At 72.9% G+C, this 56,555-nt stretch carries 48 protein-coding genes, 3 tRNA genes and 1 pseudogene (2 of these 52 cut by a window edge); 23 read left to right on the top strand and 29 right to left on the bottom strand.

Going from position 1 to position 56,555, the window contains the following annotated elements:
* From AB0D66_RS20955 to AB0D66_RS20945, 3 genes are all read left to right on the top strand, one after another.
* A protein-coding gene (locus tag AB0D66_RS20955) for a nucleobase:cation symporter-2 family protein (protein ID WP_362305360.1) crosses the window boundary here: on the top strand, positions 1-220 show its 3' portion. The gene continues 1,361 nt to the left of window position 1, outside the view; 220 of the gene's 1,581 nt are visible here — the last part of the coding sequence; its start codon lies beyond the left edge, outside the window; it ends in the stop codon at positions 218-220.
* 111 nt (positions 221-331) lie between these two features.
* Entirely contained in the window at positions 332-1,078 is a 747-nt protein-coding gene (recO, locus tag AB0D66_RS20950) for a DNA repair protein RecO (protein WP_362305357.1), read from the top strand.
* Between the two features lie 11 nt (positions 1,079-1,089).
* A complete protein-coding gene (locus AB0D66_RS20945; RefSeq protein WP_362305354.1) occupies positions 1,090-1,917 on the top strand; it encodes an isoprenyl transferase in 828 nt (275 codons plus the stop codon).
* Between the two features lie 85 nt (positions 1,918-2,002).
* On the opposite strand, the gene AB0D66_RS20940 is transcribed toward AB0D66_RS20945, so the two are convergent.
* Genes AB0D66_RS20940 through AB0D66_RS20925 form a run of 4 tightly spaced genes read right to left on the bottom strand, consistent with a single transcriptional unit; the run spans position 2,003 to position 5,133 of the window.
* Entirely contained in the window at positions 2,003-2,431 is a 429-nt protein-coding gene (locus AB0D66_RS20940) for a transcriptional repressor (protein ID WP_362305351.1), read from the bottom strand.
* 42 nt (positions 2,432-2,473) lie between these two features.
* Positions 2,474-3,337, bottom strand: coding sequence for a metal ABC transporter permease (locus AB0D66_RS20935; protein WP_362305348.1), 864 nt, complete (start codon positions 3,335-3,337; stop codon positions 2,474-2,476).
* Positions 3,337-4,128, bottom strand: a complete 792-nt coding sequence (locus AB0D66_RS20930; protein ID WP_362305421.1) for a metal ABC transporter ATP-binding protein — start codon at positions 4,126-4,128, stop codon at positions 3,337-3,339. Before AB0D66_RS20930 ends, AB0D66_RS20935 begins: the two co-directional genes overlap by 1 nt.
* A gap of 30 nt (positions 4,129-4,158) precedes the next feature.
* Entirely contained in the window at positions 4,159-5,133 is a 975-nt protein-coding gene (locus tag AB0D66_RS20925; protein ID WP_362305345.1) for a metal ABC transporter substrate-binding protein, read from the bottom strand.
* Positions 5,134-5,288: 155 nt separating this feature from the next.
* On the opposite strand from AB0D66_RS20925, the gene AB0D66_RS20920 reads away from it, so the two are divergent.
* Entirely contained in the window at positions 5,289-6,671 is a 1,383-nt protein-coding gene (locus AB0D66_RS20920) for a glycine--tRNA ligase (protein ID WP_362305342.1), read from the top strand.
* A gap of 84 nt (positions 6,672-6,755) precedes the next feature.
* On the opposite strand, the gene AB0D66_RS20915 is transcribed toward AB0D66_RS20920, so the two are convergent.
* From AB0D66_RS20915 to AB0D66_RS20905, 3 genes are all read right to left on the bottom strand, one after another.
* Positions 6,756-7,349: a TetR family transcriptional regulator gene (locus tag AB0D66_RS20915; RefSeq protein ID WP_362305339.1), complete on the bottom strand. Its 594-nt coding sequence runs from the start codon at positions 7,347-7,349 to the stop codon at positions 6,756-6,758.
* A gap of 21 nt (positions 7,350-7,370) precedes the next feature.
* Complete coding sequence (locus AB0D66_RS20910) at positions 7,371-8,417, bottom strand: aldo/keto reductase (protein WP_362305335.1); 1,047 nt, start codon at positions 8,415-8,417, stop codon at positions 7,371-7,373.
* Positions 8,418-8,592: 175 nt separating this feature from the next.
* Positions 8,593-10,050: an MFS transporter gene (locus AB0D66_RS20905; protein WP_362305332.1), complete on the bottom strand. Its 1,458-nt coding sequence runs from the start codon at positions 10,048-10,050 to the stop codon at positions 8,593-8,595.
* A gap of 34 nt (positions 10,051-10,084) precedes the next feature.
* Between AB0D66_RS20905 and dusB the strand changes: the two genes are divergently transcribed.
* The 3 genes from dusB to AB0D66_RS20890 all read left to right on the top strand — a co-directional run bounded on the left by dusB (position 10,085) and on the right by AB0D66_RS20890 (position 15,757).
* Positions 10,085-11,245, top strand: coding sequence for a tRNA dihydrouridine synthase DusB (dusB, locus tag AB0D66_RS20900; RefSeq protein WP_362305329.1), 1,161 nt, complete (start codon positions 10,085-10,087; stop codon positions 11,243-11,245).
* A gap of 364 nt (positions 11,246-11,609) precedes the next feature.
* A complete protein-coding gene (ppdK, locus tag AB0D66_RS20895; RefSeq protein WP_362305326.1) occupies positions 11,610-14,318 on the top strand; it encodes a pyruvate, phosphate dikinase in 2,709 nt (902 codons plus the stop codon).
* Positions 14,319-14,704: 386 nt separating this feature from the next.
* On the top strand, positions 14,705-15,757 hold the full coding sequence (locus AB0D66_RS20890; RefSeq protein WP_362305323.1) for a helix-turn-helix domain-containing protein: 1,053 nt from the start codon (positions 14,705-14,707) through the stop codon (positions 15,755-15,757).
* Positions 15,758-15,813: 56 nt separating this feature from the next.
* Here AB0D66_RS20890 and AB0D66_RS20885 read toward each other — a convergent pair whose 3' ends face one another.
* On the bottom strand, positions 15,814-16,974 hold the full coding sequence (locus tag AB0D66_RS20885; protein WP_362305320.1) for an alkaline phosphatase PhoX: 1,161 nt from the start codon (positions 16,972-16,974) through the stop codon (positions 15,814-15,816).
* 232 nt (positions 16,975-17,206) lie between these two features.
* Here AB0D66_RS20885 and AB0D66_RS20880 point away from each other — a divergent pair, with 232 nt between their 5' ends.
* Both AB0D66_RS20880 and AB0D66_RS20875 read left to right on the top strand, forming a co-directional pair.
* Positions 17,207-17,668: a group III truncated hemoglobin gene (locus AB0D66_RS20880; RefSeq protein WP_362305317.1), complete on the top strand. Its 462-nt coding sequence runs from the start codon at positions 17,207-17,209 to the stop codon at positions 17,666-17,668.
* A 135-nt stretch (positions 17,669-17,803) separates the two neighbouring features.
* The gene (locus tag AB0D66_RS20875; protein ID WP_362305314.1) at positions 17,804-18,214 is read left to right on the top strand and encodes a VOC family protein; all 411 of its coding nucleotides are present in this window, start codon (positions 17,804-17,806) and stop codon (positions 18,212-18,214) included.
* 6 nt (positions 18,215-18,220) lie between these two features.
* Here AB0D66_RS20875 and nirD read toward each other — a convergent pair whose 3' ends face one another.
* Genes nirD through AB0D66_RS20860 form a run of 3 tightly spaced genes read right to left on the bottom strand, consistent with a single transcriptional unit; the run spans position 18,221 to position 22,321 of the window.
* Positions 18,221-18,553 (bottom strand): nitrite reductase small subunit NirD, encoded by a 333-nt coding sequence (gene nirD, locus AB0D66_RS20870; RefSeq protein WP_069920199.1) that lies wholly within the window; start codon positions 18,551-18,553, stop codon positions 18,221-18,223.
* Positions 18,550-21,075: a nitrite reductase large subunit NirB gene (nirB, locus tag AB0D66_RS20865; protein WP_362305309.1), complete on the bottom strand. Its 2,526-nt coding sequence runs from the start codon at positions 21,073-21,075 to the stop codon at positions 18,550-18,552. Before nirB ends, nirD begins: the two co-directional genes overlap by 4 nt.
* 1 nt (position 21,076) lies before the next feature.
* Positions 21,077-22,321 carry an FAD-dependent oxidoreductase gene (locus tag AB0D66_RS20860; RefSeq protein WP_362305306.1) on the bottom strand — a complete coding sequence of 415 codons (1,245 nt, stop codon included), beginning with the start codon at positions 22,319-22,321 and terminating at the stop codon, positions 21,077-21,079.
* 157 nt (positions 22,322-22,478) lie between these two features.
* On the opposite strand from AB0D66_RS20860, the gene AB0D66_RS20855 reads away from it, so the two are divergent.
* Positions 22,479-23,774 (top strand): ferredoxin reductase family protein, encoded by a 1,296-nt coding sequence (locus AB0D66_RS20855; RefSeq protein WP_362305303.1) that lies wholly within the window; start codon positions 22,479-22,481, stop codon positions 23,772-23,774.
* A 334-nt stretch (positions 23,775-24,108) separates the two neighbouring features.
* Entirely contained in the window at positions 24,109-24,885 is a 777-nt protein-coding gene (locus AB0D66_RS20850) for a TSUP family transporter (protein ID WP_362305299.1), read from the top strand.
* Here the strand turns inward: AB0D66_RS20850 and AB0D66_RS20845 are convergent.
* From AB0D66_RS20845 to AB0D66_RS20830, 4 genes are all read right to left on the bottom strand, one after another.
* Positions 24,882-25,508, bottom strand: a complete 627-nt coding sequence (locus tag AB0D66_RS20845) for a class F sortase (protein ID WP_362305296.1) — start codon at positions 25,506-25,508, stop codon at positions 24,882-24,884. The genes AB0D66_RS20850 and AB0D66_RS20845 overlap by 4 nt on opposite strands.
* A 132-nt stretch (positions 25,509-25,640) precedes the next feature.
* Positions 25,641-26,183, bottom strand: a complete 543-nt coding sequence (locus tag AB0D66_RS20840; protein WP_362305293.1) for a hypothetical protein — start codon at positions 26,181-26,183, stop codon at positions 25,641-25,643.
* Positions 26,184-26,368: 185 nt separating this feature from the next.
* Entirely contained in the window at positions 26,369-27,694 is a 1,326-nt protein-coding gene (locus tag AB0D66_RS20835) for a HAMP domain-containing sensor histidine kinase (protein ID WP_362305291.1), read from the bottom strand.
* Positions 27,691-28,329 (bottom strand): hypothetical protein, encoded by a 639-nt coding sequence (locus AB0D66_RS20830; protein WP_362305288.1) that lies wholly within the window; start codon positions 28,327-28,329, stop codon positions 27,691-27,693. The genes AB0D66_RS20835 and AB0D66_RS20830 overlap by 4 nt, the downstream gene beginning before the upstream one ends.
* Before the next feature lie 166 nt (positions 28,330-28,495).
* On the opposite strand from AB0D66_RS20830, the gene AB0D66_RS20825 reads away from it, so the two are divergent.
* Complete coding sequence (locus AB0D66_RS20825; RefSeq protein WP_362305285.1) at positions 28,496-28,939, top strand: gamma-glutamylcyclotransferase family protein; 444 nt, start codon at positions 28,496-28,498, stop codon at positions 28,937-28,939.
* Positions 28,940-29,009: 70 nt separating this feature from the next.
* On the opposite strand, the gene dnaG is transcribed toward AB0D66_RS20825, so the two are convergent.
* From dnaG to AB0D66_RS20805, 4 genes and pseudogenes are all read right to left on the bottom strand, one after another.
* Positions 29,010-30,911, bottom strand: coding sequence for a DNA primase (gene dnaG / locus AB0D66_RS20820; protein WP_362305282.1), 1,902 nt, complete (start codon positions 30,909-30,911; stop codon positions 29,010-29,012).
* A gap of 34 nt (positions 30,912-30,945) precedes the next feature.
* Positions 30,946-32,220 (bottom strand): FAD-dependent oxidoreductase, encoded by a 1,275-nt coding sequence (locus AB0D66_RS20815; protein WP_362305279.1) that lies wholly within the window; start codon positions 32,218-32,220, stop codon positions 30,946-30,948.
* A gap of 93 nt (positions 32,221-32,313) precedes the next feature.
* Positions 32,314-33,630 carry a deoxyguanosinetriphosphate triphosphohydrolase gene (locus AB0D66_RS20810; RefSeq protein ID WP_362305276.1) on the bottom strand — a complete coding sequence of 439 codons (1,317 nt, stop codon included), beginning with the start codon at positions 33,628-33,630 and terminating at the stop codon, positions 32,314-32,316.
* A 36-nt stretch (positions 33,631-33,666) separates the two neighbouring features.
* Positions 33,667-34,547, bottom strand: a pseudogene (locus AB0D66_RS20805) (sirohydrochlorin chelatase).
* Between the two features lie 371 nt (positions 34,548-34,918).
* Between AB0D66_RS20805 and AB0D66_RS20800 the strand changes: the two are divergent.
* The 4 genes from AB0D66_RS20800 (at position 34,919) to AB0D66_RS20785 (ending at position 39,860) form a co-directional block, all read left to right on the top strand.
* On the top strand, positions 34,919-35,533 hold the full coding sequence (locus tag AB0D66_RS20800) for an ElyC/SanA/YdcF family protein (protein ID WP_362305418.1): 615 nt from the start codon (positions 34,919-34,921) through the stop codon (positions 35,531-35,533).
* Positions 35,534-35,606: 73 nt separating this feature from the next.
* Positions 35,607-36,371 (top strand): glucose 1-dehydrogenase, encoded by a 765-nt coding sequence (locus AB0D66_RS20795; protein ID WP_362305414.1) that lies wholly within the window; start codon positions 35,607-35,609, stop codon positions 36,369-36,371.
* 123 nt (positions 36,372-36,494) lie between these two features.
* Complete coding sequence (locus tag AB0D66_RS20790; protein WP_362305273.1) at positions 36,495-38,573, top strand: molybdopterin oxidoreductase family protein; 2,079 nt, start codon at positions 36,495-36,497, stop codon at positions 38,571-38,573.
* A gap of 249 nt (positions 38,574-38,822) precedes the next feature.
* Positions 38,823-39,860, top strand: a complete 1,038-nt coding sequence (locus tag AB0D66_RS20785) for an RNA polymerase sigma factor (RefSeq protein ID WP_362305411.1) — start codon at positions 38,823-38,825, stop codon at positions 39,858-39,860.
* A gap of 100 nt (positions 39,861-39,960) precedes the next feature.
* Here AB0D66_RS20785 and AB0D66_RS20780 read toward each other — a convergent pair whose 3' ends face one another.
* The 4 genes from AB0D66_RS20780 to AB0D66_RS20765 all read right to left on the bottom strand — a co-directional run bounded on the left by AB0D66_RS20780 (position 39,961) and on the right by AB0D66_RS20765 (position 45,603).
* Complete coding sequence (locus tag AB0D66_RS20780) at positions 39,961-41,883, bottom strand: ABC transporter ATP-binding protein (RefSeq protein ID WP_362305270.1); 1,923 nt, start codon at positions 41,881-41,883, stop codon at positions 39,961-39,963.
* The gene (locus tag AB0D66_RS20775) at positions 41,880-43,613 is read right to left on the bottom strand and encodes an ABC transporter ATP-binding protein (RefSeq protein WP_362305267.1); all 1,734 of its coding nucleotides are present in this window, start codon (positions 43,611-43,613) and stop codon (positions 41,880-41,882) included. The genes AB0D66_RS20780 and AB0D66_RS20775 overlap by 4 nt, the downstream gene beginning before the upstream one ends.
* Positions 43,614-43,793: 180 nt before the next feature.
* Positions 43,794-45,242, bottom strand: coding sequence for an FGGY family carbohydrate kinase (locus tag AB0D66_RS20770; RefSeq protein WP_362305265.1), 1,449 nt, complete (start codon positions 45,240-45,242; stop codon positions 43,794-43,796).
* Between the two features lie 58 nt (positions 45,243-45,300).
* A complete protein-coding gene (locus AB0D66_RS20765) occupies positions 45,301-45,603 on the bottom strand; it encodes a YtxH domain-containing protein (protein ID WP_362305262.1) in 303 nt (100 codons plus the stop codon).
* Positions 45,604-45,748: 145 nt separating this feature from the next.
* On the opposite strand from AB0D66_RS20765, the gene AB0D66_RS20760 reads away from it, so the two are divergent.
* From AB0D66_RS20760 to AB0D66_RS20750, 3 genes are all read left to right on the top strand, one after another.
* Positions 45,749-45,821, top strand: a tRNA-Asn gene (locus AB0D66_RS20760).
* 5 nt (positions 45,822-45,826) lie between these two features.
* Positions 45,827-45,899, top strand: a tRNA-Asn gene (locus AB0D66_RS20755).
* A 185-nt stretch (positions 45,900-46,084) separates the two neighbouring features.
* Positions 46,085-46,158 (top strand) — tRNA-Ile (locus AB0D66_RS20750).
* 115 nt (positions 46,159-46,273) lie between these two features.
* Here the strand turns inward: AB0D66_RS20750 and AB0D66_RS20745 are convergent.
* Positions 46,274-47,431: a glutamate--cysteine ligase gene (locus AB0D66_RS20745; RefSeq protein WP_362305259.1), complete on the bottom strand. Its 1,158-nt coding sequence runs from the start codon at positions 47,429-47,431 to the stop codon at positions 46,274-46,276.
* 214 nt (positions 47,432-47,645) lie between these two features.
* Here AB0D66_RS20745 and AB0D66_RS20740 point away from each other — a divergent pair, with 214 nt between their 5' ends.
* Positions 47,646-48,908 carry an MFS transporter gene (locus tag AB0D66_RS20740; RefSeq protein WP_362305256.1) on the top strand — a complete coding sequence of 421 codons (1,263 nt, stop codon included), beginning with the start codon at positions 47,646-47,648 and terminating at the stop codon, positions 48,906-48,908.
* 88 nt (positions 48,909-48,996) lie between these two features.
* On the opposite strand, the gene AB0D66_RS20735 is transcribed toward AB0D66_RS20740, so the two are convergent.
* Together AB0D66_RS20735 and AB0D66_RS20730 are read right to left on the bottom strand one after the other, a co-directional pair.
* A complete protein-coding gene (locus AB0D66_RS20735) occupies positions 48,997-50,340 on the bottom strand; it encodes a carboxyl transferase domain-containing protein (protein ID WP_362305253.1) in 1,344 nt (447 codons plus the stop codon).
* Positions 50,341-50,362: 22 nt separating this feature from the next.
* Positions 50,363-51,466 carry a hypothetical protein gene (locus AB0D66_RS20730; RefSeq protein WP_362305250.1) on the bottom strand — a complete coding sequence of 368 codons (1,104 nt, stop codon included), beginning with the start codon at positions 51,464-51,466 and terminating at the stop codon, positions 50,363-50,365.
* Between the two features lie 69 nt (positions 51,467-51,535).
* Here AB0D66_RS20730 and AB0D66_RS20725 point away from each other — a divergent pair, with 69 nt between their 5' ends.
* Positions 51,536-51,976, top strand: a complete 441-nt coding sequence (locus AB0D66_RS20725; protein WP_069920181.1) for an Lrp/AsnC family transcriptional regulator — start codon at positions 51,536-51,538, stop codon at positions 51,974-51,976.
* A gap of 162 nt (positions 51,977-52,138) precedes the next feature.
* Here the strand turns inward: AB0D66_RS20725 and AB0D66_RS20720 are convergent, their stop codons facing one another.
* Entirely contained in the window at positions 52,139-53,692 is a 1,554-nt protein-coding gene (locus tag AB0D66_RS20720; RefSeq protein WP_362305246.1) for a GAF domain-containing protein, read from the bottom strand.
* Complete coding sequence (locus tag AB0D66_RS20715; protein ID WP_069920179.1) at positions 53,689-54,726, bottom strand: rod shape-determining protein; 1,038 nt, start codon at positions 54,724-54,726, stop codon at positions 53,689-53,691. Before AB0D66_RS20715 ends, AB0D66_RS20720 begins: the two co-directional genes overlap by 4 nt.
* A gap of 221 nt (positions 54,727-54,947) precedes the next feature.
* Between AB0D66_RS20715 and AB0D66_RS20710 the strand changes: the two genes are divergently transcribed.
* A complete protein-coding gene (locus AB0D66_RS20710) occupies positions 54,948-55,658 on the top strand; it encodes a triacylglycerol lipase (protein ID WP_362305243.1) in 711 nt (236 codons plus the stop codon).
* Here the strand turns inward: AB0D66_RS20710 and AB0D66_RS20705 are convergent.
* Complete coding sequence (locus AB0D66_RS20705; protein WP_362305408.1) at positions 55,655-56,164, bottom strand: hypothetical protein; 510 nt, start codon at positions 56,162-56,164, stop codon at positions 55,655-55,657. The two genes, AB0D66_RS20710 and AB0D66_RS20705, sit on opposite strands and share 4 nt — an antisense overlap.
* Positions 56,165-56,398: 234 nt before the next feature.
* Between AB0D66_RS20705 and AB0D66_RS20700 the strand changes: the two genes are divergently transcribed.
* On the top strand, positions 56,399-56,555 hold the 5' portion of the coding sequence (locus tag AB0D66_RS20700; RefSeq protein WP_362305240.1) for a hypothetical protein. 494 nt of this gene lie beyond the right edge of the window; the window shows 157 of its 651 coding nt (coding positions 1-157); it begins with the start codon at positions 56,399-56,401; its stop codon lies beyond the right edge, outside the window.

Here is a 56,555-nt window from a genome sequence, read left to right as displayed (position 1 = left end):
GCCGGTGGTCCCCGTGGTCGCACTGCCCGCCCAGCCGGCGGCGGCCCCGGCGGGCGCCGAGAAGGCGGATCCGGCCGATGGGGCCGACGAGGCCGGAGAAGCCGGAGAAGCCGACGAAGCGGACGGGGCCGGCGAGGCCGACCGCGCCCAGACCGAGAAGGGCGAGAAGGCCGAGAAGGCCGTGACGGCGGACGGGGCGCAGGCCCCGGCCTCCTCCTGATCCTCCCAAGGGGTGCCGGCCCCCCGTCCGGACTCTCCCGGCCACCGCTCACGGTGGCCCGAGTCCGGGCGGGGGGCCGTCGCTGTCCCCGGTGCGGGTGACAATGGGCGCATGAGTCTGTTCCGCGACGACGGCATCGTGCTGCGCACCCAGAAGCTGGGTGAGGCGGACCGCATCATCACGCTGCTGACCCGCGGCCACGGCAGGGTACGGGCGGTCGCCCGCGGCGTGCGGCGCACGAAGTCCAAGTTCGGCGCCCGGCTGGAACCTTTCTCCCACGCCGACGTGCAGTTCTTCTCCCGCGGCAACGAGCTGGTCGGGCGCAGCCTGCCGCTCTGCACCCAGACCGAGATCATCGCCCCCTACGGCAACGGCATCGTCACCGACTACGCCCGCTACACCGCCGGCACCGCCATGCTGGAGACCGCCGAGCGCTTCGCCGAGAACGAGGGCGAGCCCGCCGTGCAGCAGTACCTGCTGCTCGTCGGCGCCCTGCGCACGCTCTCGCGCGGCGAACACGAACCCCACCTCATCCTCGACGCCTTCCTGCTGCGCTCGCTGGCCGTCAACGGCTACGCGCCGAGCTTCGACGACTGCGCGAAGTGCGGGATCCACGGCCCCAACCGGCACTTCTCCGTCGCCGCGGGCGGGGTGATATGCGGGGACTGCCGGGTGCCCGGCAGCGTCGTACCCTCGTCGGAGGCCATCGCCCTGCTCAGCGCCCTGCTGACGGGCGATTGGAACCATGCCGACGCGTGCGAGGCGCGTCACGTGCGGGAGGGCAGCGGGCTGGTCTCCGCCTATTTGCACTGGCATCTGGAGCGCGGGCTACGCTCCCTGCGATACGTCGAGAAATAGGAGCTGGGCACATGGCACGACGCGGGATTCTGGGACGCTCTCGCCGCGAGTACAAGGTTCCCGAGCCGCACCCGTCCGGTGAGCGCCCGCCGAAGATCCCCGGTGAGCTGGTCCCGAACCACGTCGCGGTCGTCATGGACGGCAACGGGCGCTGGGCCAAGGAGCGCGGCCTGCCGCGGACCGAGGGCCACAAGGTGGGCGAGGGCGTCGTGCTCGACGTGCTGAAGGGCTGCCTGGAGATGGGCGTCAAGAACCTCTCCCTGTACGCCTTCTCGACGGAGAACTGGAAGCGCTCGCCCGACGAGGTCCGCTTCCTGATGAACTTCAACCGCGATGTCATCCGGCGCCGCCGCGACGAGATGAACGAGCTGGGCATCCGGATCCGCTGGGTCGGGCGCATGCCGAAGATGTGGAAGTCGGTCGTCCAGGAGCTCCAGGTGGCTCAGGAGCAGACCGTCGACAACGACGCGATGACCCTGTACTTCTGCGTGAACTACGGCGGCCGCGCGGAGATCGCGGACGCGGCGCAGGCCATCGCCCGCGATGTGGCGGCCGGCCGGCTGGACCCGTCGAAGGTCAACGAGAAGACCTTCGCCAAGTACATGTACTACCCGGACATGCCGGACGTGGACCTGTTCCTGCGCCCGAGCGGCGAGCAGCGCACGTCCAACTACCTGCTCTGGCAGAGCGCGTACGCCGAGATGGTCTTCCAGGACGTGCTGTGGCCGGACTTCGACCGGCGCAACCTCTGGCAGGCCTGCCTCGAGTACGCCCAGCGCGACCGCCGCTTCGGCGGCGCCGTCCCCAACCAGCCCGAGGGCCCGGGCGCGGCCGGCTGAGATCCGCCGCCCCAGATCCCCGTCCATGGACACCACGGGCGGGGATCCGCTGTCGGGCGATCCTGGACCGCGACCGGACGCGGGTCTAGCCGGCCGCGGCGCAGTCGGCGCAGGTGCCGAAGATCTCCACGGTGTGGGCCACGTTCACGAAGCCGTGCTCGGCCGCGATGGACTCGGCCCACTTCTCCACGGCCGGGCCCTCCACCTCCACCGCCTTGCCGCACTTGCGGCAGACCAGGTGGTGGTGGTGGTCCCCGGTGGAGCAGCGCCGGTACACGGACTCGCCGTCGCTGGTGCGCAGGACGTCGACCTCGCCGGCGTCCGCGAGGGACTGGAGGGTGCGGTACACCGTGGTCAGCCCCACGGAGTCGCCGCGGTGCTTGAGCATGTCGTGGAGTTCCTGGGCACTGCGGAACTCGTCCACCTGGTCCAGCGCGGCCGCCACGGCGGCCCGCTGCCGGGTGGATCGTCCTCGTACTGGCGCGGCATTCGTCTCGCCAGGCGCAGTCGCCACCGGTTCCTCCTCGTATCGGCCTGCGGCCATTGTGCCAGCCCGCTAGACCTTCACATCGTCCCGCGTGCAGACCTCCTGCGCCGCGACGGCGGCTCTGGCCCGGCGCCGGGCCAGAGGAGCGGACAGCGCGGTCAGCGCCATGAACACGGCGATCGCGAGCAGCACGATCATGGCACCCGAGGGGGCGTTGACGTAATACGTGGTGGCGGTTCCGGTCAGGGAGACGGCCAGGCTGATGGCGACGGCCACGCCCAGGGTGGCAGCGAACCCGCGGGTCAGGCGCTGGGCGGCGGCGACCGGGATCACCATCATGGCGCTGACCAGCAGCAGGCCGACGATGCGCATCGCGACGGTCACGGTGACGGCGGCGGTGACGGCGATCAGCAGGTTCAGCGCGCGCACCGGAAGGCCCGTGACCTTGGCGAACTCCTCGTCCTGGCAGACGGCGAAGAGCTGCCGGCGCAGGCCGATGGTGACGGCGAGGACGAAGGCGGCGAGGATCGCCATCGCGGTGACGTCCTCGGCGGCGACGGTGGTGATCGAGCCGAACATGGCGCTGAGCAGGTTGGTCGTGGAGCCGCCGCCCACGTTGATGATCATCACACCGCCGGCGAGGCCGCCGTAGAAGAGCATCGCGAGGGCCACGTCCCCGCTGGTCTTGCCGCGGGAGCGGATCAGCTCCATGCCGACGGCGCCGACGACGGCGACCAGGGTGGCCATCCACACGGGGCTGGTGTGGAGCACGAAGCCGAGGGCGACACCGGTCATGGCGACGTGGCCGAGGCCGTCGCCCATGACCGCCTGGCGGCGCTGGACCAGGTACGTGCCGATGGCGGGCGCCGTGATGCCCACCAGGGCGGCGGCGATCAGCGCCCGCTGCATGAAGGCGTGGTCGAGGAGGTCCATCAGCTCAGCAGTCCCGTCCGCAGAAGCTCGGCGTCGTGCGCCGCGTGGGGGTGTACGTGGTCGTGGCCGGGCAGGGCGTGCTGGCCCACGGCCTCCGGGGGCGGGCCGTCGTGCACGACGCAGCCGTCCCGCAGGACGACGGCCCGGTCGATCAGCGGCTCCAGCGGGCCCAGCTCGTGCAGGACGAGCAGGACGGTGCTGCCGACGGCGACCTGCTCGCGCAGGGCGTTCGCCAGGACCTCCTGGTTGGCGAGGTCGACACCGGCCATGGGCTCGTCCATGAGCAGCAGCTCCGGCTCGCCGGCGAGCGCCCGGGCTATGAGCACGCGCTGGTGCTGGCCGCCGGAGAGGGCGCCCACGGAGACGTCGGCGTACCCGTCCATGTCCACGAGGGCCAGGGAGCGCTCGACGGCCGCCTTGTCGGCCTTGCGCAGCAGGCCGAAGCGGGTGCGGGCGAGCCGGCCGGAGGATACGACCTCGCGGACGGTGGCCGGGACGCCGCTGGCGGCCGTGGTGCGCTGCGGGACGTACCCGATGCGCGCCCAGTCGCGGAAGCGCTTGAAGTCCGTGCCGAAGAGCGAGAGGGAGCCGTCGGTGAGGGGGACCTGGCCGACGATCGCGCGGACGGCGGTGGACTTGCCGGAGCCGTTGGCGCCGAGCAGCGCGACGACCTCGCCGCGGCGGACGGCGAGGTCGATCCCGCGCAGCACGGGGCGCGAGCCGAGCGAGGCCGTGGCCCCGCGCAGGGATATGACGGGGTGGTCAGCGGCCTGCCCGGGCGGGGTCTGCATGGCTCGCGCCTCCGTAACTGCTGCTGTCATCTACTTGGCTCCGAGCGCCTTCTGGAGGTTCTTCAGGTTGGAGCGCATGACCTCGAAGTAGTCAGCGCCCTGGGACTTGTCGGTGATTCCCTCGAGCGGGTCGAGGACGTCGGTCTTCAGACCGGTGTCCCCGGCGAGGCTCTTCGCCGTCTTGTCGCTGGCCAGGGTCTCGAAGAACACCGTGGAGACATTCTCCTTCTTCGCGATCTCCTGGAGTTCCTTCATCCGGGCCGGGCTGGGCTCGGACTCGGGGTCGACGCCGGAGATGCCCTCCTGGTCCAGGCCGTAGCGCTCGGCGAGGTAGCCGAAGGCGGAGTGCGTGGTGATGAAGGTCCTGCCGGCCGTGTTGGCCAGGCCGTCCTTGAACTCGGTGTCCAGGGCGGTCAGCTTGGCGACGAGGTCGTCGGTGTTCTTCTTGTAGTCCGCCGCGTGGCCGGGGTCGGCCTTCTCCAGGGCCGCGCCGACGCCCTTGGCGATCTCCGCGTACTTGGCGGGGTCGAGCCAGACGTGGGGGTCCTCGCCGGCCTCGCCGTGGGCGTAGTCGTGGCCCTCCTCGCCCTCGCCCTCGGGGCCGTGGTCGTGGCCGGAGGCGGCGTGGGCCTCGAGCTTGGTGAGGGTGGCCGCGTCGACGACGTTCTTCACGCCGGACTGGGCGACGGCCTTGTCGACGGCGGGCTGCAGGCTCTTGAGGTAGAGGATCACATCGGCATCGGCGAGCTGCCCGGTCTGCTTCGGAGTGATCTCCAGGTCGTGCGGCTCGACTCCCGGCTTGGTCAGGGTGTCGACCTTCACGTGGTCCTTGCCGATCTGCTCGGCGAGGAACTGCATCGGGTAGAACGACGCCGTCACGTCGAGCGTGCCGTCCTTGCCGCCGGACTCGGCGGCACCGGCTCCGGAGCAGGCGGTGAGGGCCGTGGCGCCGAGGGCGACGGCTCCTGCGAGGGCGGCGGCGGGTATGAGGCGTCGTACGTTCATGACATCCATTTTCATCAAAAATGGAAACGGTTGTCAAAAACCCTGGTGGGAGAGGTGTGGGCGGGCCCGGGGAGGGGGATCCGATTTGAAAGGGGGGGTGCGGGCGCCGGTAACCTGAGGCATTCGCCGTTCGTCCTCGTAATGAAGAGAGCACCGTGGCCGCCGACAAGATCGACACCATCGTCAGCCTGAGCAAGCGCCGTGGCTTCGTTTTCCCGTGCAGTGAGATCTACGGCGGCTCCAGGGCTGCCTGGGATTACGGCCCGCTCGGTGTCGAGCTCAAGGAGAACATCAAGCGCCAGTGGTGGAAGGCGATGGTCACCGGGCGTGAGGACATCGTCGGTATCGACTCGTCCGTGATCCTGGCCCCCGAGGTCTGGGTGGCCTCCGGCCACGTCGCGACCTTCTCCGACCCGCTGACCGAGTGCACCTCCTGTCACAAGCGCCACCGCGCGGACCACCTGGAGGAGGCGTACGAGGCCAAGCACGGCCGCGTGCCCGCCAACGGCCTCGCCGACGTCAACTGCCCCAACTGCGGTGTGAAGGGCCAGTTCACCGAGCCCAAGCAGTTCTCCGGCATGCTGGAGACCCACCTCGGCCCGACCCAGGACACCGGTTCCAAGGCGTACCTGCGCCCCGAGACCGCCCAGGGCATCTTCACCAACTTCGCCCAGGTGCAGACCACCTCGCGCAAGAAGCCCCCCTTCGGCATCGCGCAGATGGGCAAGTCCTTCCGCAACGAGATCACGCCGGGCAACTTCATCTTCCGCACGCGCGAGTTCGAGCAGATGGAGATGGAGTTCTTCGTCAAGCCGGGCGAGGACGAGCAGTGGCAGGAGTACTGGATGGCGGAGCGCTGGAACTGGTACCGCGACCTCGGCATCCGCGAGGAGAACATCCGCTGGTTCGACCACCCGAAGGAGAAGCTCTCCCACTACTCGAAGCGCACCGCCGACATCGAGTACCGCTTCAACTTCGGCGGCAACGAGTTCTCCGAGCTCGAAGGCATCGCCAACCGCACCGACTTCGACCTCAAGGCGCACTCGGCCGCCTCCGGCCAGGACCTCGTGTACTTCGACCAGGAGTCGAAGGAGCGCTACACCCCGTACGTCATCGAGCCGGCGGCCGGTGTCAACCGCGCCATGCTCGCCTTCATGCTCGACGCGTACAACGAGGACGAGGCCCCGAACGCCAAGGGCGTCATGGAGAAGCGCGCCGTGATGCGCCTCGACCCGCGCCTGGCCCCGATCAAGGTCGCCGTCCTGCCGCTGTCCCGCAACGCGCAGCTGTCGCCGAAGGCCAAGGGCCTCGCCGCCGACCTGCGCAAGTTCTGGAACATCGAGTTCGACGACGCCGGCGCCATCGGCCGCCGCTACCGCCGCCAGGACGAGATCGGTACGCCGTTCTGCGTCACCGTCGACTTCGACACCCTGGACGACAACGCGGTGACCGTGCGCGAGCGCGACACCATGAAGCAGGAGCGCGTCTCCCTGGACCAGATCCAGAGCTACCTCGGCAGCCGCCTGCTCGGCTGCTAGGTCCGCGTCGGCAGAAGGCCGGTGGCCCGGTGCGCACGGCGCACCGGGCCACCGGCCTTTTCAGGTCGGGGCAGACCTCCGGGGTCAGGCCCGCAGACCCCGGACGACCAGCGCGGTGACCGCCTCGAACTCGGCGACGATCGTGGGGGAGACCCAGTCGGCCGCGTACTGCGGATCGTGGAAGCGGCCCGTGGCGTCGAAGACCGCGCGGGCGGCCGCCGGCACGTCGTCGGCCGCGAGCGAGCCGTCCGCGACACCCTCCGCGATGATCCGGGCCAGCTGGGAGATCAGCTCGCTCAGGTGGGCGTCGACCACACCGCTGTTCTCGGCCAGCAGCACGGTGTAGGTGGCGAACAGCTCGGGATCGGCGCCGGCCTTGCGCCGCTTGGCCTCGAAGAGCGCCTCCAGCCACGCCTCCAGCTTCGAGGGCGCGCTGCCGGCGGGGGCCGAGGCGATCTCCTCCAGCAGGACGACGCTCTTGGCGAGCCAGCGGTCGGTGACGGCCTCGCGCAGCGCCGACTTCGACGGGAAGTGCCGGTACACGCTGCCGTGGCTGACGCCCAGGGCGCGGGCCACGTCCACGACGGTCGCCTTGGTGGGACCGAAGCGCCGCAGCACCTCCTCGGTCGTTTCGAGAATGCGCTCGGGAGTCAGGGGTTCGGCAGCGGCGGGAGGCATGTGTACGACCGTACCGCCCGCTCAGTGCTCGCTGTCCAGGTGGGCCATCTGCGCCGCCGGATACCGCTCGCCGGCCGCGGCGCCCGCGGGCACGGCCTCCTCGACGGCGGCCAGGTCGGCGGCGTCCAACGTGACCTCCAGGGCTCCCAGCGCCTCGGCGAGCCGGTCCCGGCGCCGGGCGCCCACCAGCGGCACGATGTCGGCCCCGAGCCGCGGACCCCGTGAGAGCACCCACGCGATGGCTATCTGGGCGACGCTCACGCCCTTGCCCTGCGCCACCTTGCGCAGCGCCTCGACCAGATCGAGGTTGCGGTCGAGGTTGTCCCCCTGGAAGCGCGGGCTCATCCCGCGGAAGTCGCCCGGGGCCAGCGCCCGGTCGCGGGTGAAGTGGCCGCTGATCAGGCCGCGGGACAGCACCCCGTACGCCGTGATGCCGATGCCGAGCTCGCGGGCGGTCGGCAGGATCTCCTCCTCGATGCCCCGCGATATCAGCGAGTACTCGATCTGGAGGTCGGAGATCGGGGCCACCGCGGCGGCCCGGCGCAGGGTGTCCGCGCCGACCTCGGAGAGGCCGATGTGGCGCACGTGCCCGGCCTTGACGGCTTCGGCGATGGCCCCGACGGTCTCCTCGATCGGGACGTCCGGGTCCACCCGGGCGATGCGGTAGACGTCGATGTGGTCCCGGCCGAGCCGCTGGAGCGAGTAGGCCAGGAAGTTCCTGACGGCCTCGGGTCGCCCGTCGTATCCGGTGAAGCCGCCCTCGACCGTGCGCAGGGCGCCGAACTTGACGCTGGTCAGCGCCCGCTCGCGCGCCGCGGCGGGTGCGGTGCGCAGGGCCTCGTTGATCAGCAGCTCGTTGTGGCCCATGCCGTAGAAGTCGCCGGTGTCGAGCAGCGTGACGCCCGCGTCCAGGGCGGCGTGGAGGGTGGCGATGGACTCGGCGCGGTCGGCCTCCCCGTACAGGGCGGACATGCCCATGCAGCCGAGGCCCAGCGGGAAGACGGACGGCCCGGTGGTGCCGAGCCGGCGGTGGACAGAGGTCTCGAAGGTGCTCTCGTTCTTCGTCATGGAACGAGAATGACATGACGAGTGACAGATTTCAATATCTGTCACTCGTCAGGTAAGGGTGGCCGTGCGGATGGCGTGCGGTTGGAATGCGGAGCCGGCTGCCGGGCCCGGGGCACGGGCAGACCGCCGCCCTGCCCGGGGGACGGGCAGGCGGCTCGGGCAGGGGACCTCGGGGTCAGGCGCGCGGCGAACCCGTCGCCGCCGAGGTGCTGACGGGGTCCTCCAGGCTGCGGGCCGTGCGCTCCGCCGTCGCCCGGGCCCAGCTGCCGCTCGTCACCGCGCCCACCACCAGCACCGCCAGTCCGCACAGCGTGATGATCCACCAGGCGGGCTGGGCGGCCGCGGAGAAGTCGGAGCCGTTCGCCAGCCCCGCCGCCAGCACCGAGCCGATGACCGCCACCCCCAGCGTGCCGCCCGTCTGGCGGCTGGTGGAGGCGATGGCGGCCGCGACGCCCGCCTGGGAGCGCGGCATCCCGGACACAGCCGTGTTGGTGATCGGCGCGTTCACCATGCCGAAGCCGAGCCCGAACAGCACGTACCCGGTGAACAGGAGCGGGTTGGACGTCTCGGCCTCGAACAGCGCGAAGAGCAGCCCGCTCGCCGCCATCGCCACACCGGCGATCAGCAGGCAGATCCGGGGCCCCCGGGTGCCCACCAGCCGGCCCGCGAGCGGTGCGAAGAGGACGGTCAGGGCCGCCATCGGGAGCATGTACAGCCCGGCGTGCAGGGCGTTGAGCCCCCGCACGTCCTGGAGGTAGAGCGTGTTCAGGAAGAGGAAGCCGGCCAGTCCGGCGAAGGCGCTGATCGCGATCACGGTCGACCCGCTGAAGGGGGCGCTCCGGAAGAACCGGAGATCGATCAGCGGCTCCTCGCGCCGGGGCTCGTAGACCAGCAGTCCCACGAACGAGGCGACGGCCACCACCGCGCACCCGAGGATCAGCGGCGAGCGCCAGCCGGCGGCGGGCGCCTCGATGATCCCGTACGTCAGACTGCCGAGCAGCGCGATGACCAGCACCTGACCCACCGGGTCGGGGCGGCGCGGCCGGGCCGCCCGGGACTCGGGGATGTGGCGCAGGGTCAGGGCGAGCGCCGCCAGGCCGATCGGCAGGTTGATCAGGAAGATCGAGCGCCAGCCCACGGAGTCCACCAGCACCCCGCCGATCAGGGGACCCGCGGCCATGGAGATGCCCCCGACCGCGCCCCACACCCCGATGGCCCGGGCCCGCTCGGCCGGATCGGTGAAGGTGTTGGTGATGATCGACATCGCCACCGGGTTCAGCATCGCCCCGCCGATCGCCTGGACCATGCGGAAGACGATGAGCCAGTCGAGGCTGGGGCCGAGGGAGCACAGCAGGGAGCCCGCGGTGAACGCCAGCAGACCGGCGACGAACACCTTGCGGCGCCCGATCCGGTCGGCCGTGGAGCCCGCGAGCATCAGGAGCGAGGCCAGGACGAGGGTGTACGCGTCGATGGTCCACTGCAGGCCCGCGACCGAGGCGTCGAGCTCGCGGCGCATCGACGGCAGCGCGACGTTGAGCACCGTGTTGTCGAGGCTCACGATCAGCAGGCTGATGCAGCAGATCGACAGGACGAGCATGCGCTGCCGGCGGCTCGGCTGACTCGGCTCGATCATGCCGCCGATCGTACGTCTGCCGCACCCCCTCGGCATGCGGGACAATGGGCGGATGACCACGCTCCCCCCGCCCCTCGCGATCGGCCCGCACACCGTGCAGCCCCCGGTGGTGCTCGCGCCGATGGCCGGGATCACCAATGCCCCGTTCCGTACCCTCTGCCGGGAGTTCTCGGGCGGCAAGGGGCTGTTCGTGAGCGAGATGATCACGACCCGCGCCCTGGTCGAGCGCAACGAGAAGACCATGCAGCTGATCCACTTCGACGAGACCGAGAAGCCCCGCTCGATCCAGCTGTACGGAGTGGACCCGGTCACGGTCGGCAAGGCGGTCCGCATGATCGTCGAGGAGGACCGCGCCGACCACATCGACCTGAACTTCGGCTGCCCGGTCCCCAAGGTGACCCGCAAGGGCGGCGGCTCCGCGCTCCCGTACAAGCGGAACCTGCTGCGCGCGATCCTGCGCGAGGCCGTCGCCGGCGCGGGCGACCTCCCGGTGACCATGAAGATGCGCAAGGGCATCGACGACGACCACCTCACCTACCTCGACGCCGGCCGGATCGCCGTCGAGGAGGGCGTCACCGCGATAGCCCTGCACGGGCGCACCACGGCCCAGCACTACGGCGGGACCGCCGACTGGGAGGCCATCGCGCGGCTCAAGGAGCACGTGCCGGAGATCCCGGTCCTCGGCAACGGCGACATCTGGTGTGCCGAGGACGCGCTGCGGATGGTCCGCGAGACCGGCTGCGACGGCGTGGTGGTGGGCCGGGGCTGCCTGGGGCGGCCGTGGCTGTTCAACGACCTGGTGGCGGCCTTCGAGGGGCGCCCGGAGGACTTCCACAAGCCCACGCTGCGCGAGGTCGCGGGCACCATGCACCGCCACGCCCAGCTGCTGGGGGAGTGGATCGGCGACGAGGTGCGCGGGGTGATCGACTTCCGTAAGCACGTGGCCTGGTACCTCAAGGGCTTCTCGGTGGGCTCCGAGATGCGCAAGAAGCTGGCGGTGACCTCTTCCCTGGCCGAACTGGACGCTCATCTGAGCGAGCTCGACCTGGCCCAGGCGTGGCCGGAGAGCGCGGACGGGCCTCGGGGCCGGACGTCCGGAAACAACCGGGTTGTCCTGCCGGAGGGCTGGCTGAAGGACCCGTACGACTGCGCGGGCATCAGCGAGGAAGCGGAACTGGACACCTCCGGAGGCTGACAAATCGCCCTCCGTGTCGCGTGATATACGCCACGCATGGGAGGGGTTTCGCTCAGATGAGCACTGAAGTCACGGGTAAGACTTTCAAAGGGTGGCACTGGGTGCCACCCTTTGTTCGTTCAAGAGTTGAACGCAAATGTATCGATGATCGCTCATCCGAGCGTCAGAAGGCCTCAAAAGCCCCCACTCCCTTCGGGAGGTGAAGGCTCTTCGTACCTTCTGATTACCCATGAGTTACTTTCGATCTGCTGGCGCACGGGTGGTTACAGCCGTATGACGACCAAGTGGACGTACCCAGAAGCCTTCGATCTGGGTATGTTCCTGGCCGTCAGGGCAGCCACCGAGCCTCGAGGAGTCGAGACCCGTGTCGGAAAACAAAGATCAGAAGTTCGTCTACGACTTCACCGAGGGAAACCGCGACCTCAAGGACCTTCTCGGCGGCAAGGGTGCCAACCTCGCCGAGATGACCAACCTGGGTCTGCCGGTCCCTCCCGGCTTCACCATCACCACCGAGGCCTGCAAGGTCTACCTTGAGAGCGGCACGGCCCCGGCCGAGCTGCGCGACGAGGTCAGCGCCCACCTTGCCGCCCTCGAGACGAAGATGGGCAAGAAGCTCGGCCAGTCGGACGACCCGCTCCTGGTCTCCGTCCGCTCCGGCGCCAAGTTCTCCATGCCGGGCATGATGGACACGGTCCTCAACATCGGCCTCTCGGACGACTCCGTCACCGGCCTCGCCGCCCAGGCCGGCAACGAGCGCTTCGCGTGGGACTCGTACCGCCGCCTCATCCAGATGTTCGGCAAGACCGTGCTGGACGTCGACGGCGAGCTCTTCGAGGACGCCCTCGACGAGGCCAAGGCCGCCAAGAAGGTCACCGTCGACACCGACCTCGACGCCGCCGACCTGAAGAAGCTGGTCACCCGCTTCAAGAAGATCGTCGCCAAGCAGGCCGGCCGCGAGTTCCCGCAGGACGCCCGCGAGCAGCTCGACCTCGCCGTCGAGGCCGTCTTCAACTCGTGGAACACCGACCGCGCCAAGCTCTACCGCCGCCAGGAGCGCATCCCGAGCGACCTGGGCACCGCGGTCAACATCTGCTCCATGGTCTTCGGCAACCTGGGCCCCGACTCCGGCACCGGCGTCGCCTTCACCCGCGACCCCGCCAGCGGCCACCAGGGCGTCTACGGCGACTACCTCCAGAACGCCCAGGGCGAGGACGTGGTCGCGGGCATCCGCAACACCGTGCCGCTCGCGGACCTGGAGGCCATCGACAAGGCCTCGTACGACCAGCTCATGACGATCATGGAGACGCTGGAGACCCACTACAAGGATCTCTGCGACATCGAGTTCACGATCGAGCGCGGCCAGCTGTGGATGCTCCAGACCCGTGTCGGCAAGCGCACCGCCGGCGCCGCCTTCCGCATCGCCACCCAGCTCGTCGACCAGGGCCTGATCGACGAGGCCGAGGCCCTCCAGCGCGTCACCGGCCACCAGCTCGCGCAGCTGATGTTCCCGCGCTTCGACGAGGACGCGAAGACCACGCTGCTCGGCCGCGGCATCGCCGCCTCCCCGGGCGCGGCCGTCGGCAAGGCCGTCTTCGACTCCTACACGGCCGTCAAGTGGTCCCGCTCCGGCGAGAAGGTCATCCTGATCCGCCGCGAGACCAACCCGGACGACCTGGACGGCATGATCGCCTCCGAGGGCATCCTGACCTCGCGCGGCGGCAAGACCTCGCACGCCGCCGTCGTCGCCCGCGGCATGGGCAAGACCTGTGTCTGCGGCGCCGAGGAGCTCGACGTCGACACCAAGCGCCGCCGCATGACGGTCGGCGAGACGGTCATCGAAGAGGGCGACGTCGTCTCCATCGACGGCTCCACCGGCAAGGTCTACCTCGGCGAGGTACCCGTCGTACCCTCCCCGGTCGTCGAGTACTTCGAGGGCCGCATGCACGCCGGCGCCGACGACGCCGACGAGCTGGTCGCCGCCGTGCACCGGATCATGGCGTACGCGGACCGGGTCCGCCGCCTGCGGGTGCGCGCCAACGCCGACAACGCCGAGGACGCGCTGCGCGCCCGCCGCTTCGGCGCCCAGGGCATCGGCCTGTGCCGCACCGAGCACATGTTCCTCGGCGAGCGCCGCGAACTGGTGGAGCGACTGATCCTCGCGGACACCGACGAGGAGCGCGAGGAGGCACTCAGTGCCCTCCTGCCGCTGCAGAAGAAGGACTTCGTCGAGCTGTTCGAGGCGATGGACGGCCTGCCCGTCACCGTCCGCCTCCTGGACCCGCCGCTGCACGAGTTCCTGCCGGACATCACCGAGCTGTCGGTGCGCGTCGCCCTCGCCGAGTCCCGCAAGGACCACAACGAGAACGACCTGCGCCTGCTCCAGGCCGTCCACAAGCTGCACGAGCAGAACCCGATGCTGGGTCTGCGCGGGGTCCGCCTCGGCCTGGTCATCCCCGGCCTGTTCAAGATGCAGGTCCGGGCGATCGCCGAGGCCGCGGCCGAGCGCAAGAACGCCAAGGGCGACCCGCGCGCCGAGATCATGGTCCCGCTCGTCGGCACCGTCCAGGAGCTGGAGATCGTCCGCGACGAGGCCGACCAGGTCATCGCCGAGGTCGAGGCCGCCACCGGCACGAACCTCAAGCTGACCATCGGCACCATGATCGAGCTGCCGCGCGCCGCCCTGACGGCCGGGCAGATCGCCGAGGCCGCGCAGTTCTTCTCCTTCGGCACGAACGACCTGACCCAGACGGTGTGGGGCTTCTCCCGCGACGACGTCGAGGCCAGCTTCTTCACCGCGTACCTGGAGAAGGGCATCTTCGGGGTCTCGCCCTTCGAGACCATCGACAAGGACGGCGTCGGCTCGCTGGTCCGCAGCGCCGTCCAGGCCGGCCGGGCCACCCGCCCCGACCTCAAGCTCGGCGTCTGCGGCGAGCACGGCGGTGACCCCGAGTCCGTCCACTTCTTCCACGAGGTCGGCCTCGACTACGTCTCCTGCTCGCCGTTCCGGATTCCGGTCGCGCGCCTGGAGGCCGGCCGTGCCGCCGCCGAGTCGAAGGGCAGCGACAGCCGCTGACCCCCGGCCCCGAGAGGGGCCCCATAGACCGCGCCTGCCCCCGGGTTCCCTGACTGCCCGAGGGCGGGCGCGCCTATTTTTTTCTGTTCAACAAATCTTTACGCCAGCAGGCGGTGGACGGATCCCCACCCGTCCACCGCCGCTGTCATTCTGCCGGGCACGTCGGCGCTTCCCGGTGCGACCGACCGCCAGGCCCCGCAAAGCCCCCCACGGCCTTCGCGGAGCGTTTCGGTCGCATCGGAGTGTGCCCGGCGGAGTACAGGATTTCGGTTGTCACGCTCCTGCCGAAAGGGGTTTCAACTGTGGCCGAAAGGGCGTGGTGACCACGTGTGACGGCGTGCATACTCATGGGGCGGGGGGATTGCGGTTGCACAGGTGGGGGTTCGGTGCTGCGTATCCATTTCACTGGAGTGGACCTGGCACGCGTACGGATGGCAGGGCGTCCCGATGCGTTGTGGGAAACGATTCTCAGCTTTCACCGCTTAAGGGACCGGCGCGATGCCCGGTTGTTCGGTGAATGGCGTACGGAAACGCGGAGCAGGTTGAATGGTGAAACACGCACGCTCGGCATGCTCATACCGGCGCGCGGATATTTTCCCGATTTCCTGACCCCCGTGGAGGGGCAGTACGGGTGGGACGTGGCGCTCGACGCGCTGCGCGGGATCCGTCCCGAGCGGCTGCGGCGCGAGCTCGTGCTGCTCGCCGGCGGGCCCGGCGCGGGAGCGGGTCCGGGAGCGGGAGCGGGTGGCGGTGTCGGGGCATCGATGGCGCCTCGCCTACGGGAGTTCATGGAGGGCGGCACCAAGCACCTGCCCAGGCTCCTGGGCGAGCTGCGCGCCTACCACCGGGCGGCCGTGGAGCCGTACTGGACCCACATACAGGCGCAGATAGAGGCCGAGCGGGCCGCACGCGGCCGGGCCCTGCTGGACGGGGGCGCGGACGAACTGCTGGCCTCGCTGCCGCCGATGCTGCGCTGGCGGGCCCCGGTGCTGGAGTGCGACTACCCGGTGGACCGGGACGTACGGCTGCGGGGGCGCGGGCTGCTGCTCCAGCCGTCCTTCTTCTGCCGGCGGACCGCGGTGACCCTGCACGACCCCGAGCTGCCGCCGGTGCTGGTCTACCCGGCCGCCTCGCACCTGGCCTCGGCCCCCGCGGGCGGCGAGGCGGCGCGCACCGTGCACGTCGAGGAGCAGCGCCAGCGCACGCTGGGCAAACTGGTGGGCCACACCCGCTCGGTGGTGCTGCGGGCCATCGGCGACGGCGCCACCACCAGCGAGCTGGCCCGCCGGGCCGGGGTCTCGCTGGCCTCGGCGAGCCAGCACGCCTGCGTGATGCGCGAGGCGGGGCTGGTGACGACGCTGCGGCACGGCAACGCGGTGCTGCACACCGTGACCCCGCTGGGCGCCGCGCTGCTCAAGGGCGGCGCGGTGGCCTCGTGAAACGCCGCGGCCCCCGGCCGGGTGCCGGGGGTCGCGACGGTGCGGGGTGCGGGTGCTCAGGTGCGGAACGGGCCCGTCACCTCGTAGGTGATGCCCGCCGACGAGCTGCCGCTCGTACCGCGCTGGCTGGAGAAGTAGAGCCGGTTGCCGGCCGGGGAGAAGGCCGGCCCGCAGATCTCCGAGGAGGACTGGCCGGTGATCCGAAGGAACGGCGCCACCACGTCGTCCGGAGTGATCACGCAGATCTCCATGTTGCCGCCGTCCTCGGCGACGTACAGGTCGCCGTACGAGGACCCCGTGACGTTGTCCACGCCCGTCAGGGGGGCTGCGCCGCCCGGCACGAGGGAGTCGTCGTAGGCCAGCTCGTACGTGTTGTTCGCGAGGTTGAGCTGCCAGACCCGGTTGTCGCCCTTGGTGGTGAACCAGACCGTGTCGTTGGCGTAGTGGCAGCCCTCGCCGCCGTTGAACTTCTTCGAGCCGGAGACCTGGCTGCGGGTGGCGGTCGGCGAGCCGTCCGGGTCCGGGACGTTGGCCCAGGTGAAGGAGCCGGAGGTGGCGGTGCCGGCCTTGAGGACCTGGAGGGTGCCGGAGGAGAGGTTGCCCCAGGTGGTCGGGACGAAGCGGTAGAAGCAGCCGCTGCTCTCGTCCTCGGTCAGGTAGATCACCTTGCGCACCGGGTCGGCCGCCGCCGCCTCGTGCTTGAAGCGGCCCATCGCGGCCCGCTGCACGGAGGCGTTCACGCCGTACGGGTCGGTCTCGTAGACGTAGCCGCGGTCGACCTCCTCGCAGGACAGCCAGGTGTTCCAGGGGGTCTTGCCGCCCGCGCAGTTCTGCCGGGTGTTGGAGAGGATCCGGTAGGCGCCGGTGACGGTGCCGGAGGAGTTGAACCGGACCGCGCTCGCGCCGCCGGAGGGGTTGATCTCCGAGTTCGACACGTAGATCCAGCCCGTACCGTCCGCGAAACAGGCGCCGCCGTCCGGGGCGCTGTGCCAGGTGTACGAGGTGCCGCTGACGGTCTGGCCGGAGCGGGCGATCACCCGGCTGCTGAAGCCGGCCGGCAGCTGGATGCCGTTCGCGTCCGCCGCGCCGAGTGCTCCGTACGGTCCGGCGCCGGGCTGGGCGGGCGCCGCGTAGGCGGCCCCGTGCATCAACGTTCCGCCGAAGGCGGCAGCCGACGAACCGATCACTGCGCCGCGCAGGAAGGTACGACGTTCCACGGTCACTCCTGTGGGAGGAAGGCCCCGCGGCCGGTCGGACGCGGGGTCGCACGCGTCGAGGAACCTAGGAGGCGCCAGTTGCCGGGGCGCCAATTCCTCATTACGCACGAGCGACCGGTCAGGTTCAATCCTCCGGCGGGGATTTCCACGAGCCCGTCGGCTCTTTCCACGAGGCCGTTCTGCGGGACTTTCTCCCCTGGGGAAACGCGCGGTGGGGAAGGATGGTGGAGCGATGAACCACTTCGCCGCCGCCGACGACATCTCGGGCCGCGCCGACCTCGACGTCGTGCTGCGCCGCTTCTACACGGCGGCCTTCGCCGATCCCGGGATCGGCCCCTTCTTCACCGAGGTCGCCGGCACGGACCTCGAGGTCCACCTGCCCCGGATCACCGACTTCTGGGAGCGGGCCCTGTTCCGCACCGCCGAGTACCGGCGCGACGCCTTCGGCCCGCACGCCGCCCTGCACTCGGTGCGGGCGATGACCGCCGCCGACTTCGGCCGCTGGGTGCAGCTGTGGCACGCGACCGTCGACGGACTGCACCGGGGGCCGAACGCCGAGCGGGCCAAGGCGCAGGGCGAGCGGATCGCGCTGGCGCTGCACCGGCGGCTCGCGGGCGAGGGGGCGTCCACGGAGGGCGTGGACGGCCTCGGCTTCGTCCCGCTGGCCGCGCTGGAGCTCCGCTCGGCGGCCTGACCTGCGGTTGGTGCGGCCGGACAGGGCCGGTAAGAAATCTCGGAAAAATCTCGCGGGCAGCGATGAGTTTCCTCCCGGCCCCCGGTCTACCTCCCGAAAGCAGCGACCACCGCGCCGAGAAGAAGAGAGACCGAGATGCCCCAGCCCCAGATGATCTTCGTCAACCTGCCGGTCAAGGACCTGGGCGCCGCCCGGGCCTTCTGGGAGAAGCTCGGCTACTCCTTCAACCCGCAGTTCTCCGACGAGACCGCCGCCTCCCTGGTGATCAGCGACACCATCTTCGCGATGCTGCTCACCGAGGAGAAGTTCCGGGGGTTCGCCACCAAGCCGGTCGCCGACGCCTCGAAGGCCACCGAGGTGATGGTCGCCCTGAGCGCCGACAGCCGCGCCAAGGTCGACGAGGTCGTCGACGCCGCCCTCGCGGCGGGCGCCACCGAGCCGCGGCCGCCCATGGACCTGGGCTTCATGTACGGCCGCGCCTTCGAGGACCTGGACCACCACGTGTGGGAGTACGTCTGGATGGACCCGGCCGCCATCGAGGGCTGATGCCGGCTACGAGGTCGCGGCGGTCCGCACCGGGTAGGTCCGGACCGCCACCTCCTCGTCGTCCAGGCAGCGCCCCGACTCCAGGTCGAAGCGCTGCTTGAGCAGCGGCGAGGCCACGAAGGGCCTGCCCGCCGCACTCCCCAGCAGCCCCCGCGACAGCACGTGCGCACCCGTGAAGGGGTCCTGGTTGCCGATGGCGTACGGGCGCCCCGCGCGGTCGACGAACACCGCGGCCTGGCTCCCGTCGGGCAGCAGGGCCGCGACCCCGCGCCCGGGGACGAGCGCGGACAGCTCGCACACCGTCAGCCAGCCTTCGGCCACCCTCAGTTCGACGGTCATCGGACGGCTCCTCCTATGGTCAGGACGGCCAGGTCGGGCTTGACCTGGTCGCGCTCGGGGACGAACTTCACGGTCGGGTCGGGGGCGCCGGGCGCGTTCACGAAGGACACGAACCGGCGCAGCCGCTCCGGGTCCTCAAGGGTCTCGGCCCATTCGTCGCGGTAGTGCGCCACGTGGTCGGCCATCAGCGACTCCAGCTCCGCGCACAGCCCCAGCGAGTCGTGCACGACCACGTCCCGCAGGTGGGACAGGCCGCCCTCCAGCCGCTCCAGCCAGGTCGAGGTCCGCTCCAGGCGGTCCGCGGTGCGGATGTAGAACATCAGGAACCGGTCGATCAGCCGGACCAGTTCCGCATCGGACAGGTCCTGGGCGAGGAGGTCGGCGTGGCGCGGGGTGGCCCCGCCGTTGCCGCCCACGTAGAGGTTCCAGCCGCTCGCCGTCGCGATGACCCCGAAGTCCTTGCTCTGGGCCTCCGCGCACTCGCGGGCGCAGCCGGAGACCGCCGACTTGAGCTTGTGCGGGGCGCGCAGCCCCCGGTAGCGCAGCTCCAGATCGATGGCCATCCGTACGCTGTCCTGCACCCCGTAGCGGCACCAGGTCTGCCCGACGCAGGACTTCACCGTCCGCAGGGCCTTCCCGTACGCGTGCCCGGACTCGAATCCGGCGTCGACGAGCCGGGCCCAGATCCGCGGGAGCTGGTCCACGCTCGCCCCGAAGAGGTCGATCCGCTGCCCGCCGGTGATCTTCGTGTAGAGGCCGAAGTCGCGGGCCACCTCGCCGATCACGATCAGCTTGTCCGGGGTGATCTCACCGCCGGGGATGCGCGGGACCACCGAGTACGAGCCGTTGCGCTGCAGGTTGGCGAGGAAGTGGTCGTTGGTGTCCTGGAGGGCGGCCTGCTCGCCCTCCAGGACGTAGCCGCTGGCGCCGACGGCCGGGGCGAGCGAGGCGATGATCGAGCCGACGGTGGGCTTGCACACCTCGCAGCCGTCGCCGCCGCGGGCCTCCGGGCGGCCGTGGCCGTCGAGGAGCTCCCGGTAGGAGGCCAGCCGGCGGGTGCGGACGATCTCGTACAGCTCGGCGCGGGTGAAGGGGAAGCAGCCGCACAGCCCCTTGTCGGCGGCGGCGGGCAGCAGCTGCCCGATCACCTTGACGCAGCTGCCGCAGCCGGTGCCCGCCTTGGTGCACTTCTTCACCTCGGACAGGGTGGCGCAGGCGGTGATGGCCTTCTTGGTGACGTTGTGGCAGGAGCAGATCACCGCGTGGTCCGGAAGCGAGGACGGGCCGAGCGCGACGGGCGCGCCGAGACCGGCCGGCAGGACCAGCTGCTCGGGGGCGACGGGCGGCACGCTGCCGGTGAGGGGGCGCAGCAGGCCGTACGAGTCCGCGTCGCCGACCAGGACCCCGCCGAGCAGGACCCCGTCCGGGGAGACCACCAGCTTCTTGTAGACACCGGAGCGGGAGTCGGACCAGACCACGTCGAGGCTGCCCGGGGCGCTGCCGTGGGCGTCGCCGAAGGAGGCCACGTCCACGCCGAGCAGCTTGAGCTTGGTGGACAGGTCGGCGCCGGTGAACTCCTTCTCCCGGCCCAGCAGGTCCTCGGCGGCGGTCTCCGCCATCTCGTAGCCGGGGGCGACCAGGCCGTAGACGCGGCCGTCGCAGGCCAGGGCGCACTCGCCGATGGCGTAGACGTGCGGGTCGGAGGTGCGGCAGCGGGAGTCCACCGCGATGCCGCCGCGCTCGCCGACGTCAAGGCCCGCGGCGCGGGCCAGCTGGTCGCGGGGGCGGACGCCGGCGGAGAAGACGACGAGGTCGGTGTCGACGGCGGACCCGTCGGACAGCAGCATGCCGCTGACGTGGCCGTCCTCGCCGGTCAGCACCTCCTGGGTGCCGACACCCGTGTGGACGGCCAGGCCCATCGACTCGATGGTGCGCAGCAGGGCGGCGCCGCCGCCCTCGTCGACCTGGACGGGCATCAGGCGGGGGGCGAACTCCACCACGCGGGTGGCGAGTCCGAGCCCCTGGAGGGCGCCGGCCGCTTCGAGCCCGAGCAGGCCGCCGCCGACGACCGCGCCGGTGGTGCGGCCCTTCGCGTACTCCTCGATGGCGAGGAGGTCCTCGATCGTGCGGTAGACGAAGCAGCCGGGGGCGTCCTTCCCGGGGACGGGCGGCACGAAGGGGAAGCTGCCGGTGGCCAGCACCAGGACGTCGTACGGGAACACCTGCCCGGATCGGGAGGTGACGCTGCGGGCGGCCCGGTCGATGTGCTCGGCGGGGTCGTCGAGGTGGAGCTCGATGCCGTGCTCCGCCATGAACCCGGGGGGCGTCATGGACAGGTCCTCGGCGGTGCTGCCGGAGAAGTACGAGGTCAGGTGGACGCGGTCGTAGGCGGGCCGGGGCTCCTCGCAGAGCACGGTGATCCGGTGGGTCCGGGTCGCGCCGCGCTCGGCGAGCGCCTCCAGGTAGCGCTGGCCGACCATGCCGTGCCCGATGAGCACGATCGCGGGCAGGGGCTCGGTCATGTCAGTGGCCTCCGTCGTCGGTGAGCAGGTGGAACAGGTCGAGGGGTGCCTCCTCGCCCTCCCAGGTGCGGGCGACGGCGCCCACGGTGGAGAGCTCGCCGAGCAGGACCCCGCCGACGAGGCGGTCGTCGCGCACGACGACCGTCCGGTAGGTCCGCCGGGTGGCGTCGGCGAAGCGGACCACGTCGTCGCCGGGGCGGGGGGTCGTCTCGCCGAAGCAGGCGAGGTCGAAGGGGCCGCCGGCGCCGGCGGTGGTGAGGGTCAGGCGGGTGAGGGCGCGGGTGCCGGCGTACGAGGCCTCGGTGCCGGTCAGGACTCCGGCGAGGACGTCGGCCTGCTCCAGCGCGGGGCCGGCCAGGCCGTAGACCTGGCCGGCGTGCTCGGCGCAGTCGCCGATGGCGTGGATCCGGGGGTCGCTGGTGCGCAGCCGGTCGTCGACCACGATGCCCTTGCGCACCTCGAGTCCGGCGGCCTGGGCGAGCCCGGTGCGGGGCCGTACGCCGCAGGCGAGCACGACGATGTCGGCGTCGAGCCGGTAGCCGTCGGCGAGCTCGGCCCCGGTGACCCTGCGGTGGCCCTGAGTGCCGCGCGCGGCCGCCGTGGGAGCCGTGGTCAGGCCGCGGACCCGGCATTCCGTGTGGATCTCCACCCCGAGCGCGGTCAGGTGGGCGTGCAGCAACGCGGAGGCCCCGGCGTCCAGCTGGCGTTCCATCAGCCGCGCCGCCTGCTGCGCCAGGACCACCTGCGCCCCCCGCGCGGCCAGGGCCCGGGCCGCCGAGACGCCCAGCAGGCCCCCGCCGATCACCACCGCCCGCACGCCGGGGCGTACGGCGGCCGAGAGCGCCAGGCAGTCGTCCATCGTGCGGAACGCGTGGACCCCGTCGGGCAGCTCCCGCCCCTCGGGCTCGAACAGCCCCCGCAGCGGCGGCAGCACCGGGTTGGACCCGGTGGCCAGCACGAGGGTGTCGTAGCCCAGAGCGGCGCCGTCGTCGCAGTGGACCGTCCGGTCGGCGCGGTCGACGCGGACCGCGCGGACGCCCCGGCGCAGCTCCGGTCCGGCCGCCGGGAGGGCGGCCACCTCCGGCGCGTACCGGCCGGCCAGCACCTCGGCGAGCAGCACCCGGTTGTACGGAACGTGCTGTTCCTCGCCGAGTACGGTCACCGCCGCGCCGCCGGTCAGCCGCGCGGCGAGCCGCAGGCCCGCGAGCCCGCCGCCGATCACCACCACACGCTGCTTCGAGGTCATGCCCTGAGCCTGCGGGTCCGCTGTTTCCCCGCCGCATCGCCTTTGTTACCCGGACGGAACGCCGCCCTCAGCGCACGGGTTAAGCGTCGGTGAGGCCTCCCTCAAGGCCGTCTTAAGGATCACCGAACCCGTCCGGCGGGCCCTTAGCGTGGCCCGTATGCGAGATGTGGCGGGGCTGGTCAGGGGCGGGATGCTGGGCGGAGCGGGGGTGGTGGCCCTGCTCTGGGCGGTGCAGGTGCGGCCCTCGGCCCGGCCCGACGCGCTGTTCGCCACGGCCGCGCACCTGACCGGCCTGCTCGCCGGGTACGGGGTGCTGGTGCTGCTGTTCCTGATGGCGCGGGTCCCCGCCGTCGAGCACGGGGTCGGCGCCGACCGGCTCGCCCGCTGGCACGCCCTCGGCGGCCGGCACGTGCTGCTCCTCTGCTTCGGGCACGGGCTCTTCGCCCTGCTCGGCTACGCCGTGCACGAGGGGGTGGACCTGGTCACCGCCGTCCGGGAGCTGCTCGGCTACCCCGCGCTCGCCGCCGCCGCGGCCGGGACCGTCCTGCTGGCCGCGGTCGGTGTGACCTCCGCCCGGGCGGTACGCCGCCGTGTGTCGCACGAAACCTGGCGCGGGGTGCACCTGCTCGTCTACCTCGCGGCCGCCCTCGCCTTCGGACACCAGCTCGCCGGGCCCGACCTCGCCCTCGCCGCCTGGTTCTGGGCGCTCGCCCACGCTGCGGTCGCCGTCCTGCTGCTCTGGTACCGGGCGGTGGTCCCCGTACGGCAGGCCCTGCGGCACGCGCTGCGCGTGGCGGAGGTCAGGGCCGAGGGGCCCGGGGTGGTCTCCGTCGTCATGTACGGGGAGCACCTGGGGGAACTGCGCGCGGAGCCGGGCCAGTTCCTGCGCTGGCGGTTCCTGCAGCGGCGGCTGTGGCACACCGCGCTGCCGTTCTCGCTGTCCGCCCCGGTCCGCGGGAACACCCTGCGCATCACCGTCAAGGGGCTCGGCGGCCACTCCCGGCGGATCCGCCGGCTGCGGCCGGGCACCAGGGTCCTTGCCACCGGGCCGTTCGGGGCGCTCACCGCCGCCCGGCGGACCCGGCCCAAGGTGCTGCTGATCGCGGGCGGGGTGGGGATCACGCCGATGCGGGCCCTGTTCGAGACGCTGCCCGGCGGCCCCGGCGACATCACCCTGCTCTACCGGGCCGCAGCCGAGGAACAGCTGGTCCTGCGGGCCGAGCTGGAGGCCATCGCCGCCGAGCGGCAGGCGGGGCTGCACTACCTGCTCGGGCCCTCCGGGGCCGCGTACGATCCGCTCGCGCCGCAGGCGCTGGCCGCTCTGGTGCCGGACCTGACCGAGCACGACGTGTACCTGTGCGGGCCGCCGGGGATGGCCGAGGCGGCTCAGGCGGGGCTGCTGCGGGCCGGGGTGCCGGCCGGACGCATCCACTGCGAGTGCTTCACCTTCTGAGCGGCTCCCGCTTCGCGCCGCCGACTCCAGATTCCTGATTCCGTCTCCGAGAGGGCCCCGCTCCATGCGCCATCCGCTGCACGTCGCCCTGCCCTTGACCGCCCCGGCCGCCGCCCCCGCGGCCCGGGCCCGGCACCGCAGACCCCGCCGGCCCCCGGTGCTGGCCACCGGGCTGGGGCTGGCCAGTGTGCTGGCCGCCAGTGTGCTGACCGCGGCCGTGGACCCGGCGGCTCCGGTGGCCCCGGACCGGGTGCCCGCCCGGCAAAGCTCAACCTTTGCGCAAGTTTCCGGGGATTGATGGATACGCCACCCGACAGGTCCATAGGGTCAGGTTGTGCCTGACATTTCCTTGACCATGATCATCATGTTGTGCGTGGCCGCGGCGGCGGCCGGCTGGATCGACGCCGTGGTCGGCGGCGGCGGCCTGCTGCTCCTTCCCGCCCTGCTGCTCGGCCTGCCGAACGCCCACCCGGCCACCGTCCTCGGGACGAACAAGGCCGTCGCGATCGTCGGCACCACGGGCGCGGCCGTCACCTACGTCCGCAAGGCCCCGGTGAACGTGAAACTCGCCGTCCGCATCGGCCTCGCCGCGCTCGCCGGCTCGATGGGCGGCGCCGCGCTGGCCGGGGGCATCAGCAAGGACGCGATGCGCCCGCTGATCATGGTGGTGCTGGTGGTGGTCGCCGCGTTCGTGCTCTTCCGGCCCGCCTTCGGCACCGCCCCGAGCACCTCGCCCGTCAGCCGGCAGCGGGTGCTCCTCGCCATCGGCCTCGCCGGGCTCGGCATCGGCTTCTACGACGGGCTCATCGGGCCGGGCACCGGCACCTTCCTGGTGCTCGCCCTCACCGCCCTGCTCCACCTCGACCTGGTCACCGCCTCCGCCACCGCCAAGATCGTCAACGTCTGCACGAACGCCGGGGCGCTCGCGATGTTCGCCTACCAGGGCATGGTGCTGTGGCAGCTGGCCGCGCTGATGGCGGTGTTCAACCTGGCCGGGGGCATGGTCGGCGCCGGCATGGCCCTCAAGAAGGGCAGCGGCTTCGTCCGCGGGGTACTGCTGACCGTGGTGGGCGCCCTGGTGGTCAAGCTCGGCCTGGAGCAGTGGGGCTAGTACGTCCCGGTGAGGTGGGCGAACACCACCACGTTGCCGCGGTAGCCCGTACGGGGTGAGAACCCGCCGCCGCAGGTGATCACCCGCAGTTCGGCGCGCGCGGAGGGGCCGTACACGCGGGAGTCGGGAAACTCCTTGGCGTCGTAGACCTCGACCGCGTGGACCGTGAACACGGCGGTCCGGCCGTCCGCGCGCGGGACCTCGACGGCGGCCCCGCGGCGCAGGGCTCCCAGGTGGTAGAAGACGCCCGGCCCGGCGGCGTCGTCCACGTGCCCCGCGATGACCGCCGTGCCGGTGGCGCCCGGGGTGGTGCCGTCGCGGTACCAGCCGGCCAGGTCCCGCCGGTCGGGCGGGGGCACTTCGAGGCTGCCGCCCGGCTGGAGGCCGAGCCCGGTCAGCGGCGCGTCGACCCGGATGGAGGGGATCTTGATCCGCTGGGGCGGCGATCCGGGGAGCGGCGCGATACCGGGGCCCGTGGCGCCGGCGGCGGTCAGGGCCTCGGCGGGGGAGGGCAGCGGCGGCCCGACGGGCTCGCGGGAGCCGCTGGTCACGAGCCAGATGCCGATGCACGCGGCGAGGGCCACGAGTCCTCCGTGGCGGGCTCCGCGGAAATCGCCACCCATGGGTACCCCCTCTCGGCCTTCCGTTTCGGGGTGACTGGCCGTCGCCCGGCCCCGCGAACGGGGGGACCTCGCGGGGCGGGCGACGGGGGACGGTACCGGTCGGACCGCGGCCGGAGCCGCGGTGGGCGTCCGTCAGCTCCGCGTGCCGCTCGCCCGGCGACGCAGGAGCCAGGTACCGCCGACGGCGGTCGCGGCCAGCACTGCCGCTCCCGCCGCGATCTTGGCGGGGTCGCCGGCGGTGGTCGTGCCACCGCCCACCCCGGTCTGGACGTGGCCCTGCGGGCCGCGTTCGGTGACGACGAGGTCCCCGGTGGCGAACTTGCCGTTCGCGCAGGTCGCCCCGATGGCGTAGGTGCCGGGGCGGGTGCCGCGGGCGACCTGGAACTGGCCCACGACCACCTCCTTGTGGGTGCCCGGGACCAGCTTGAACCGGCCGCCGCCGACCGTGGTGGCATCGCCCTCGGCATGGCTGCCGGACCCGCAGGCGGTGGTGTTCACGGTGACCGTGGCGCCCGGGGCGGCGGACTTCGGCCACACCTCCAGCGCGGCGAAGTCGCCGGGCGCGAACCCCACCATGCCGAGGTTCGCGGCGGCCACCGCGCCGGCGACGGGGCCGGCGAAAGCGGCGCAGGTCAGCGCGGCGGCAGTCAGCGCGTGGGCCGTACGTCGGCGCATGGGAGCTCCCTGGAGACACGGGGTCGTGCTTCCGAGGTAACCCGGACCGTGCGCCGCGCGCCTGCTGATGTTCCGTCAGGTTCTCCTGTGCGGGCCCTGCCGTCGCCCGGTTTGCCCAGGTCAACGCCGCTGATGCGGCCATCCGGGCCGCCTTAGCCGTCCGGGTGAGCGCCGCGCGCGAGCGATCAGGCCGGCGGCAGCACCACCGTGGCCGAGGCGCCCGAGGGCGGCGGGTTCTCGAGGAGGACCCGCGCGCCGATCACCTGCGCCTGGCCGAGCGCGATGGTCAGGCCGAGCCCGGTGCCCTGGCCGCGCTCGGCGGCCCCGGTCAGGAACCGCTGCGGGCCCTCGCGCAGCAGCTTCTCGGGGAAGCCCGGCCCCCGGTCCCGGACCGTCACCGCGGTCCCGGACACCGTCACCGTGACCGGCTCCCCGCCGTGCCGCCGCGCGTTGACCAGCAGGTTCGTCAGGATGCGCTCGAAGCGCCGTACATCGGTGCGCACGTACGCCGACTCCGCGGCCCCCTCCGCGGCCCCCTCCGCGGCCCCCTCCGCGGCGCAGCTGCCGGAGTCGCCCACCACCCGCGCCGCCACCCCCGAGCGCCGCGTGATCGACTCCACCAGCGGCCCCAGCCGGTGCGCCGCCAGCTGCGGCTCCTCCCGGTCGGCGTCGAGCCGGGCCACCTCCAGCAGGTCCTCGGTCAGCGTCCGCAGCGCCGCGACCCGGTCCCGTACGAGCTCCGTCGGACGCCCGGCCGGCAGCAGCTCGGCCGCGGTGTGCAGACCCGTCAGCGGGGTCCGCAGCTCGTGCGCCACGTCCGCGGTGAACCGCTGCTCGGCCTCCAGCCGCTGCTGCAGGCTGGCGGCCATCATGTCCACCGCCGAGGAGAGCGCGGCGACCTCGTCCCGTGTCCCCGGCACCCCGGACAGCCCGATCCGCGCGTCCAGTTCGCCCGCGCTGATCCGGCGGGCCGTCTCCGCCGCCGTGCGCAGCTCCCTGCTCAGCCGGCTGGCGAGCAGCGCCCCGCCGACCGCCGCCAGCGCCACGATCACCGCCCCGTACGCCACGAGCCCGCGGTCCAGCTCGGCCAGCTCCTCGCGGTCGTCGGCCAGCGACAGCCGTACGGACAGCACGTGGGCCCCGCCGACCGGCCGGGCGGCCCAGACCGCCGGGTGCGGCCCGGACATGTCCAGGTAGGTGGTCCGCTCCCCGTCGAGGGCAGCCGTCCGCAGCGGCGCGGGCAGCCGCGGGCAGTCGACGCGGGCATCGGCCTCGCCGACCTTGTCTGCGTCGAGCCGGCCCGTCAGTTCGTACACCTTCCGCACGCTGACCAGCTGGTTGACGGCGCTCGCCCGCGCCGCGTCGGCGATCTGCCGCGCCCGGGCGTCGTGGATCAGCAGGCCGATGGCGACCGCGACCAGCGAGCAGCCGACGGCGAGCAGGATGGAGATCTTCCAGCGCAGGCCGAGGGCCCGCAGCAGATGCCGGCAGCGGGTCGGGAGTGCTCTCACGGGGACTTCCCGCCGTCCTTGCGGAAGCGCCGCTCGTCGTTGACCACCGTCATCCGTTCGCCGTCCCAGTGGTAGCGCACGGCCTGTTCGGAGCCGTCGTCGGCGGCGATGCGGACCAGCAGGTCGGTGCCGATGGACTCCGCCGTGAGCTGGCGGCCGATGGTGAAGAGGATGGAGACGATCCGGCCGCCCACCACTGCGTAGACGCTCAGCGCCGAGCGGCCGGTCGGCACGTCGGCGGCCATGATCAGGTCCGGGTGGCCGTCGCCCGTCAGGTCCCGGTAGACGGCGGGGCGGATCCCGGCCCGGCCGGGCGCCAGGAGGGCGGCCGCCTTGCCGAGGTACGGCTTCATCCGGGGGTCCGCGCGGGCGATGTCGGTCGCGTCCAGCCCCACGAGTCCCTTGGCCCCCGGCTTCGGGGCGTCCTTGAGGGGCGTCGGCGCGGGCTCCCGCCGGCCCACCGCGGAGCCGGGGGCCTGGGTCCAGGCGGGCCAGAGCGGTTCGGGGCGGGGCTGGCTCGACACCGGGGGCGCGGGCGTACCCGTACCGAGGCCGCCGGGTGCGGCGCAGCCGCCGGCGGCGAGTGCGCAGGCGGCAAGCACGGCGGCGAGCGGGCGGCGGGACGAAGGTGTCATGGGGGAGAACCGTGGGGTGGGGGAGACCGGGAACCGACGCTAGACGGCGAGGGTCACGGGCACCGGGAGGTTGTGTAACAGGGGTGCGTACGGTGGTGTGGCGCGGGCAAGTCGGGACCTTGGTCCCCGTCCGCCGCGTGTTCCGCCGTACCCCAGGAGGACCCCCGTGACATCGGTCGTTCGGCCACAGGATCCGGCCGCACCGCTCCCGTTCTTCGTCTACGGGACGCTGCGCCCGGGCGAGGTGAACCACGACCTGTTCCTGCGCGGCCGCACGGTCGCGGAGGAGCCCGCGAGCCTGCCGGGGGCGGCGCTCTACGAAGGCCCCGGCTATCCCTACGCGGTCGACCGCCCGGGCTCGACCGTGGCCGGGGAGCTGATCACCGCGGCGCCGGAGGCCTACGGGGGTCTGCTGGCCGCGCTGGACGTGCTGGAGGAGTACGGGGGCCCGGGCCGCCCGGGGAACGTGTACGACCGGTTCGTCCGCGAGGCCCTGCGCGGCGACGGCACACCGGTCCGGGCCTGGGTCTACCTGGCGTCCCCGCTGGTCGCCCGCGACCTGCGGGAGTCGGGCACCGAGATACCGGGCGGCGACTGGCTCGGCCGCTGAGGGGCCGCCACGACCACGGGCCGCTGCGGCCGTCGGCTGCTACGCCCCCGGCTGCCACGCCCCCGGGCCGCTACAGCCCCTCGGCGCCGCGGTTGCGCAGCCGCTGGCCGTACTGCTGGAGCACCCACAGCTCCTCCTGGACCGCGGCCAGTTGCTCCGGCGGGGCCTGCGCTCCCAGTCGGGACAGGGTGCCCTGGATCTCGTGGACCCGGCGGTCGACGGCGCGCAGCCGCACCTGCACCAGCTGGACCCCCGCGTAGATCTCGTCGACCGTCTTCGCGTGGATGGCCTCGACCGCCAGCTCCGTGACGAGCGCGCGGACGGTGTCGTTGGGGGCCGCCTCGCGCACGCGCGCCAGGTAGTCCTCGGTGCCGAGCGAGGCCCCGCCGGCGTCCTGGACGGCCTGGCGCACCGCCGCGTAGGGCGGGGCGGTGAACTCGTCGATCCCGTACGCGTCGAAGGCCGGGGAGACCAGGGCCGGGCGCTGGAGCGCCAGCTTCAGCAACTCGCGCTCGGTGCGGTGGGCCGGGCTGCGCAGGTTCAGCGCGGGTCCGCCGGCCGGCTGGGCGGCGGTCGCGGGGGCGGCCTCGTAGGACGGCCGGCCCCGGCCCTGCTGCTGGGGCTGGCCGCCGCGTTCGCGGGCCCAGCGCGCCAGCTGCGCGACGCGCTTGACGACGAACTGTTCGTCGCGGATGCCCAGCATGCCCGCGAGCTGGACGGCGGACTCGTGCTGGATCGCGATGTTCTTGATGTGGGCGACGACCGGGGCGGCCTCGTCCAGTGCCGCCGCGCGGCCCGCCGGATTCTCCAGGTTGTGCCGGGCGACGATGTGCCGCAGCGCGAACTCGAAGAGCGGGGTCCGGGATTCCACCAGGCCGGCGACGGCCGCGTCACCCTGGGCGAGGCGCAGATCGCAGGGGTCCATCCCGCCGGGGGTGATCGCGATCGAGGTCTCGGCGGCGAACTTCTGGTCGTCCTCGAAGGCGCGCAGGGCCGCCTTCTGGCCGGCCGCGTCGCCGTCGAAGGTGAAGATCACCTCGGCGGTGGCGTTGTCCATCAGCAGCCGCCGCAGGATCTTGATGTGGTCCCCGCCGAAGGCGGTGCCGCAGGTGGCGATCGCGGTGGTCACCCCGGCCATGTGGCAGGCCATCACGTCCGTGTAGCCCTCGACCACCACGGCCCGCGAGGTCTTCGCGATCTCCTTCTTCGCCAGGTCGATTCCGTACAGGACCTGGGACTTCTTGTAGATCGCGGTCTCGGGGGTGTTCAGGTACTTGGGGCCGTTGTCGTCGTCGCGCAGCTTGCGGGCGCCGAAGCCGACCACCTCTCCGCTGATGTCGCGGATCGGCCACATCAGCCGGCCGCGGAAGCGGTCGATGGGCTTGCCGCTGCGGCTGTCCTGGGCGAGCCCGGAGGTGATCAGCTCCTTGTCGCTGAAGCCCTTGCCGCGGAGGAAGCGGGTCAGGTGGTCCCAGCCGGCCGGGCTGTAGCCCACGCTGAAGTGCGCGGCGGCCGCCTGGTCGAAGCCGCGCTCGGCCAGGAACTTGCGGCCGATCTCCGCCTCGGGGCCGCCCAGCTGGTCGACGTAGAACTGGGCGGCCGCCTTGTGCGCCTCGACCAGGCGGATGCGCTCGCCGCGGCCGCTGGTGCCGGCGGTGTAGCCGCCCTCCTCGTACCGCAGGGTGATGCCCGCCTGGCCGGCCAGGCGCTCGACCGCCTCCGAGAAGGAGAGGTGGTCGATCTTCATGATGAAGTCGAGCGTGTCCCCGCCCGCCTGGCAGCCGAAGCAGTGGTAGAGACCCTTGCTGGGGCTGACCTGGAAGGACGGGGACTTCTCGTCGTGGAAGGGGCACAGGCCCTTGAGGTTGCCGCCGCCCGCGTTGCGCAGCTGGAGGTAGTCGGAGACCACGGCGTCGATCGGGACCGCGTCCCGTACCGCCTTCACGTCGTCGTCGTTGATCCGTCCTGCCACGCGTGAAGTCTACGGCCGCACGGCGGCAAACCCGTCAGGCCCCCTCGGGCGCCGCCAGCGACGCGAGCGGAACCGAGGGGTCCGCCAGTTTGTCGCGGTCCACGGGCTCCTTTGACCTGATCAGGGCCTGGATGTGCTCGGTGACGTCCCACACGTTCACGTTCATCCCGGCGAGCACCCGGCCCTCCGACAGCCAGAAGGCGATGAACTCCCGCTTGGCCGCGTCCCCGCGGATCAGCACCTGGTCGTAGCCGCCGGGCGGCGCGTAGCCCGAGTACTCCAGGCCCACGTCGTACTGGTCGGAGAAGAAGTACGGCACCCGGTCGTACGAGACCTCCTGGCCCAGCATCGCCCGCGCGGCGGCCGGTCCCCCGTTGAGGGCGTTGGCCCAGTGCTCGACCCGCAGCCGGGTCCCGAGCACCGGGTGGTGGGCGGCGGCCACGTCCCCGACCGCGAAGACGTCCGGGTCGGAGGTGCGCAGGGAGGCGTCCACCGCGATCCCGCCCCCGTGCTCCCGGTCGACCAGCGCCAGCCCGGAGGTCTCCGCGAGCGCGGTGCGCGGCGCCGCCCCGATCGCGGCGAGCACCGCGTGCGCCGGGTGCTCCTCCCCGTCGTCGGTACGGGCGGCCAGCACCATGCCGTCGTGGCCGACGATCTCGGTCAGCCGCGCCCCGAAGTGGAACCGCACCCCGTGCTCGGCGTGCAGGTCCCCGAAGAGGCGGCCGATCTCCGGACCGAGCACCGCGTGCAGCGGGGTGGGCTCGGGCTCGATGACGGTGACCTCCGCGCCGTAGCCGCGGGCCGCCGCGGCGACCTCCAGGCCGATCCACCCGGCGCCCGCGATCAGCAGGTGGCCGTTGTCCCGGCCCAGCCCGGCCAGCACGCCCCGCAGCCGCTCGGCGTGCGCGAGGCGGCGCAGGTGGTGCACCCCGGCCAGGCCGGTGCCGGGGATGTCCAGGCGGCGCGGTTCGGCGCCGGTGGCCAGCAGCAGCTTGTCGTAGTGCAGGGCGGTGCCGTCGCCGAGGACCACCTTCTTGGCGTCCCGGTCCAGGTGGACCGCGGGCTGGCCGAGATGCAGCTCGACGTCGGAGGCCGCGTACCAGGAGGGCTCGTGGACGAAGACGCTGTCGCGGTCGTCCTTGCCCGTCAGATAGCCCTTGGACAGCGGGGGCCGTTCGTAGGGATGGTCGCGCTCGTCGCCGATCAGGATCACCCGCCCCGTGAACCCCTCGGACCTCAGCGTTTCGGCCGCTTTCGCCCCGGCCAGCCCCGCGCCCACGATGACGAACGTCCGGTGTGCGTCGACCACCTGATGCCTCCTCATAACCTCTCCGCCACATGCGACCACATGCGAGCGTCCCGCAATGAGCCTGCCGCGTGAAGGGGGAGTGGCCCGATCAGCTCACCTGTCGGCGCGTCGCGTGCGCTGGGTGAGGCGTGCGTGCAGGGAACGGGCTGCCGCGTCGGTGAGCGACGCGATCTGGTCGATGACCGCCCGTTTCCTGGCCTTGTCGTCCGGCGCCGCGTCGAAGATGGCCCGGAACTGCGGGTCCAGGCCCTCGGGCGCGCGGGCGCTGAGCGCCTCCGCGAGTTCGGCCAGGACGATGCGCTGGTCGGCGCGGATCCGCTCCTGCTCGTCGCGCTGCATCACATACAGGTCGGCGACCGCCTTGAGCACGGCGCACTCGTTGCGCGCCTCGCGGGGGACCACCAGCTCGGCGCCGTACCGGGTGAGGCGGCCGGAGCCGTACGCCTCGCGGGTGGCGCCCTCGGCGGCCAGGCAGAAACGGCCGATGAGCTGGCTGGTCGCGTCCTTCAGGCGCGCCTGGGCCACGGCCGAGCCGTCGTACCCGTGCGGCCACCACTCCTGCTCCATCAATCGGTCCAGGGCGGCGCGCAGCTCCTCGGGCTCGGTGTCGGCGGGCACGTAGCGGCCGATGGCGACCCGCCAGATCGCGGTGCGCTCGGGCTCGGCGAAGAGCAGGTTGGGGTCGAGGTGGCCCGCGTGCAGCCCGTCCTCGAAGTCGTGGACGGAGTACGCGACGTCGTCCGCCCAGTCCATGACCTGGGCCTCGAAGCACTTGCGGTCCGCGGGCGCGCCCTGGCGCAGCCACGCGAAGACGGGCAGGTCGTCCTCGTAGGCGCCGAACTTGACCGAGCCGGGATCGGTGGGGTGGTTCCCGCGGGCCCACGGGTACTTGGTGGCGGCGTCCAGGCAGGCCCGGGTGAGGTTGAGGCCGACGCTGACGAGTTCGCCGCTCGCCGGGTCGGGCACGAACCGCTTGGGCTCCAGCCGGGTCAGCAGGCGCAGCGACTGGGCGTTGCCCTCGAATCCGCCGCAGTCCTTGGCGAACTCGTTGAGCGCCTCCTCGCCGTTGTGGCCGAACGGCGGGTGCCCCATGTCGTGCGAGAGGCAGGCGGCCTCGACGAGGTCGGGGTCGCAGCCCAGCGCGGCGCCCAGTTCCCGGCCGACCTGGGCGCACTCCAGGGAGTGCGTGAGGCGGGTGCGGGGGCTCGCGTCCCAGTCGTAGGAGCGGGTGCCGGGGGTGACCACCTGGGTCTTGCCGGCGAGGCGGCGCAGGGCGGCGGAGTGCAGCACGCGGGCGCGGTCGCGCTGGAAGGCGGTCCGCCCGGGCCGCTTGTCCGGTTCGGCGGCCCAGCGTTCGGTGGCGGTGGGGTCGTACAGGTCGTCTGCCGGGGTGTGTGCGGTGCCTTCCATGAAGAGACGGTAACCGGAACCTCTGACAAACCGGGATCAGGCGGAGAGGAGTTCCGGCCGTTCGGCGCTGCGGGCGGCGGCGCCGAGGGACGGCGCGCACGCCCGGTCGTAGCGGTGGAGCAGCAGGCGGGCCAGCGCCGGGTGGTCGCCCAGGGGCGCGGCGGCGACGGCGGGCGCGGCCGCGGCGGCCTGGGCGGCGAACCGGCCGGGCCCGGCGAAGTACGAGGCCACGGCCGGCCGGTGGTGGCCGCGGGCGGCCAGCACGCGGACGGCCTCGGGGACGGTGGGGGAGGCGGCGGAGGCGTAGGCGGGGACCACCGGGACGCCGCCGAGGCGCTCGGCCAGCAGGGCGGCGGTGTGGCGGGTGTCGGCGGCGGACTCGGGATCGCGGGATCCGGCGGCGGCGAGCACGACGGCCGTGCCGGGGGTCCAGCCTGCTTCCGCGAGGCGTTCGTACAGGGCCTCGAGGAGCAGCGGGTGCGGGCCGAGCGGTGCGGCGACGGCCGCCCGCAGGTGCGGGGCGGCGGCGGCCGCGGCGGGGAGGTCGCGTTTGACGTGGTAGCCGCGGCCGAGGAGCAGCGGGACGAGGACCGCCCCGCCGCGCAGCTCCCGCAGGGTGTCGCCGAGCAGGGGGAGGTTCAGCTCGATGTGCCCGAGCCGGACGTCGAGGCGGGGGCGGAGCTCGCGGACGCGTTCGAGCAGGGCCAGGGCGGTGTGGAGGGCGCGCGGGTCGCGGCTGCCGTGGGCCACGGCGACGAGGGCGGGCTGCTGCATGGGTGGGCTCCGTGGGGCCGGGCGCGCGGCGGACGCACTCCGCCGAGCTGCGTGCCGAGTTGGGCGGTGATCCGGGACAGCAGTTCGGCGGCGCTGCCGAAGGGGAGGGGCAGGGTCTCGGGAGGGTGCACCGGCTCCGTCATGGACCGATCCTGCGCGCCGGAGGTTGCCGTCGCGTTGCGCCGGGGTGACGGGTGTTTTCCGGGTGCTCACCCCTCCGCTCGGTCATTCGTGCGGGTGAAAGGAGGGGAGGGCGGAACTGGGGGGCGGGGCCCGTTCGTCAATGCGTGCGAACGACGTGTGAGGCGTGGGGTGCGAGGGGGCGGTCATGAACAGGGACGACGGGACCGGGCCGGTGGCGCGGGCGGTGGCGTGGGCGCTGGAGGCGGCGCGGGTGATGGCGCGGACGGTGACGCGGAAGGCGGCGGCCCGTGCGGTGGCGCGGGCCGCGGCGGTCCGGCGGCCGGGGCCGCCGCGCGGGGTGCGGGCGCGGCGCCGGGCCGTGCAGCTCGTGATGGCGGGCTGCGCGCTGGCACTGCTGCCCGCGGCGTGGACGCACGCGGCGGCCGCGGACCGGCTGCGGACCACGGCCGACGCGCCCCCCGCCGAGGTGGCGGTGGTGTTCGGGGCGGGGCTGTGGAACGGCCGGCCGACCCCCTATCTGGCCACCCGGCTCGACGCCGCCGCCGAGCTGTACCACGCGGGCAAGGTGAAGGTGGTGCTGGTGACGGGGGACAACAGCCGCAGGGAGTACGACGAGCCGGACGCGATGCGCAGGTACCTGACCGGGCAGGGGGTGCCGGACGGACGGATCGTCAGCGACTTCGCCGGCTTCGACACATGGGACTCGTGCGTCCGGGCCAAGGAGATATTCGGCGTCGACCGGGCCGTGCTGATCAGCCAGGGCTTCCACATACGCAGGGCCGTCGCCCTGTGCCGGGCGGCGGGCCTGGAGGCGTACGGGGTCGGGGTGCCCGACGAGCACGACGCCACCTGGTACTACGGCGGGACGCGCGAGGTCTTCGCGGCCGGCAAGGCGGCGCTGGACGCGGCCTTCAAGCCCGATCCGCGCTTCCTGGGACCGAAGGAGCAAGGGGTGTCGCGGGCTCTGGGGGCTCTGGCAGACTGACGCGGCGTCGGCTATGCCGATTAGTCATATACCGAGTCGGTCCGTTCGAGCGTCAGAGGTGTGAGCCGTGGCTGTGGTGGATCTCAGCGGCAAGGTCGTCGTCATCACGGGCGGGGCCCGCGGCCTGGGCGCCGCGGCGGCGCAGGCCGTGGTGGACGGGGGCGGCAGGGTACTGGTCACCGACGTGCTGGAGGCGGAGGGCGCGCAGAGCGCCGCGAAGCTCGGCGACGCGGCACGCTTCCTGCGCCACGACGTGACGAGAGAGGCCGACTGGCAGGCGGCGCTGGAGTACGCGGTCGCCGAGTTCGGCCGCGTCGACGGACTCGTGAACAACGCGGGGATAGCCACCGGCCAGTTCCTGGAGCACGAGAGCGTCGAGCACTTCCGCCAGGTCGTGGAGATCAACCTGGTCGGCGTGTTCATCGGCATCAAGACCGCGATCCCGCTGCTCCGGGAGAACGGCGGCGGCTCCATCGTCAACATCTCCTCGGCCGCGGGCCTGACCGGCCTCGCGCTCACCGCCGGGTACGGCGCGTCCAAGTGGGGCGTGCGCGGGCTGTCCAAGATCGGCGCGGTCGAGCTGGCCGAGGCCCGGATCCGGGTGAACTCCGTACACCCCGGCATGACGCTGACCCCGATGACCGCGCCCGTCGGCATCCAGGCCGGCGAGGGCAACTACCCGGGTGCCCCGATGGGCCGTGTCGGAGCCCCCGAGGAGATCGCCGCCGCCGTCGCGTTCCTGCTCTCGGACGCCGCCGGCTACATGACGGGCGCCGAGCTCGCGGTCGACGGCGGCTGGACGGCCGGCCCGACCGTGCAGCACCTGACCGGCCGGTGATCCCGGCCGCCCCGCGGCCGCGCCGGGCCTCACAGCCGCCGCCGGGCGCCGCTGAGCCGGAGCAGGCCGACTTGTAACGCGGGGCGGCGGCCCGTGTAACACCGCCGTCGCAGGCTGGGCCATATGCACACCCCGGAAGCAGCCGCCACCGCCACGCACTGTCCGTACTGCGCGCTGCAGTGCGGCATGAACCTCCGCCCTGAACCGGGCGGCGCAGGCGTCGCGGTGGAGGAGCGGGCGGACTTCCCCGTCAACCGGGGTGCGCTGTGCGGCAAGGGCCGTACCGCCCCCGCCGTGCTCTCCTCCCGGGTGCGCCTGACCGGGCCGCTCGTCCGCACCCACGCCGGGCGGCTCGAACCGGCCACCTGGGAGGAGGCCCTCGACGCCGTCGCCGAGGGCCTCGCCCGCACGGGCCGCGACCACGGGCCGGACGCGGTCGGGGTCTTCGGCGGCGGCGGGCTCACCAACGAAAAGGCGTACGCGCTCGGCAAGTTCGCCCGGGTCGCCCTGCGCACCTCGCAGATCGACTACAACGGCCGGTTCTGCATGTCCTCGGCCGCCGCCGCGCACCAGCGGGCCTTCGGCCTCGACCGGGGCCTGCCCTTCCCGCTGGAGGACATCCCGCGCACCGGCTGCGTGATCCTCGTCGGCTCGAACCTCGCCGAGACCATGCCGCCCGCCCTGCGCTACCTCACCGAGCTGAAGGAGAACGGCGGGACCCTGATCGTCATCGACCCCCGCCGCACCCGCACCGCCGAACAGGCCGACCTGCACCTCGCCCCGCGGCCCGGCACCGACCTCGCGCTCGCCCTCGGCATGCTGCACCTCGTCGTGGCGCAGGGGCGCACGGACGAGGAGTTCATCGCCGAGCGGACCACCGGCTGGGAGGCGGCCCGGGCCGCCGCCATGGCCCACTGGCCGGAGCTGGTGGAACGCATCACCGGCGTCCCCGTGCCCAGGCTCCGCGAGGCCGTCGAGATGTTCTGCGCGCCCTCCACGGCGATGGTCCTGACCGCCCGCGGCCCGGAGCAGCAGTCCAAGGGCACCGACACCGTCGGAGCCTGGATCAACCTGTGCCTGGCCACCGGCCGGGCCGGCCGCCCGCTCTCCGGCTACGGCTGCCTCACCGGCCAGGGCAACGGCCAGGGCGGCCGGGAGCACGGCCAGAAGGCCGACCAGCTCCCCGGCTACCGCAAGCTGACCGACCCCGCGGCCCGGGCCCACGTGGCCGGCGTCTGGGGCGTCGACCCCGACACCCTGCCCGGCCCCGGCCGCAGCGCCTACGAACTCCTCGACGCCCTCGGCACCGACGTCCGCGCCCTCCTCCTCATGGGCTCCAACCCGGTGGTCTCGGCCCCCCGCGCCGCCCACATCGAGGACCGCATCCGCTCCCTGGACTTCCTCGCGGTCGCCGACGTGGTCCTCTCCGAGACGGCCGCCCTCGCGAACGTGGTCCTGCCGGTCACCCAGTGGGCGGAGGAGACCGGCACCACCACCAACCTCGAGGGCCGCGTCCTGCTGCGCCGCCGCGCCCTGACCCCGCCGCCCCAAGTCCGCACCGACCTGGAGGTGCTGCACGGCCTCGCCGCACGCCTCGGCGTCGAGAAAGGCTTCCCCACCGCCCCGGAGGAGGTCTTCGACGAACTGCGCCGCGCCTCCGCCGGCGGCCCGGCGGACTACTCGGGCATCAGCTACGCCCGCATCGAGGCCGAACAGGGCGTCTTCTGGCCCTGCCCGGACGGGGCCGCGGGCACCCCCCGCCTCTTCCTCGACCGCTTCGCCACCGACGACGGCCTGGCCCGCTTCGTGCCCGTCTCCCACCGGGACGCGGCGGAGGTCCCCGACGCGGACTACCCGCTGCTCCTGACCACCGGCCGGGTGGTCGCCCAGTACCAGTCCGGCGCCCAGACCCGCCGCGTCGAGGAGCTCAACGCGGCCGCCCCCGGCCCCTTCGTGGAACTCCACCCCCGCCTCGCCGCCCGCATCGGCGCCGTCGACGGCAGCCCGCTGGCGGTGACCTCCCGCCGCGGCCGGGCCGTGGCCCCGGCCCGCATCACCGACACCATCCGCGCGGACACCGTCTTCATGCCCTTCCACTGGCCGGGCGAGGGCCGCGCCAACACCCTGACCAACCCCGCACTGGACCCGGTCTCGCGCATGCCCGAGTTCAAGGTCTGCGCGGTCCGCGTCGAACCGGCCTAGACCCGCGGACGCGAGCCGCCCGGGGCGGGGCCCCCGCGCGGCGACGGGATCGGACATGGGTGCGGACCGCTTCGGGCGGGCCCCCGGGGGGTAACCATCCGGTCACGCACCGGACTCAGAAAGTGCTCGCACGCCCCTCGTGACAGTGATGTGTCGTACCCCACACTGAGTTGCGGTGCCTGAGTCCTCGGACCCCTGGAGGTCGCCCCCGTGCAGACCCAGACGCAGCCCCCGACCGTCACCCCGACCGTGACCGAGCAGCCCGAACCCGAGGCCGAGGCCATGGACGAAGAGCCGGAACCCCTCGAACTCGTCGACCAGATCGAGCAGGTGCCGGTCCAGCGCAAGCGCGTGGACAGCGGCGCCGGGGCGGCGGGGCCGTCGGCCGACCTGTTCCGGCAGTACCTGCGCGAGATAGGCAGGATCCCGCTGCTCACCGCCGCCGAGGAGGTCGACCTCGCGCGGCGCGTCGAAGCCGGCCTGTTCGCCGAGGAGAAGCTCTCCGGCACCCCGGACCTCGACTCCCAGCTCGCCTTCGACCTCGACAAGCTCGTCGTCATGGGCCGCATGGCCAAACGCCGGCTCATCGAGTCGAACCTCCGCCTCGTCGTCTCCGTCGCCAAGCGGTACGTGGGCCGCGGGCTCACCATGCTCGACCTCGTGCAGGAGGGGAACCTCGGGCTCATCCGGGCCGTCGAGAAGTTCGACTACGCCCGCGGGTTCAAGTTCTCCACCTACGCCACCTGGTGGATCCGGCAGGCGATGTCCCGGGCCCTCGCCGACCAGGCCCGGACCATCCGCGTACCCGTCCACGTCGTGGAGCTGATCAACCGCGTGGTGCGCGTCCAGCGCCGCATGCTCCAGGAGCGCGGCTACGAGCCCACCGCCGAAGAGGTCGCCGCCCACCTGGAACTGACCCCCGAGCGGGTCCTCGAAGTGCTCCGCCTCGCCCAGGAGCCGGTCTCCCTGCACGCCCCGGTCGGCGAGGAGGACGACGTCGCGCTCGGCGACCTCATCGAGGACGGCGACGCCGCCTCGCCCGTGGAGTCCGCCGCGTTCTTCCTGCTGCGCGAGCACCTGGAAGCCGTGCTGTCGACCCTCGGCGAGCGCGAGCGCAAGGTCGTCCAGCTGCGCTACGGGCTCGACGACGGGCGCCCGCGCACCCTGGAGGAGATCGGCCGGATCTTCGGCGTGACCCGCGAGCGGATCCGCCAGATCGAGTCCAAGACCCTCAACAAGCTGCGCGACCACGCCTTCGCCGACCAGCTGAGGGGCTACCTGGACTGATCCGGGACAGCGGAAGGGGGCGCCCCGAAGGACGCCCCCACCCCGCCGTCCGGCCGTCGCCGGCTGCTCGGCCACCGCCTGCGCGAGTCGGTGCCGCCGGCTAGTCGACCTCGGCCACCGCCTGCGCGAACTGCGCCGCGTACAGCCGCGCGTACGCCCCGTTCGACGCCAGCAGCTCCTCGTGCGTGCCCTGTTCCACGATCGAGCCGCTCTCCATCACCAGGATCACGTCCGCGTCGCGGATCGTGGACAGCCGGTGCGCGATCACGAAGGACGTACGGCCGTGCGCCAGGCGCGCCATCGCCTTCTGGATCAGCACCTCGGTACGGGTGTCCACCGAGCTCGTCGCCTCGTCGAGCACCAGGATCACCGGATCCGAGAGGAACGCCCGCGCGATCGTGATCAGCTGCTTCTCACCCGCGCTGACCCCCGCGCCCTCGTCGTCCAGCACGGTGTCGTAGCCGTCCGGCAGGGTGCGGATGAACCGGTCCGCGTGGGCGGCCCGCGCCGCCTCCTCGATCTCGGCGCGCGTGACATCGCGCGAGGCGCCGTAGGCGATGTTCTCCGCGATGGTGCCGCCGAACAGCCAGGTGTCCTGGAGCACCATGCCGATGGAGCCGCGCAGTTCCTCGCGCGTCATCTTCGCGATGTCCACCCCGTCCAGGGCGATCTCCCCGCCCGTGACCTCGTAGAACCGCATCAGCAGATTGACCAGGGTGGTCTTACCGGCGCCCGTCGGACCGACGATCGCGACCGTGTGGCCGGGCTCGACGTCCAGCGAGAGGTTCTCGATGAGCGGCTTGTCCCGCTCGTAGCGGAAGGCCACCTTGTCGAGGGTGACCCGGCCGCGCAGGTCCTCCGGCCGCTCCGGCACCTCGGCGTCCGGCTCCTGCTCCTGCGCGTCCAGCAGCTCGTAGACCCGCTCCGCCGACGCGACGCCGGACTGGATGAGGTTCGCCATCGTGGCGACCTGCGTCAGCGGCATCGAGAACTGCCGCGAGTACTGGATGAAGGCCTGCACATCACCGATCGACAGGGTGCCCGAGGCGACCCGCAGCCCGCCGACGACCGCGATCAGCACGTAGTTGATGTTCGATATGAAGAACATCACCGGCTGCATGATGCCGCTGACCAGCTGCGCCTTGAACGAGGCCCGGTACAGCGCCTCGTTCTGCTCGGCGAAGACGGCCGCGGACTCCTTCTGCCGGCCGAAGACCTTGACCAGCGCGTGGCCCGAGTACATCTCCTCGATGTGCGCGTTGAGCACGCCGGTGTTCTTCCACTGCGCCACGAACTGCGGCTGCGACTTCTTGCCGATCTTCGCCGCGGCCACGACCGAGACCGGCACGGTCACCAGCGCGACCAGCGCCAGCAGCGGGGAGATCCAGAACATCATCGCGAGCACGCCCAGGATGGACAGCAGCGAGTTCAGCAGCTGCCCCATCGTCTGCTGGAGCGTCTGGCCGATGTTGTCGATGTCGTTCGTGGCCCGACTGAGCACCTCGCCGCGCTTCTGCTGGTCGAAGTACGACAGCGGCAGCCGCGACAGCTTCGCCTGGAGCTCCTCGCGCATGCGGAAGAGCGTGCCGTTCATGACGTGGTTCGACAATCGCGTGGCGACCAGCATCAGCAGTCCGGCGAGGGTGAAGACGACCAGTGCCCAGATCGCCACGACCCCGACCGCGCCGAAGTCGATGCCCTGGCCCGGCGTGAAGTCGGTGCCCGAGAGCATGTCCGCCATGCCGCCCTGGCCCTTGGCCCGCAGCCCGTCCAGCGCCTGCTGCTTGCTGATCCCGGCCGGCATCTCCCGCCCGACGATCCCCGCGAAGACCAGGTCGGTGGCCTCGCCCAGGATCTTCGGGCCGACCACCGCGCATCCGACGCTGCCGACGACGGCCGCGACCATGCCCCACAACCGGACCCGGTCCTGCGCCAGCTGGCCGAGCAGGCGCTTGCCCGACCCCTTGAAATCCATGGACCGTTGGACCGGCCCCGCCATCATCCGTCCTCCGGGCCCGCTCATGCGGCCTCCGCCTCCGTCAGCTGGGAGAGCACGATCTCCCGGTAGGTCTCATTGCCGGCCATCAGCTCGTGGTGGCGCCCCTCGCCCACGACCTGGCCCTCGTCCAGGACGATGATCCGGTCGGCGTCGCGGATCGTGGAGACCCGCTGGGCGACGATCACCACGGTCGCCTCCTCGGTCTCGCGGGCGAGCGCCGCGCGCAGCGCCGCGTCCGTCGCGTAGTCCAGGGCCGAGAAGGAGTCGTCGAAGAGGTAGATCTCCGGGCGCTGCACCAGGGTGCGGGCGATGGCCAGGCGCTGGCGCTGCCCGCCGGAGACATTGGTTCCGCCCTGGGTGACCGGCGCCTCCAGGCCGCCGTCCAGCGCGGACACGAACTCCTTGGCCTGGGCCACCTCCAGCGCCTGCCACAGCTCCTCGTCGGTCGCGTCCGGGCGTCCGTAGCGCAGGTTGGAGGCGACGGTCCCGGAGAACAGGTACGGCTTCTGCGGGACCAGGCCGACCGTCCTGGCCAGCAGTTCCGGATCGAGCCGCCGTACGTCCTCCCCGTCGACGAGCACCTCGCCGCCGGTCGCGTCGAACAGCCGCGGGACCAGGCCCAGCAGCGTGGACTTGCCGCTTCCGGTGGAACCGATCACGGCCGTCGTCTCGCCCGGCCGCGCCAGCAGGTCGATCCCGCGCAGGACCGGGGCCTCGGCGCCGGGATAGCGGAAGTCCGCCCCGCGCAGCTCCAGGCGACCGCTGCGGGTGAGCTCGCGCACCGGCTCGGCGGGCGGCACCACGCTGGAGTCGGTGTCCAGGACCTCCTGGATGCGCTCGGCGCAGACCTCGGCGCGCGGCACCATCATGAACATGAAGGTGGCCATCATCACGGACATGACGATCTGCATCAGGTAGGCGAGGAAGGCCGTCAGCTGGCCGATCTCCATGCCCCCGCTGTCGACGCGCATCGCGCCGAACCAGATGACCGCGACGCTGGAGACGTTCACGACCACGATGACGGTCGGGAACATGTACGCCAGCAGCTTGCCCGTGGCCAGCGAGACGCCGGTCAGATCGGCGTTGGCGTCCCGGAAGCGGTCCTTCTCGTAGTCGTCGCGGACGAAGGCGCGGATCACCCGGTTGCCGGTGATCTGCTCGCGCAGCACCCGGTTCACGGTGTCCAGGCGCTCCTGCATCGTGCGGAACAGCGGCCGGGTCCGCAAGACGATCGCGCCGACCGCCAGGCCCAGCACGGGAACCACGGCGAGCAGGACGCCCGACAGCCGCACGTCCAGCGACAGCGCCATCGCGATGCCGCCGACGCACATGATCGGAGCCGAGACCATCAGGGTGAAGGTCATCAGCACCAGCATCTGGACCTGCTGGACGTCGTTCGTCGTACGGGTGATCAGCGACGGGGCGCCGAACTGGCCGAGCTCGCGCGCGGAGAAGCTCTGCACGCGGTCGAAGACCGCGGCGCGCACGTCCCGGCCGAAGGCGGCCGCCGTGCGGGCGCCGTAGTAGATGGCCCCCACGTTGCAGACCAGCTGGACGAGCGAGACACCGAGCATCAGCGCACCGAAGCGCAGGATGTAGCCGGTGTCACCATTGACGACACCGTTGTCAATGATGTCCGCGTTGAGGGTGGGCAGGTAGAGGCTCGCACTCGTCTGGAGCAGTTGCAGCAGCACCAGCAGGGCGATGGGTTTGCGGTACGGACCCAGATGGTTCCGCAGAAGTCGTATGAGCACGCGCAGGCTCCGGTCGGCATGATCGAGGGGGTTCACCCCATCTTCAGCCAACCGGAGGCCGGATCCGCAGCAGTTTTCGCAAAGGCCGGTCAAAAGGAGGAGACCGCCCTGGGCCGCCGGCCCTGGTGCTTGATCCGGCCTCCGGTTGGCCGAAGGTGCCCGCCGCCCCGTCCGCGGGCGCTAGAACGCGCCGGGGTGGATCTCCTCGCGCGTGGCGACGTACTGCTGGCGCACCGCCTGCCAGGACGGGAACTCCTCACCCGGCTTGAACACCTGCGCGGCCGGAGCCGGCCAGACCGGCGGGGTGTGCGGGGCCAGCGTGCCCCGCGCCACGCCGTGCGCCCATGCCGCCTGCCGCGCCGCGCCCAGCGCCGCGTAGTCGGCCGGCGCGGGAACGACGATCTGCGTCCCGAACAGCCCCGGGGCCGCGGCCTGCACGGCGGGCAGCTCGGCCGCCGCGCCCAGCAGGAACACCCGGCGGATCTCGACCCCGCGCGAGCGCAGCACGTCGAGCGCGTCCACCAGCCCGCACAGCATGCCCTCGAACGCGGCCTGGGCCAGGTGCTCCGGCTTCATCGAGTCCCGGCGCAGCCCGGACAGGGTTCCGGCGCTGTGCGGCAGGTTCGGCGTCCGCTCGCCCTCCAGGTACGGCAGGAGCACGAGGCCGTGCGCGCCCGGCGTCGACTTCAGGGCGAGCTCGGACAGCCCCTCCAGGTCGGTGCCCAGCAGCTCGGCGGTGCCGCGCAGGGCCCGTACGGCATTGGAGGTGTTCACGACCGGCAGGTGCATGCCGCTCGCGTCGGCCAGCGAGGTGATCAGGCCGCCCGGCTCCGAGAGTGCCTCGTGGTGCACCGCCATCACCGAGCCGGAGGCACCCAGCGAGACCACCGCATCGCCGGGACCGAGCCCCAGCCCGAGCGCGGCGGCCATCGTCTCGCCGGTGCCGGCCGATATGAGCAGCCCCTCGGGCGTGGTGCCGGCGGCGTCGGCCGGACCGAGCACCTCGGGCAGCAGCGCCATGTGGCCGAGCGCCATCTCGACCAGGTCGGGCCGCCAGGAGCCGGTGGCGGCCGACCAGTAGCCGGTGCCGGAGGCGCCGCCGCGGTCGGTGGTCCGGCGGGCCGGCCGGCCCAGCAGCTGCCAGACCAGCCAGTCGTGGGCGGACATCACCACGGCCACCCGGCGGGCGGCCTCGGGCTCGGTGCGGGCCAGCCAGGCCAGCTTCGCCAGCGGCTGGGCGGCGTGCGGGACCGAGCCCACCGCCTCGGCCCAGGCCCGCCGGCCGCCGAAGGCCTCGACGAGCTCGGCGGCGGCGACCTGCCCGCGCTTGTCGTTGCCGACCAGGGCGGGGCGTACGAGGCCGCCCTGCGCGTCGAGCGGCAGCAGGCCGTGCTGCTGGGCGGAGACCCCGATGGCCTGGACCCCTTCGAGGAGCCCGCCCCCGGCCGCCTCGCCGAGCGAGAGCAGCCAGGCCTGCGGGTCCGTCTCGTAGGGGCTCGCGCCGTCGGGTTCCCCGGTGGGCTGTGGATGGGGTGCGTACCCCTGGCGCAGCACGGCACCGGTGTCGGCGTCACAGACGACGATGCGAGTGAAGGCGGAAGAGCTGTCCAGCCCGGCGACTATCCCCATGCGGAGAATTCTGCCGCACGCCGGGCCGGTCTCCGCCGCCTCGGACGCCTCCGATGCCTCAGGTGTTGCTCGTGCCCCATTCGTCCTCGGCGCCACCGCCGACCCGGTCGCGCAGTCCCCGGACCCGCCCGGCCAGTGAGGCGGGTACGGCGTCGCCGACCTTCTCGCTCACCGCGGCGAAGGCCTTGCCGGCGTACACGCGCCCGGTCTGCCCGGCCGTCTCGGCGGCATTGCGCACCGCCGGGTTCTGCGCGATCTCCCGCGCGGACTTCTTCAGGGACTCGTAGCGCTCGCGTCCGGCCCGGGTCCCGAGGATGTACCCGAGGGCCAGTCCGACCACGAACGTGACCTTGTACCGCATGCCTGCCACCCTTCGTCGTGTGGTGCCCGGCCTGCTGTCGATACCGATTGGCGGAGCACCCCCCTGCTTGCGCTAATCTATGACTCGCAACGGGCGCTCGCCCCCCGGCAAGGCCGGAGGTGGGCTGTTCGATGCACCGCAGCAATCCCCTGTAGCTCAATTGGCAGAGCAGCCGGCTGTTAACCGGCAGGTTACTGGTTCGAGTCCAGTCGGGGGAGCGCGATCCCCTGTAGCTCAATTGGCAGAGCATTCGGCTGTTAACCGGAGGGTTGCTGGTTCGAGTCCAGCCGGGGGAGCAACGAAGAAGAGGGCCCATCGCGGGTCCTCTTCTTTTTTTGTCGCCCTCCTGGAACCGGGCAGCCCTCAGCGCGGTCTCTCTGAACAGGCGAAGCCGATCATGCGAGGCATCCGAGGCAGGAGATCGTATGAGCGGCTATGCTGCGGCAGACGGCGCGCACACATGTACGCGCCACGCCGTGAAGGGGCGGTAGCTCAGCCGGTTAGAGCAGCGGACTCATAATCCGTCGGCCGTGGGTTCGAGTCCCACCCGCCCCACTGCGAGCCGCAGGTGCAGAAACGATTGCACCTGCGGCTTTGGCGTTTCGGGAGTTCCGGGAGACCTGCGAGATCCGGGAGTTCCGGGAGTTCCCGGCGTCCCGGGCCGGGAGTTCTAGAAGTTCTCCGTTTCGTCCGCGAGGTGGCGCAGTACGTCCGTCAGGTCCTGGCGGCGGGCGAACGCGGCGCGTTGGCGGTGGGCGCCCGAGCCGTCGCGGAGCAGGCCCGCCAGGGTCTTCGCCGCGTGGTCGAGGTCACCCGAGGCCGCCAGGGCCGGGGCGACCAGGTCCAGCAGGGCCTCCGCGAGGTCGGCCGCCGGGAGTTCGGCTCCCGTGTACGGGTCGAGGCCGAAGCCCTCCAGGCCGTCGTGGGCCGCCCGCCAGCGCGCCAGGTGCAGTACGTCGTCCCGTACGGGTGGATCCGGCCGCTGCTCCGCGATGTCCCGCAGCGCCGTGGACACCAGCGCCCGGACCAGCTCGGCCTGGAGGATGGCCGTGTCGAGGTACGGGGACATGTCGGGGGCCCGGATCTCGAGCGTCGGCCAGTGCCCCGAGGGGCGCAGGTCCCAATAGACCATCTTCGTGTCCAGGGCCGCGCCCGAGCCGAGGAGCGTCTGCACCGAGCGCCGGAAGTGCGCCGTGGACGTGAAGTGCGGGGGCAGCCCCGCCGAGGGCCAGCCCGACCAGGCCATCGCCCGCCAGCTGGCGTGACCGGTGTCACGGCCGCCCCAGAACGGGGAGTTGGCGGCCAGCGCGATGAGCGTCGGCAGCCAGGGTCTGACCCGGTTGGAGACCGCGACCGCCGTGTCCACGTCGAGGGTGCCCACGTGGATGTGCCGTCCGCAGCTCACCAGGGTGTCGGTGAGCGCGCCGAAGCGGCGGTGCTGCTCGCGCTGGCGCGGCTCGTCGTCGGTCAGGTGCAGCGGCCCCTCCACGGCCACGACCGGCGAGGGGGCGGCCAGCAGACGGCAGCCGTGGGCGCGGGCGGCCCGGCCGAGGGTGCGCCGCAGGGCCGCGAGCTCCTCGCGCAGCGAGGCCGCCGAATGGGCGATCGGGGTGGAGATCTCCACCTGGTAGCGGGTGCCCTCGGGGTGCAGCTCACCGGGCAGACCGCCGGCCGTGGCGAGGACGAGCGGGGCGGCGGGGACCACCCGGAAGGTGCGGGCGTCGACGAGGAGGAACTCCTCCTCGACGCCGACGGTGAGGGGCACGGTGGGGCGCACCGTCTTCTGGTCGGTGCCGGTGCTCGTGGTGCTGTTGCCAGGTTCGATCACTACGCCTCCCTGGACATACGAGTCTTTTCATCATGAGCTGAACGCCAGGGGGGAGCGCACGTCGATTCGGTCAAAAAGCCGGTGATAGTGGCGAGTTAGCGGCAAAGATCGGTCCGGTGTGGGGCCGGGGTTCCGGATGGGGTGGCTGGGGCCGGTGCGTGCAAGCGGGCAGAGATCCCCGGGGGCGGCCGCGGGCGGCCGGTTATCATCCGCTGTGACCCCTGTAGCCGCCACCGACCGCCCGCAGCGGCGCATATTCGCCGACCTCACCCCCCTGCGGACGTCCCGCGACTACCGGCGGCTGTGGGTCGGCGGCACCATCTCCTGGGTCGGCCAGGCGATGACGGCCCTCGCGATCTCGCTCCAGGTCTACGACATCACCCGGTCCAGCTTCGCCGTCGGCCTCGTCGGACTCTTCTCGCTCGTCCCGCTCGTCGCCTTCGGGCTCTACGGCGGGGCCATCGCCGATACCGTCGACCGCCGCAAGCTCGGCCTCTACAGCTCGCTGGGCGCCGCCGCGCTCTCGGTCGCGCTGGCCTGCGCCGCGCTGCTCGACTACCACCGCGTCTGGTTCCTGTACGCCGTCGTCGCGCTCCAGGCGGTCTGCGGGGCGCTCTCCGGGCCGGCCAGGTCCGCCATGATCCCGCGGCTGCTGCCGGCCGAGCAGCTGCCCGCCGCCAACGCGCTGAACTCCGTGACGATGACCTCCGGGACGATGGCGGGCCCGATGCTGGGCGGGCTGATCGTCGGCTGGTGGGGGTACCAGGCGGCGTACCTGATCGACGCCGTGACCTTCCTCGCCGCCCTCTACGCGATGTGGCGGCTGCCGTCGATGAAGCCCGACCGCGCGGCGGGGACGCGGGGCAGGGCCTCGGTCGTCGACGGACTGCGCTTCCTCGGGACCCGGCCCAACGTCCGGATGACCTTCTTCACCGACATGGCCGCGATGGTGCTGGCGCACCCCAGGGCGCTCTTCCCGGCCGTCGCCGTGCTCTGGTTCGGCGGCGACGCCAAGACGGTCGGGCTGCTGGTGGCCGCGCCCGCCGTCGGGGCGCTGCTCGGCGGGCTGTTCTCCGGCTGGCAGGGCCGCGTCCGCCGGCACGGGCTGGCGATCCTGTGCGCCGTCGGCACGTGGGGGCTGGCCATCGCGGTCTTCGGGCTCACCCGGAACCTGTGGCTCGGCCTGTTCTTCCTGGCCCTGGCCGGGTGCGCGGACACCGTCTCGATGGTGTTCCGGACCACCATGCTCCAGTCCGCCACCCCGGACGACATGCGCGGCCGCCTCCAGGGCGTGTTCATCGTGGTCGTCGCGGGCGGGCCGCGGCTCGGGGACTTCCTCGCCGGGACCGCCGCGGACCTGACCTCCCCGGCCGTGGCGATCACCGGCGGCGGCCTCGCCTGCGTGCTGGTGCTGGGCCTGCTCGCGCTGCGGTGGCGGGGCTTCGCCCGCTACGACGCCCGCTCGCCACAGGCCTGACGGGTTCTCCGACTCGCTCGGCGAGGCCGCCCTCGACGGGAAGCCGGTCGGCAGCGCCTCCGGGCTCGCGCTCGACCAAGCGCCGTTCCTAGCGGCGGGGAGGGACGATTGCGCGGGCCACTCCCAGGGCCACCAGGTCCTGGGGGCGGATGCGGAGCTGGTCCGCGGTGGCCGGGGCGTCCGCCGGGGGGCGCTTGAGGATGGCCGCCGCCAGTTCCGGTGCGATGACCGAGAAGTAGCTGTCCGGGGTGACCCAGGTGTTCCCGGGCGAGGCCAGGGCGAGGGCGCCGCCGGAGCCGCCCTCGCCGATCAGCAGGGTGGTGACGGGGACGGTGGCCTCGGCCAGTGCGGCGAAGGCGTCCGCGATGGCCGCGCCCGCGCCGGCGTGTTCGGCGGCGGCGTCGTTGGCCGCGCCCGGGGTGTCCACCAGGGTGAGCACGGGGACCCCGAGCCGGTCCGCGAGGCGGATCACGCGGGCGGCCGTACGGTATCCCGCCGGGCGGGTGGCGGTGCCGCACTGGGCGGCGTACGCCACGGCCCGGCCCTCCCGCAGTCCGAATCCGCACAGCATCCCGGGGTCCGTACCGCCCGCCCGGTCCCCGGAGAGGGGCAGCCGCAGGGCGAAGTAGGCGTCCAGGTACGCCTCGGCGCGCGGCCGGTCCGGATGGCGGGCCTGGAGGACCGCGTCCCAGCCCGTGGCGGGTTCCGCGACGCCGGCCAGCGCGGCCGGCGGCTCGACGGGGCCGTCGGCGCGGGGCGCGGCCAGCACGCGGAGCCAGTCGGACAGGGTCCCGGGGAGCTCCGCCGGGGGCACGACGGCGTCCACGTGGCCGGCGGCGTACTGCCCCTCGGCGCAGTACGCGGCCGGGTCCGCGTCCGGCGGCCGCACCCGGGAGCCGGCGAAGCCGACCTGGGCTCCGGGCTGCGCGAGGACCACGTCCGCCCCGGCGCCGAGCGTGGCCCAGCCGCCGCCCGTGGTGGGGTCGCGCAGCACGGCGATCTGGGGGAGCCCGGCGGCCCGGGTCAGGACGCACTGGCGGGCCACGCGCTGGAGCTGCGTCAGGGCGAGCATCCCCTCCTGCATGCGGGAGCCGCCGGTGGCGATCAGGGAGACGAGCGGGAGGCGGAAGGCGCGGGCGTGGGCGTACGCGGCTTCGAGCCGGTCCCCGGTGCGCTCGCCCAGCGAGCCGCCGAGGAAGCCGAACTCGAAGGAGACCACGGCGGCTTCGCTGCCGCCGATGCGGGCGGTGCCGGTGACGACGGACTCCCGCTCGCCGGTCCGGGCTTCGGCGCGGGCCCGGGAGTCGTCGTAGCCGGCCCAGGCCAGGGGGCCGTCGGGCGGCGATTCCCTTGGGGGCGTGGGGAGTTCGGTGAAGCTGCCGGGGTCGGTCACGGAGGCGATGGCCGCGCGGGCCGAGAGGCGGATCGTCACGGAGCCACCCTAGGGGGTGGCTTCACGGCAGCGGCAGCGCGATCTTGACCGCGTACGCGGCGACCAGGCCGTAGCCGAGGCGGAAGGTCCAGGCGCGGGCGGTGTCGGAGATCCTGCTGCCCGCGAGGGCGCCGAGCGCGACGAGGGCCTGCTGCCAGAGGAGCGAGGCGGCGCCGACACCGACGAGGAAGGCGGCTCCGGCGGCGCCGGAGCCGAGGGTCGCGCCCTGCGCGGTCGTGAGCGCGGCGAAGTAGAGGGCGGTGGTGGGGTTGATGGCGGTGAGCCCGACATACCGCGCGAAGGCCTTGCCGGGCCGCGAGGCTGCTCCGGCCGAGCCCCTCGCCCCGGCGCTCCGCCCCGCACCCCGCGCCTCAGACGCCGGCGGGGCTGGACAGGGCCTCGGCTCCGGGATCTGCGGCCCGAGTGCCGGCGGGGCGGTTTCGGGGCTCCGCCCCGGACCCCGCGCCTCAAACGCCGGCGGGGCTGGATTGTGCCCCGGCCCCCGCGACTCAGGCGCTGGCGGGGCTGGGTTGTGCCTCGGACCCCGCGACTCAGGGGCCGGCGGGGCTGGGTTGTGCCTCGGACCCCGCGCCTCAGGGGCCGGCGGGGCTGGGTTGTGCCTCGGACCCCGCGACTCAGGGGCCGGCGGGGATGGGTTGTGCCTCGCACCCCGCGCCTCAGGGGCCGGCGGGGATGGATCGTGGCCCGGACCCCGTGCCTCGGACGCCGACGGGGATGGATCGTGGCCCGGACCCCGTGCCTCAAGCGTGGGCGTGGCCGCATGCGGGGCCGTGAGCCTTGGCGGCGGGGCATCGGGGTCGGCGGGCTTGGGGCGGCGGTGGGACTGGGTGAGCCCCTGGGCGGCGATGGCCAGGAGGATCAGGGCGGAGGCCAGCCGGACCCAGGCCTCGACGGGGGAGACGTGGGCGGCCACCCAGGGCCCCAGGGCCGTGGCGAGGGCCGCGTAGCCGAGGTCGACCACGGCGATGCCCAGCGCGGCGGCCACCGCGGTCCGCCGGTGGCGCATCGCCTCCTGGAGCAGCAGCACGCTCATCGCGCCCATCGGCATCGCCACGCCCAGGCCCGCGGCCGCGCCCGCCAGGGCCGGAGTCATCAGTTCGCTCATGAGGGGAGGGTCTGGCCCGCGGGCCGCCGGACGGGCGCGAATATCGGCCACGACTGCGAGAATCGCGGTATGGACCGCCTCGACAGGGAAATCCTCGGGATCCTCCAGCAGGATGCGCGGATCTCGTACCGCGACCTCGGCGTCCGCGTGGGCCTCAGCGCCAACGCCACCGCCGACCGGGTGCGCCGGATGCGCCGGGACGGCGTGATCCGCGCCTTCACGGTCGTGGTGGATCCGGCCGCCGACACCGCCGGCGGGCTGGTGGTGTTCATCGACGTCACGCTGCGCCAGGACACCACCAACGAGGAGTTCGAACGGCAGGTCGCCAAGCTCTCCGGAATCACCGAGGTGGTCCACGTGACGGGCGAGCACGACTACCTCGTACGCGCCCGGGCCGCCGACCCCGCCGCCCTCGACGCCCTGCTGCGCCGCCTGAAGCGCGAGGCCGGGGTCGCCCAGTCCAACACCCGCATCGCCCTGCGCGCCGCCACCAGGCCGACCCACCCGTAGCCGGCCCCGTCCCCCGTAGTCCGCCGCAGCCGTCCCGCCCCGCCCGCCGCAGCCGCCCCGTCCCCCCGTAGTCCGCCGCAGCCGTCCCGTCCCGCCCGCCGCAGCCGACCCGCGCAGCCGACCCGCGCAGCCGAGCCATGACCGCCACCCCGCCCGGGAGGGCTACAGCGGTGCGGTCCACGTCATCGTCGTCCCCCGCGTCCCCGACTCCGCCCGCCCGTCGTCCGTCACCGTCAGGCGGACCCCGGTCGGGCTCGCGTCCACCTCCACCTCGATGGAGGTGGCGTCGCCGCGCCGGTGCGCCGCGGCCAGGGCCCCGCGCAGGGCGGACAGCAGGTCGCCCGCCACCGGCTCCGGGAGCAGCGCGTCCACCGCTCCGGCGAACTTCACCGACGGCTGGAAGCCGAGCAGCACCGCCGCGCCGCCCGTCTCGCGCAGGACCCGCCCCCGGAACGTCGTCGGGGCGTCGGTCGGCGGCTGCTGGAGGGCGAAGATGGCCGTCCGGACGTCCTGGATCGTGGAGTCCAGTTCGTCGACGGCCTGGCTGAGTTCCTCGCCCACCAGGTCGCCGGACGGCGCGTTCGAGGAGCGGCGCCGGGTGCTCTCCAGCATCATCTCCGTGGCGAACAGCCGCTGTACCACCAGGTCGTGCAGGTCCCGGGCGATCCGGTCGCGGTCCTCGTACACCGCCAGCTGCTCCCGGTCGTGCTGCGCGTCCGCGAGGACGAGGGCCAGCGCCGCCTGGGAGGCGAACTGCGAGGCCAGCAGCCGGTCCACGGCGTCGTACGGCCGGCCGCCCCGGTCCCGGGGCAGGGCCAGGGTGCCGATCAGCTGGCCGCCGCTCTGGAGCGGGAGCATCATGCTGGGCCCGAACCGCTCCCGGACGTGGGTGGTCATCCGGGGGTCCGTGGCCGAGTCCTCTATGAACACCGCCTCGCCGCCCAGCAGCTGCTCCAGCACGGGCGAACCGGGGGCGATCGCCGTCCCGACCAGGTCCCCGGGATCCCCGTGGGTGGAGGCGGCCACGATCTCCATGCCGCCCTCGTCAGTCGGCTGGAGCACGACCCCGGCGGCGGCGTCCGCGAGCAGCCGAGCCCGCTCGGCCACGCACATCAGCGCGTCGGCCGCGGGGCGCCCGGCCAGCAGGGTCGTGGTCACGGCGGCCGCGCCCTCGATCCAGCGCTCCCGGCGGCGGGCGGTCTCGTAGAGCCGGGAGTTGCCGATCGCTATCCCGGCCTGCGAGGCCAGGACGCGCAGCAGCGAGAGGTCGGTGTCCGTGAAGGGGCTGCCGCCGCGCTTCTCGGTGAGGTAGAGGTTGCCGAAGACCTCCGTGTGCACGCGGATCGGCACGCCCAGGAAGCTGCGCATGGGCGGGTGGCCCGGCGGGAAGCCGGCCGCCCGGGGGTCCTGCGCGAGGTCGTCCAGCAGGAGCGGGCGCGGGTCGCTGATCAGCGCTCCGAGCAGGCCGGTGCGGCCGTCCGGCAGGTGGGGGATCGCGGCGCGCTCCGCCTCGGTCATCCCCGTGGTGAACAGGTCGGTCAGCCGGGAGCGCTCGGGGTCGACGACCCCGAGCGCTCCGTAGCGTGCCGCGCAGAGCTCGGCCGCGGATTCCACGATGTGCTGGAGGGTCGAGTGCAGCTCCAGCTCGGAGCCGACGCTGAGCACCGCTTCCAGCAGGACGGGGAGACTCGGCTGCTCCGGCTCGGGATACGTCATTCGGCCAGCGGGTTGAGGACCATGGGGGCGATCTTCCCTTCCAGCATGGCGCCGAGACCGAGCACGGCGCACACGTCCGGCCGTTCGGCGATGGCGACGGGCATTCCGGTGGCGTCGCGCAGCATCTGGTCGAGGCCGGGCAGCAGGGCGCTGCCGCCCACCATCATGATCCCCCGGTCCGTCAGGTCCGCGACCAGGTCCGGCGGGCAGTCCCGCAGCACCTTGCCGATGCCGTCGAGGACGGCGGTGAGCGGGGTGTGGATGGCGTCGCGCACCGCCGCCGTGTCCACCTGGACGGAACGGGCCAGTCCGGTGGCCACGTCGCGGCCGTGGATGAGGGTGGAGGCGGGGCCTTCGGCGGTGATGCCGTTGCCGTGCAGGGCCAGCTGGAGCGGCCGGACCGCCTGGCTGGGCAGCATCAGCTCGTGTGCGTGGCGCAGGTGCTGGACCACCGCGTGGTCGATGGCCTCGCCGCCGACGGGGATCCGCTCGGCGGTGACGATCGAGCCGAGGGACAGGACGGCCACCTGGGTCGCGGCGGCCCCGCACACCATGATCATCGTCGCGGTCGGCTGCTCCACCGGCAGTCCGCAGCCGACGGCCGCCGCGATCAGGGTGTCGACCAGTTCGACGCGCCGGGCGCCGAGTCCGACGAGGGTCTCCACGGCGGCGCGCTGGGCGAGCGGGTCGGCGTCGTGCGGGGTGCAGGCGGCGGCCCGCAGCCGCGGCTTGCGGCGCAGGGCGCGCCGCAGCTTCTCGCCGAGCAGGTGGCGCAGCATCCGCTGGGCCATCTCGATGTCGACGACGGTGCCGCCGGAGACGGGGCGTACGACCCGGATGTAGTCGGGCGTGCGGCCGGTCATCCGCTCGGCGAACGTCCCTACGGCGATGAGCGCGCCGGTCCGGGTGTTCACCGCGGCGACGCTGGGCTCGTCGACCACGAGGCCGGCGCCCTTGACGTACACGCGGGTCCGGGCCGCCCCCAGGTCGACGGCGACGTGGCAGCGGCGCAACTGCTCAAGACTGACGGTCACGGCAGATCCTCCCGAGAGCGCTGACGCAAGAGGACCGGCGGGATGCCGGTCACTTTTCATATCATCCCGGGTATTTCGGACTTACCGCCCGTTGAGCTGCTCCGGCCGGGGGGTGCCGCGCGCCGTTTCGCGCCTGCATGGGGGTGGATTTCTGTACCGACAGGCAGCAGCATGCGCGCACCGCACGCGCTACTCACCCGTAACAAGGTAAAGGGGACCCGATGCTGACGGCCCGCCAGAGACTGCTGGCACTTCTGACGCTCTGCCTGGCGCTGCTGGCGCCCCTCTCCGCCCATGCCGCCGACCGGGGTACGGCTGCCGCCCCTGACCAGGCGTCATCGCGCAATCCGGTGATCTTCGTGCACGGCTACAACGCCGATCCGGGCGTCTGGGGGAGCCTGCGCGGGGACCTGCGGGCCGCCGGCTACGCCGACGCGGAACTCTTCTCCTGGGGCTACGACACCCACCAGTCGGTCAACGAGGTCCTCGCCGGGCGGTTCGGCGCGTACGTCGAGGAGGTCCGCCGGCAGACCGGCGCCGCCAGGGTCGACGTCGTCGCGCACTCCTTCGGCTCGCTGGTGAGCCGCTGGTACGTGAAGTTCGGCGGCGGCCAGGCCACCGTGGACCACTGGGTCTCCCTGGCCGGGCCCAACCGCGGCACCTCCACCGCCTGGGCCTGCGCCCTGTGGGACCAGGCGTGCAGGGACATGACCCCCGGCTCGTACGTGGTGAAGAACCTGAACGCGGGGGACGAGACCCCGGGCGCGGTCGCCTACGCCACCTTCTGGTCGAACTGCGACGAGGTCGTCAATCCGGACGACAGCGTCCCGCTGACCGGAGCCGCCAACACGGCGGTCGGCTGCCTGAAGCACAACGACCTGCTCGGCGACGACCCGACCTCGGCGGGCGTGCGCGCCTTCCTCGCCTCCTAGTGCTCGCCCACGGCGACCCGCTGGAGCAGGCCGTACGTGAACTCCGCCACGCAGGGCAGGCCCCGGGCGGTGAAGGCCAGGCGCCAGCGGGTCGGGGCGGTGCCCTCCATCGGCCGCACCGGCGCGAAGGCCCGCGCCACCTCGTCCACCGTCGCCGACCAGGGCCGCAGGTCGTCCGCCGACTCCAGTACGGGTCCCCCCGCGCCGGGGGCCCGTACCAGCCACTCGTTCCACACCGCCCCGTCCGGCGCGGCCAGCACCTCGAAGCGCAGGTCCGGCCAGAGCGGAACCGGCCACAGCAGCGCCTCGCACTCCAGGTCCCCGATCCTGCGCGGCTCGGCCGACTGCGGCGGCCCGAGCACCGAGCGGTAGCGGGCCAGGGCTCCGCGGGAGCGCGGTGAGCGGACCATGGCCTGCCAGCGCTTGTTCGCCTCCCGCTGCTCGGCGAGCGAGGCCCCGAGCCGCCGCCGGGCCTCGTCGGCGAGGTCCGGCTGGAAGTCGGCCATCCGGCGCAGGAGCACCAGTTGGAAGGCGGCCGGCCCGAAGGATCCCCGGGTGCCCGGAGGTGGGTTCGCTGTCACGGAGCCCACGATTCCACACAGGATCCTTACGTTTGCGGGATCCGGATGTTGCCGGGGACCACGTAGCCTGCGGGCCCTATGAACTACTGCCCCGCTTGTCGGAGGCACCTCAACGGCGCACTGGCGTGCGCCGGGTGCGGAACCCCGGCCGAATACCTGATGCCCGCGCCGCCTGCCGCGCCCTCGGCGCCCGCTGCTGCGGTGGCCGATCCCGCGCCGCAGTCCACGCTGGCCGATGTGTACGCGGATTCGCTCGTCGTGCTGTCCGCGCCGAACGAGCGCCGGCCCGGTGCGCGCCGCCGCGCCACCCACCGCA

Origin of the sequence: Streptomyces sp. NPDC048270 (assembly GCF_040652335.1) — a bacterium.
GTDB lineage: Bacteria > Actinomycetota > Actinomycetes > Streptomycetales > Streptomycetaceae > Streptomyces.
This window is presented reverse-complemented; position numbering and strand designations above follow the sequence as displayed.

What these genes read in the sequence shown, in the direction of transcription:
- recO (WP_362305357.1), top strand. Translation starts at nt 332, where the DNA reads ATGAGTCTGTTCCGCGACGACGGCATCGTGCTGCGCACCCAGAAGCTG.
- AB0D66_RS20945 (WP_362305354.1), top strand. Translation starts at nt 1,090, where the DNA reads ATGGCACGACGCGGGATTCTGGGACGCTCTCGCCGCGAGTACAAGGTT.
- AB0D66_RS20935 (WP_362305348.1), bottom strand. Translation starts at nt 3,337, where the DNA reads ATGGACCTCCTCGACCACGCCTTCATGCAGCGGGCGCTGATCGCCGCC.
- AB0D66_RS20930 (WP_362305421.1), bottom strand. Translation starts at nt 4,128, where the DNA reads ATGCAGACCCCGCCCGGGCAGGCCGCTGACCACCCCGTCATATCCCTG.
- AB0D66_RS20925 (WP_362305345.1), bottom strand. Translation starts at nt 5,133, where the DNA reads ATGAACGTACGACGCCTCATACCCGCCGCCGCCCTCGCAGGAGCCGTC.
- AB0D66_RS20915 (WP_362305339.1), bottom strand. Translation starts at nt 7,349, where the DNA reads ATGCCTCCCGCCGCTGCCGAACCCCTGACTCCCGAGCGCATTCTCGAA.
- AB0D66_RS20910 (WP_362305335.1), bottom strand. Translation starts at nt 8,417, where the DNA reads ATGACGAAGAACGAGAGCACCTTCGAGACCTCTGTCCACCGCCGGCTC.
- AB0D66_RS20905 (WP_362305332.1), bottom strand. Translation starts at nt 10,050, where the DNA reads ATGATCGAGCCGAGTCAGCCGAGCCGCCGGCAGCGCATGCTCGTCCTG.
- dusB (WP_362305329.1), top strand. Translation starts at nt 10,085, where the DNA reads ATGCGGGACAATGGGCGGATGACCACGCTCCCCCCGCCCCTCGCGATC.
- AB0D66_RS20880 (WP_362305317.1), top strand. Translation starts at nt 17,207, where the DNA reads ATGAACCACTTCGCCGCCGCCGACGACATCTCGGGCCGCGCCGACCTC.
- AB0D66_RS20875 (WP_362305314.1), top strand. Translation starts at nt 17,804, where the DNA reads ATGCCCCAGCCCCAGATGATCTTCGTCAACCTGCCGGTCAAGGACCTG.
- nirD (WP_069920199.1), bottom strand. Translation starts at nt 18,553, where the DNA reads ATGACCGTCGAACTGAGGGTGGCCGAAGGCTGGCTGACGGTGTGCGAG.
- nirB (WP_362305309.1), bottom strand. Translation starts at nt 21,075, where the DNA reads ATGACCGAGCCCCTGCCCGCGATCGTGCTCATCGGGCACGGCATGGTC.
- AB0D66_RS20860 (WP_362305306.1), bottom strand. Translation starts at nt 22,321, where the DNA reads ATGACCTCGAAGCAGCGTGTGGTGGTGATCGGCGGCGGGCTCGCGGGC.
- AB0D66_RS20855 (WP_362305303.1), top strand. Translation starts at nt 22,479, where the DNA reads ATGCGAGATGTGGCGGGGCTGGTCAGGGGCGGGATGCTGGGCGGAGCG.
- AB0D66_RS20845 (WP_362305296.1), bottom strand. Translation starts at nt 25,508, where the DNA reads ATGGGTGGCGATTTCCGCGGAGCCCGCCACGGAGGACTCGTGGCCCTC.
- AB0D66_RS20840 (WP_362305293.1), bottom strand. Translation starts at nt 26,183, where the DNA reads ATGCGCCGACGTACGGCCCACGCGCTGACTGCCGCCGCGCTGACCTGC.
- AB0D66_RS20830 (WP_362305288.1), bottom strand. Translation starts at nt 28,329, where the DNA reads ATGACACCTTCGTCCCGCCGCCCGCTCGCCGCCGTGCTTGCCGCCTGC.
- AB0D66_RS20810 (WP_362305276.1), bottom strand. Translation starts at nt 33,630, where the DNA reads ATGGAAGGCACCGCACACACCCCGGCAGACGACCTGTACGACCCCACC.
- AB0D66_RS20800 (WP_362305418.1), top strand. Translation starts at nt 34,919, where the DNA reads ATGGCGGGCTGCGCGCTGGCACTGCTGCCCGCGGCGTGGACGCACGCG.
- AB0D66_RS20790 (WP_362305273.1), top strand. Translation starts at nt 36,495, where the DNA reads ATGCACACCCCGGAAGCAGCCGCCACCGCCACGCACTGTCCGTACTGC.
- AB0D66_RS20780 (WP_362305270.1), bottom strand. Translation starts at nt 41,883, where the DNA reads ATGAGCGGGCCCGGAGGACGGATGATGGCGGGGCCGGTCCAACGGTCC.
- AB0D66_RS20770 (WP_362305265.1), bottom strand. Translation starts at nt 45,242, where the DNA reads ATGGGGATAGTCGCCGGGCTGGACAGCTCTTCCGCCTTCACTCGCATC.
- AB0D66_RS20765 (WP_362305262.1), bottom strand. Translation starts at nt 45,603, where the DNA reads ATGCGGTACAAGGTCACGTTCGTGGTCGGACTGGCCCTCGGGTACATC.
- AB0D66_RS20730 (WP_362305250.1), bottom strand. Translation starts at nt 51,466, where the DNA reads ATGAGCGAACTGATGACTCCGGCCCTGGCGGGCGCGGCCGCGGGCCTG.
- AB0D66_RS20725 (WP_069920181.1), top strand. Translation starts at nt 51,536, where the DNA reads ATGGACCGCCTCGACAGGGAAATCCTCGGGATCCTCCAGCAGGATGCG.
- AB0D66_RS20720 (WP_362305246.1), bottom strand. Translation starts at nt 53,692, where the DNA reads ATGACGTATCCCGAGCCGGAGCAGCCGAGTCTCCCCGTCCTGCTGGAA.
- AB0D66_RS20710 (WP_362305243.1), top strand. Translation starts at nt 54,948, where the DNA reads ATGCTGACGGCCCGCCAGAGACTGCTGGCACTTCTGACGCTCTGCCTG.
- AB0D66_RS20705 (WP_362305408.1), bottom strand. Translation starts at nt 56,164, where the DNA reads ATGGCCGACTTCCAGCCGGACCTCGCCGACGAGGCCCGGCGGCGGCTC.